The 57,671-nt window shown below is 37.7% G+C and carries 50 protein-coding genes and 1 tRNA gene (2 of these 51 running past the window's edge); 2 read left to right on the forward strand and 49 right to left on the reverse strand.

The genetic code is table 11. From position 1 onward, the window contains the following. The 12 genes from O3607_RS02170 to recG all read right to left on the reverse strand — a co-directional run. Positions 1-1,284, reverse strand: partial view of an NAD(P)H-hydrate dehydratase gene (locus tag O3607_RS02170; RefSeq protein ID WP_371443237.1) — the 5' portion only. 288 nt of this gene lie to the left of the window's left edge; 1,284 of the gene's 1,572 nt are visible here — the first part of the coding sequence; it begins with the start codon at positions 1,282-1,284; the stop codon falls past the left edge of the window. 1 nt (position 1,285) lies between these two features. Next, the gene (acpS, locus tag O3607_RS02175; RefSeq protein WP_295199666.1) at positions 1,286-1,657 is read right to left on the reverse strand and encodes a holo-ACP synthase; all 372 of its coding nucleotides are present in this window, start codon (positions 1,655-1,657) and stop codon (positions 1,286-1,288) included. 68 nt (positions 1,658-1,725) lie between these two features. Further along, positions 1,726-2,517: a hypothetical protein gene (locus O3607_RS02180; RefSeq protein ID WP_285365669.1), complete on the reverse strand. Its 792-nt coding sequence runs from the start codon at positions 2,515-2,517 to the stop codon at positions 1,726-1,728. A gap of 103 nt (positions 2,518-2,620) precedes the next feature. Further along, positions 2,621-2,704: transfer RNA gene (locus tag O3607_RS02185), tRNA-Leu, on the reverse strand. A gap of 54 nt (positions 2,705-2,758) precedes the next feature. Then, positions 2,759-3,520 (reverse strand): 5'/3'-nucleotidase SurE, encoded by a 762-nt coding sequence (surE, locus tag O3607_RS02190; RefSeq protein ID WP_316062169.1) that lies wholly within the window; start codon positions 3,518-3,520, stop codon positions 2,759-2,761. A 17-nt stretch (positions 3,521-3,537) separates the two neighbouring features. Further along, entirely contained in the window at positions 3,538-4,800 is a 1,263-nt protein-coding gene (locus O3607_RS02195) for a glycosyltransferase family 2 protein (RefSeq protein ID WP_105085711.1), read from the reverse strand. 19 nt (positions 4,801-4,819) lie between these two features. Continuing rightward, complete coding sequence (gene pssA / locus O3607_RS02200; RefSeq protein ID WP_155086697.1) at positions 4,820-5,491, reverse strand: CDP-diacylglycerol--serine O-phosphatidyltransferase; 672 nt, start codon at positions 5,489-5,491, stop codon at positions 4,820-4,822. Then, positions 5,484-6,125: a phosphatidylserine decarboxylase family protein gene (locus O3607_RS02205; RefSeq protein ID WP_060924257.1), complete on the reverse strand. Its 642-nt coding sequence runs from the start codon at positions 6,123-6,125 to the stop codon at positions 5,484-5,486. The genes pssA and O3607_RS02205 overlap by 8 nt, the downstream gene beginning before the upstream one ends. A 14-nt stretch (positions 6,126-6,139) precedes the next feature. Continuing rightward, complete coding sequence (locus O3607_RS02210) at positions 6,140-6,862, reverse strand: WecB/TagA/CpsF family glycosyltransferase (protein ID WP_060924256.1); 723 nt, start codon at positions 6,860-6,862, stop codon at positions 6,140-6,142. 15 nt (positions 6,863-6,877) lie between these two features. Further along, positions 6,878-8,332: an IMP dehydrogenase gene (guaB, locus tag O3607_RS02215; RefSeq protein WP_105093864.1), complete on the reverse strand. Its 1,455-nt coding sequence runs from the start codon at positions 8,330-8,332 to the stop codon at positions 6,878-6,880. 75 nt (positions 8,333-8,407) lie between these two features. Next, positions 8,408-8,593, reverse strand: a complete 186-nt coding sequence (locus tag O3607_RS02220; protein ID WP_060924254.1) for a 4-oxalocrotonate tautomerase — start codon at positions 8,591-8,593, stop codon at positions 8,408-8,410. A 131-nt stretch (positions 8,594-8,724) separates the two neighbouring features. Next, a complete protein-coding gene (recG, locus tag O3607_RS02225; protein WP_285365668.1) occupies positions 8,725-10,767 on the reverse strand; it encodes an ATP-dependent DNA helicase RecG in 2,043 nt (680 codons plus the stop codon). 223 nt (positions 10,768-10,990) lie between these two features. Between recG and rpmB the strand changes: the two genes are divergently transcribed. After that, complete coding sequence (rpmB, locus tag O3607_RS02230) at positions 10,991-11,179, forward strand: 50S ribosomal protein L28 (protein WP_005386334.1); 189 nt, start codon at positions 10,991-10,993, stop codon at positions 11,177-11,179. Between the two features lie 105 nt (positions 11,180-11,284). Here the strand turns inward: rpmB and O3607_RS02235 are convergent, their stop codons facing one another. From O3607_RS02235 to tyrS, 10 genes are all read right to left on the reverse strand, one after another. Further along, on the reverse strand, positions 11,285-12,274 hold the full coding sequence (locus O3607_RS02235) for a deoxyguanosinetriphosphate triphosphohydrolase (protein WP_371443238.1): 990 nt from the start codon (positions 12,272-12,274) through the stop codon (positions 11,285-11,287). Continuing rightward, positions 12,271-13,092, reverse strand: coding sequence for a pyruvate, water dikinase regulatory protein (locus tag O3607_RS02240; protein ID WP_119206210.1), 822 nt, complete (start codon positions 13,090-13,092; stop codon positions 12,271-12,273). The genes O3607_RS02235 and O3607_RS02240 overlap by 4 nt, the downstream gene beginning before the upstream one ends. 10 nt (positions 13,093-13,102) lie before the next feature. Further along, a complete protein-coding gene (locus tag O3607_RS02245; protein WP_174683254.1) occupies positions 13,103-13,732 on the reverse strand; it encodes a helix-turn-helix transcriptional regulator in 630 nt (209 codons plus the stop codon). A 98-nt stretch (positions 13,733-13,830) separates the two neighbouring features. Continuing rightward, on the reverse strand, positions 13,831-16,212 hold the full coding sequence (gene ppsA, locus O3607_RS02250) for a phosphoenolpyruvate synthase (RefSeq protein ID WP_371443239.1): 2,382 nt from the start codon (positions 16,210-16,212) through the stop codon (positions 13,831-13,833). A gap of 158 nt (positions 16,213-16,370) precedes the next feature. Further along, entirely contained in the window at positions 16,371-16,817 is a 447-nt protein-coding gene (locus O3607_RS02255; protein ID WP_295803858.1) for a hypothetical protein, read from the reverse strand. Positions 16,818-16,820: 3 nt separating this feature from the next. Beyond that, the gene (locus O3607_RS02260; protein ID WP_371443240.1) at positions 16,821-17,066 is read right to left on the reverse strand and encodes a Zn-dependent protease with chaperone function; all 246 of its coding nucleotides are present in this window, start codon (positions 17,064-17,066) and stop codon (positions 16,821-16,823) included. Between the two features lies 1 nt (position 17,067). Further along, positions 17,068-23,769 (reverse strand): hemagglutinin repeat-containing protein, encoded by a 6,702-nt coding sequence (locus O3607_RS02265; RefSeq protein ID WP_295803860.1) that lies wholly within the window; start codon positions 23,767-23,769, stop codon positions 17,068-17,070. A 98-nt stretch (positions 23,770-23,867) separates the two neighbouring features. Next, positions 23,868-25,559, reverse strand: a complete 1,692-nt coding sequence (locus tag O3607_RS02270; protein WP_371443241.1) for a ShlB/FhaC/HecB family hemolysin secretion/activation protein — start codon at positions 25,557-25,559, stop codon at positions 23,868-23,870. A gap of 191 nt (positions 25,560-25,750) precedes the next feature. Next, the gene (locus tag O3607_RS02275; RefSeq protein WP_371443242.1) at positions 25,751-26,368 is read right to left on the reverse strand and encodes a CoA pyrophosphatase; all 618 of its coding nucleotides are present in this window, start codon (positions 26,366-26,368) and stop codon (positions 25,751-25,753) included. Positions 26,369-26,648: 280 nt separating this feature from the next. After that, positions 26,649-27,857: a tyrosine--tRNA ligase gene (gene tyrS, locus O3607_RS02280; RefSeq protein ID WP_371443243.1), complete on the reverse strand. Its 1,209-nt coding sequence runs from the start codon at positions 27,855-27,857 to the stop codon at positions 26,649-26,651. Between the two features lie 162 nt (positions 27,858-28,019). Here tyrS and O3607_RS02285 point away from each other — a divergent pair, with 162 nt between their 5' ends. Then, positions 28,020-30,110 (forward strand): transglycosylase domain-containing protein, encoded by a 2,091-nt coding sequence (locus tag O3607_RS02285; protein WP_371443244.1) that lies wholly within the window; start codon positions 28,020-28,022, stop codon positions 30,108-30,110. Between the two features lie 158 nt (positions 30,111-30,268). Here O3607_RS02285 and O3607_RS02290 read toward each other — a convergent pair whose 3' ends face one another. From O3607_RS02290 to gap, 27 genes are all read right to left on the reverse strand, one after another. Then, positions 30,269-32,647 (reverse strand): endonuclease MutS2, encoded by a 2,379-nt coding sequence (locus O3607_RS02290; protein ID WP_371443245.1) that lies wholly within the window; start codon positions 32,645-32,647, stop codon positions 30,269-30,271. 13 nt (positions 32,648-32,660) lie between these two features. Continuing rightward, positions 32,661-35,084, reverse strand: a complete 2,424-nt coding sequence (locus tag O3607_RS02295) for a DUF3656 domain-containing protein (RefSeq protein WP_371443246.1) — start codon at positions 35,082-35,084, stop codon at positions 32,661-32,663. 88 nt (positions 35,085-35,172) lie between these two features. After that, on the reverse strand, positions 35,173-37,617 hold the full coding sequence (pheT, locus tag O3607_RS02300; RefSeq protein WP_371443247.1) for a phenylalanine--tRNA ligase subunit beta: 2,445 nt from the start codon (positions 37,615-37,617) through the stop codon (positions 35,173-35,175). Between the two features lie 9 nt (positions 37,618-37,626). Continuing rightward, positions 37,627-38,649 (reverse strand): phenylalanine--tRNA ligase subunit alpha, encoded by a 1,023-nt coding sequence (gene pheS, locus O3607_RS02305; RefSeq protein ID WP_005386321.1) that lies wholly within the window; start codon positions 38,647-38,649, stop codon positions 37,627-37,629. A 36-nt stretch (positions 38,650-38,685) separates the two neighbouring features. Next, complete coding sequence (locus O3607_RS02310; RefSeq protein WP_024061874.1) at positions 38,686-39,150, reverse strand: PaaI family thioesterase; 465 nt, start codon at positions 39,148-39,150, stop codon at positions 38,686-38,688. 225 nt (positions 39,151-39,375) lie between these two features. Beyond that, entirely contained in the window at positions 39,376-40,587 is a 1,212-nt protein-coding gene (locus O3607_RS02315) for an ABC transporter permease (RefSeq protein ID WP_195185838.1), read from the reverse strand. Further along, positions 40,580-41,302, reverse strand: coding sequence for an ABC transporter ATP-binding protein (locus O3607_RS02320; protein WP_005386312.1), 723 nt, complete (start codon positions 41,300-41,302; stop codon positions 40,580-40,582). Before O3607_RS02320 ends, O3607_RS02315 begins: the two co-directional genes overlap by 8 nt. Positions 41,303-41,314: 12 nt before the next feature. Beyond that, the gene (locus O3607_RS02325) at positions 41,315-42,397 is read right to left on the reverse strand and encodes an efflux RND transporter periplasmic adaptor subunit (protein ID WP_314109016.1); all 1,083 of its coding nucleotides are present in this window, start codon (positions 42,395-42,397) and stop codon (positions 41,315-41,317) included. Positions 42,398-42,566: 169 nt separating this feature from the next. After that, entirely contained in the window at positions 42,567-43,481 is a 915-nt protein-coding gene (locus tag O3607_RS02330; protein ID WP_316058798.1) for an ATP-dependent 6-phosphofructokinase, read from the reverse strand. Then, the gene (locus O3607_RS02335; protein WP_371443248.1) at positions 43,453-44,352 is read right to left on the reverse strand and encodes a shikimate kinase; all 900 of its coding nucleotides are present in this window, start codon (positions 44,350-44,352) and stop codon (positions 43,453-43,455) included. The genes O3607_RS02330 and O3607_RS02335 overlap by 29 nt, the downstream gene beginning before the upstream one ends. A gap of 127 nt (positions 44,353-44,479) precedes the next feature. After that, positions 44,480-44,671: a hypothetical protein gene (locus O3607_RS02340; protein WP_129823105.1), complete on the reverse strand. Its 192-nt coding sequence runs from the start codon at positions 44,669-44,671 to the stop codon at positions 44,480-44,482. 205 nt (positions 44,672-44,876) lie between these two features. Then, on the reverse strand, positions 44,877-45,473 hold the full coding sequence (locus O3607_RS02345) for a fimbrial assembly protein (protein ID WP_371443249.1): 597 nt from the start codon (positions 45,471-45,473) through the stop codon (positions 44,877-44,879). Next, positions 45,457-46,311 carry a hypothetical protein gene (locus O3607_RS02350; RefSeq protein WP_371443250.1) on the reverse strand — a complete coding sequence of 285 codons (855 nt, stop codon included), beginning with the start codon at positions 46,309-46,311 and terminating at the stop codon, positions 45,457-45,459. The genes O3607_RS02345 and O3607_RS02350 overlap by 17 nt, the downstream gene beginning before the upstream one ends. Positions 46,312-46,320: 9 nt before the next feature. Next, positions 46,321-46,728, reverse strand: coding sequence for a hypothetical protein (locus tag O3607_RS02355; RefSeq protein WP_105093879.1), 408 nt, complete (start codon positions 46,726-46,728; stop codon positions 46,321-46,323). Then, a complete protein-coding gene (locus O3607_RS02360) occupies positions 46,709-47,173 on the reverse strand; it encodes a hypothetical protein (protein WP_285364932.1) in 465 nt (154 codons plus the stop codon). The genes O3607_RS02355 and O3607_RS02360 overlap by 20 nt, the downstream gene beginning before the upstream one ends. 107 nt (positions 47,174-47,280) lie before the next feature. Further along, on the reverse strand, positions 47,281-47,637 hold the full coding sequence (locus O3607_RS02365) for a hypothetical protein (RefSeq protein WP_371443251.1): 357 nt from the start codon (positions 47,635-47,637) through the stop codon (positions 47,281-47,283). Between the two features lie 7 nt (positions 47,638-47,644). After that, the gene (locus O3607_RS02370; protein WP_060924232.1) at positions 47,645-48,106 is read right to left on the reverse strand and encodes a hypothetical protein; all 462 of its coding nucleotides are present in this window, start codon (positions 48,104-48,106) and stop codon (positions 47,645-47,647) included. Then, a complete protein-coding gene (locus tag O3607_RS02375; protein ID WP_024064538.1) occupies positions 48,061-48,642 on the reverse strand; it encodes an A24 family peptidase in 582 nt (193 codons plus the stop codon). Before O3607_RS02375 ends, O3607_RS02370 begins: the two co-directional genes overlap by 46 nt. 40 nt (positions 48,643-48,682) lie before the next feature. Then, complete coding sequence (locus tag O3607_RS02380; protein ID WP_256440057.1) at positions 48,683-49,129, reverse strand: competence type IV pilus major pilin ComGC; 447 nt, start codon at positions 49,127-49,129, stop codon at positions 48,683-48,685. 72 nt (positions 49,130-49,201) lie between these two features. Then, positions 49,202-50,377, reverse strand: a complete 1,176-nt coding sequence (locus O3607_RS02385) for a type II secretion system F family protein (protein ID WP_060924229.1) — start codon at positions 50,375-50,377, stop codon at positions 49,202-49,204. Positions 50,378-50,385: 8 nt separating this feature from the next. Beyond that, positions 50,386-51,405 (reverse strand): type IV pilus twitching motility protein PilT, encoded by a 1,020-nt coding sequence (locus tag O3607_RS02390; protein WP_105093882.1) that lies wholly within the window; start codon positions 51,403-51,405, stop codon positions 50,386-50,388. Then, on the reverse strand, positions 51,389-52,399 hold the full coding sequence (locus O3607_RS02395; RefSeq protein WP_295220626.1) for a GspE/PulE family protein: 1,011 nt from the start codon (positions 52,397-52,399) through the stop codon (positions 51,389-51,391). Before O3607_RS02395 ends, O3607_RS02390 begins: the two co-directional genes overlap by 17 nt. Positions 52,400-52,587: 188 nt before the next feature. Continuing rightward, the gene (gene eno / locus O3607_RS02400; RefSeq protein WP_024065658.1) at positions 52,588-53,871 is read right to left on the reverse strand and encodes a phosphopyruvate hydratase; all 1,284 of its coding nucleotides are present in this window, start codon (positions 53,869-53,871) and stop codon (positions 52,588-52,590) included. A gap of 115 nt (positions 53,872-53,986) precedes the next feature. Beyond that, positions 53,987-55,513 (reverse strand): 2,3-bisphosphoglycerate-independent phosphoglycerate mutase, encoded by a 1,527-nt coding sequence (gene gpmI, locus O3607_RS02405; protein WP_371443252.1) that lies wholly within the window; start codon positions 55,511-55,513, stop codon positions 53,987-53,989. Between the two features lie 13 nt (positions 55,514-55,526). Then, positions 55,527-56,297 carry a triose-phosphate isomerase gene (gene tpiA / locus O3607_RS02410; RefSeq protein ID WP_371443253.1) on the reverse strand — a complete coding sequence of 257 codons (771 nt, stop codon included), beginning with the start codon at positions 56,295-56,297 and terminating at the stop codon, positions 55,527-55,529. 1 nt (position 56,298) lies between these two features. After that, positions 56,299-57,477: a phosphoglycerate kinase gene (gene pgk / locus O3607_RS02415; RefSeq protein ID WP_371443254.1), complete on the reverse strand. Its 1,179-nt coding sequence runs from the start codon at positions 57,475-57,477 to the stop codon at positions 56,299-56,301. Positions 57,478-57,490: 13 nt separating this feature from the next. Beyond that, positions 57,491-57,671, reverse strand: partial view of a type I glyceraldehyde-3-phosphate dehydrogenase gene (gene gap, locus O3607_RS02420; protein WP_105085797.1) — the final stretch only. It continues 830 nt past the right edge of the window; 181 of the gene's 1,011 nt are visible here — the last part of the coding sequence; its start codon lies off the right edge, out of view — the gene reads right to left on this strand; its stop codon occupies positions 57,491-57,493.

Below are 57,671 nucleotides of genomic sequence, written 5' to 3' on the forward strand. Positions count from 1 at the left end.
TACTACCTGATGAGCCTTAGCAAATGCTCGTGCCAATGTAATATAGTGACGTTCAATCCATTTTATAGGCAAATCAATAAGTCTACTAAATTCACCTAAATGAGGTGTCATCACGCAATATGGTAACTGTCGTTCCATCTTATATATAGACTCAACCTTACCATCTCGCAATGCATCTTTATCTACAGATCCCACATGACCTAATGCATATAACGCATCAGCATCAATGACTAGAGCACCTTCATAGCAATCAATAACATGATTTACTAAATCTGGAATATCTATTGTACGTCCCAAACCGGGTCCAATAGCAACTACTTGACGGCCTTCATAAATGGAGTGGTTTTCATTGATAGAGGTAACCATCACTTCTGGTATGACACGTCCTTGTACTGCCCGTTTAATTATCTCTGGAACACATAATGTAACTTTACCAGCACCACTATGAACAGCAGCTTCTGCAGCCAACATAGGGGCGCCAACCATATCACTAGAGCCACCAACAATTAGGGTATTTCCATTTACTCCTTTATGAGCCATTGGAACTCGATAATTAATTAGTGTTTTTGCTAAATCCGAATCAATAGTTATAGTGCTATCACGATTAATTAATACTTGCTGCCAAGGAGCTCCTAAAGGGGCAACAATAACGGTTCCTCCTATAGCCTTGCCAGGATACAACAATAGACCTTGTTTTATAGCACCAAAGGTTACTGTATAATCATAAGACAATGTGCCCTCTGAGATTTGACCAGAAGTTGCATCAACACCTGCAGGTACATCAATAGCCCACAAATCAAAATTATATTGACTACGCATAGTATCAATAACGTGCAATATATCTATTGTCGTATCTCGAAGACGTCCAGCTAACCCTGTTCCCATAATGCCTTCTACAACTATAGCTACATTTGACCAATCATTAAAATCATCAAACATATCAATGATACAGCCCATTGCTTCACATCTCTTGAGTTGAACTGCAAAAAGGTCGCTACATTTGCTCGTATCACCTACTAGTGCAATTTGTACAGGTACACCTTGCTCTAAAAGATGACGAGCTGCTACAAGGCCATCTGCCCCATTATTACCTGTACCACAGATAAATAGTACAAAACTATTGATAGAACGTGCATTATCTAAGGAAAACAAGTCATATTGTCCCCACAAAGCATCTACAATGCCTCGTCCTGCATTTTCCATTAAAATTTCTAAAGAGACACCTAATTGCTTAGGTACTTCTTGATCTATATATCGAGCATCTTCAGTTGTTAATATTTGCATCTTATGCTCCTTCAAGTATAACTGTACTCATTGCATATGCTTTGCAATGACTAATCGACACATGTGTATCCGTATAACCTGATGTTTCATAAATATCTTTAAAAGTATCTTGTAAACGAATTAAGGGAGCCCCTAATTCATCATGACCGATTTCTATATCTTGCCACGATCCATGACGCATTCCCGTACCTAATGCTTTAATGAAAGCCTCTTTAGCGGCATATATACCGGCATAAGACTCGTAACGCCCCTTATTTCGACTTTCACAATAATCAATCTCATGAGGTGTATATACACGGTCGCGAAATGATTGAGATTTCTCTAAAGCTTGACGGATGCGGTCAATTTCTATAATATCATTCCCTAATTTCATAATAACTCCTAAATTACCCTAACATTTATATTATACACTCTTAAAGTGAATAAAAACATAGATAAAATCTAGGCATTTACAGAGAATGGCAATGTGGCTAAACTGTAAATTTCTACCTTACCTTTACGGTTAACCGCCACGTACATCTGACCATTACGGTAATCCATATCCTCTACTTCCATTCCTGAAGTATAAGGACTTATATTCTTTACTACACCTTCATCATCGACGAAAACAAAGGTTGTTAAGGTTGTAAAAATAGTGTTACCATTAGCAGCATAAGCACCATTATTATTTAAGTCGGTATGCTCTGCATCAATCTTATACGTTTTTACCTTATTAAAATTTGAATCATAGTAGTTAATAGTACGATGAGAATTTGTTAAAGGCACAATCGACACATATTCATTACGCTCTTTATCAAAGGCAAAATTAAATACCTTTTCTTTCAATTTAATAGGCGCTTCAACAATCATACTATCCGCCTCTATAGGCGTAACAATATATCCATCTACAACAGCATTAGTAGTATAGTAGCGATTGTTATTCGGATTATAGGTTAACGTATTCATATGACCTAATAAACGTTTTTGACTATATTCATACTTAGCAACCACTTGCAACGTTGTGGGATTAATTTCATAAATAATTTGCTTTGTATTATCAGCATTTATACATGCGAGAACAAATACATCTTTTTTTGAGTTATAACAAAAGCCTTGGCACTGATTAACAGAAATATCTAATGGTATCTCGGCCAATCGTGTTAACGGTAAAGGCATTTGGACAGCGCTTACAGGTTGTGCAAGCTTTGGTATATCAAAGACATTAGCAATATAATCAATCACACCTTGATCCATATTATCACCTCAATCGAACAAAAATGTATATAATCGTATATTAATTCATAAATATAAATATATAAAAAATAGGCGGTAAGACAAAAGTCTTACCGCCTAAAGTTGGTGCCGGAGGTGGGACTTGAACCCACACGGTGTTACCCGCTTGATTTTGAGTCAAGTGCGTCTGCCATTCCGCCACTCCGGCGTCTCGGAACATTTGTTATTATACAGATATCCCAATACAATGTCAACACATTTTTTATATTTTATCTAAAATATTTTTAACCGCTTCCATACCGATGTCACATTGTTGCTTCCACGTAAGAGCTACACCTGTTATATAGCCTTTACGAGCATATTCCACATCAGTGGGAACACTTTCAGCACCATAATCTAGCTCGCCTGCCAACCAATAGTAATCCTGCCCTCTTGAGTTAATACGAGCATCAATAATATTGCTATAAGTTTGTAAACCTTGACTAACCATTTTAAAATGATCCCAATCACATACGCCACGTAACGGAAAGTTCACATTTAATAAGCCATCAAAATTCCCTTTCACATAAATTTTTTCTATCAATTCATGGATAAAGGGATGCATTTCATCCCCTCGTTCAGGAGAATATCGTTCCACAGACAATGCTAACCCTGGAATGCCATAAAAACAACTTTCCATAGCAGCAGATACAGTACCAGAATATAGCACATCTGAGCCCAGATTAAAGCCATGGTTAATACCTGAAATCACAAGATCAGGCATATCATCAGTCAATAAATAACTAAGGCCAAACTTCATGCAATCAGAAGGAGTTCCCGTTAGAGCATAAAGGCGAGGATTTTCATCCTCGCCATTGTACGCGTCTAATTTTAAAGGAATCTCAGTCGTCAATGCATGGGATTTAGCACTTTGCTCATTCGCAGGTGCTACAACGGTAATTCGATAATATTGACTTAAGTATGATGCAAGACGGCGTAAACCATCTGCTAAAATACCATCATCATTACACATTAAAATATGCATAGTCACTCCTACAGATTCTATTTTTTATTCTTATTCATATTGCCCATACGTGTTAATTTCACGTCATTCAAACCAACAGCACGCGTATGAACTGTATGAGACCATTCCTTATTATGACGACGGAACCAACCTAAAATATTTACAGGAACCCAAGAGTATACAAAAATTGGATATAACAAATAGTAGAACCAAATTTTAGGCGGAACCTTAATTTTTAACAACACAATAAGTGGGAACAAATATTGACCAATACCGATAATTTGCCATACAGACATCGGCATAATTTGATACAAAATATTTGTATAAATCGGCACATATGCATTGATATATGAAAATACTAAATATATAGTTGTCAACAATAAAAAATAAGGCTGACTAACTTGTAAAATGCCATCTAGGATAACGATATTTCCTTGTTTAATACCTGCGGCAAATAATTTAGGAATATATCGATCCGCACAGTCAAATTGACCTTGAGCCCAACGTAAACGTTGTTTACAAGAAGCCATCATAGTCGTAACTTTTTCATCATACACAATGGCATCGTGAGCCCAAGTAGTTTTAAGACCATGTGTTAATAGCTTCATAGAGAATTCCATATCCTCAGTCAAGCTATTACAATCCCAGCCATATTCACGGATGATAGATGTACGTATACACATACCAGTACCACCTAGAGCAGTGGACAAGCCAATGCGGTATTTTGCCAAATGCCACATATGATTAACCATCCAAAACATGATGGAAAATGTACCCGCAACCCAAGAGTCTGTTGGGTTTTTAGAGTTCAAATAACCTTGAATTACAGACTCACCTTTTTCAAGATGATCATTCATTTCTAACATAAATTGGGGATGTACTAAATTATCGGCATCAAAGATAAGAAAGGCATCATATTTCCGATCCATTTTTTCCACACGATCAAACATCCACCCCATGGCATAGCCTTTGCCTACTTCTTCTTTATTGAATCGTTCATGTACATTGGCACCAGCAGCACTTGCTACCTCAGCAGTCTTATCGGTACAGTTATCGGCAACAACAAAGATATCGTACAACTCATCAGGATAGTCCAAACTACGTAAGTTTTTTACTAACTCACCAACCACTGCTTCCTCATTATGAGCACATACAACGATAGCAAAGGAATTTTTAGGGGTATAGTTTTTATGTACTCGAGACCGCCACATACCAATTACGGCGAGCACAAAATAATAAACCGTATAAATTACGATTATTACCTGCATAGGGATCAATATCAGATCCAGTAGGTAATTCATACTATTATCCTCCACACACTTATTTACGCACTATATTTAACGCCCCATTAACAAGGCCAAATACTACATAACCAGCAAAAATCATCACTGCCCATGTATGCCAATCATATACGAGACAAGCTATGACAAAAATAGCAGTTAGTACAATGGAAAGTTTATTAATATAGATTGCAGTTTTACCTTTGAAGTCTGGATATTGTACTTCACTAACCATTAAGAAGCCTACACCAATCATGCAAACCACTAATACAAATTGAGGAACCTCTACACCACACAATACGTAGGTAGCCGCCAAGCAACCTGCAGCTGGAATTGGCAACCCTTCAAAGTAACCATGAACTTCTTCGGTTTTAATGTTAAAACGAGCAAGACGGAATGCGCCCAATACAGCAAATACTAATAATGGTACATAGGCAATCCATCCCAAACCATAAAGCTCTTTCATATATAACATATAAGCTGGTGCTACACCAAAGCCTACAACATCTGACAAAGAGTCTAATTCACGACCCATAGGTCCTGCCACACCTAAAGCTCTCGCTACACGACCATCTAAACCATCAGCAACTAAGGATAATAGTACGCAGATAGCAGCATAGAAGGTATTCCCTGTGGCAGAGAATGTGATACCTAGAACACCAAAAGCTAAATTAGCACTGGTAAATAAATTTGGAATAATAGATTTATTCATGACGCAACCTCCCGATAACAGTGTCTCCACCTGTAATATGTTGACCTTTTTCCACGAACAACTCTACATCCTTATCCATGTAGATTTCAGTACAAGAACCGAATTTAATCATCCCGTACAATTGGCCGCGTTCAAGCACGCTATCAAGGTCTGTCCAAGATACGATACGACGCGCTAAAAGGCCTGCAATTTGTGTTACCAAAACGGAAGTACGATCATTTTCAATACAAATAGTATGACGTTCATTTTCAAAACCTACACTATCTTTAAAAGCAGGCAAGAAACTGCCCATTGTGTAGTGACGGTATGTAATTTTACCATCAATAGGCGCACGATTAGCATGTACGTCAAAAACAGATAAGAAAATAGTTACTTTTTTACACTCTTTATGTAAGTAAATATCTTCGTATACATCAGAAATATCCATAATTTTACCATCCGCTGGAGATAAAATTAAATCTGGATCTTGAGGGATTACACGTTTAGGATTTCTAAAGAAATTGACGAAAAATAATGCCAGAATAAATGAAATAATCGCAATTACATAATGTCCTAAAAATCCTAATACCACCGCAATAATGAGCATAGCCCCTATCAGTGGAAACCCTTCCTTAATTATTGGTCCTGTAGGCACGATTCAACACTCCTCTATTTATTTCTAATAACGGTCCACATAAACTTCGGAATAGCCAACATGCGGCCAATCCGTTGAGGTTCTAAATATAATCGATACAACCATTCGAGACGATTGCGTTGCATCCATTCTGGAGCCCGAGGAATATTACCTGCCAACACATCAAAGGAACCACCTATGCCGATAGCAACAACGCCATCTAGGTGACTCAATTTTTCTGAAATCCATTGTTCTTGCTTTGGTACGCCTAAGGCAACAAAGACTAATTTTGCCTTAGACTCACTAATAGCTTTAACGATTTCTTGTTCCTCTGTACTATCGAAAAATCCATCATGAATCCCTGCTATATTTAACGGTCCAACTTGGGCAGATAAATTATCAATTGCTCGTTGAGCAACACCAGGTGCTGCCCCTAAGCAGTATACAGGAATTTGCCGTTCAGCCGCAACTTTAAATAATCGTTTAGTTACGTCTACACCAGTTACGCGTTCAGGAACATGTTCACCTTGACGCTCTGCAGCCCACAAAATGCCAGCCCCGTCAGGAACGACGAGACTAGCATTATTCAATATGGTGTGCAATGTAGGATTTTCATTTGCCAACATAACCATTTCTGCATTAGCCGTAGCTACTAAATGTAGTCCCGGCTCTTCAGTTAATTGTAAAATACGTTGGACAGCCTCATCCATTGTTACACAATCGATAGGCACAGATAAAACAGAAATACGTTTATTCAATGTAATACTCCATTATCAACCACTATAATTTGGTGCTTCAACGGTAATGCTTACATCATGCGGATGACTTTCTTTTAAACCAGCCGCTGTAATTTGAATGAATTGAGTATTCTCAATCATTTCTTGGATGTTATGACATCCGCAATACCCCATACTTGCACGCAAACCACCAACCATTTGGAAAATTGTATCAGCCAACATACCTTTATAAGGCACGCGACCTTCAATACCTTCAGGAACTAATTTCTTAGCTTCTGTTTGGAAATAACGATCTTTACTACCAAGTTTCATAGCACCTAAACTACCCATGCCACGGTATACTTTATAGGAACGACCTTGGTAAATCACTGTTTCTCCTGGACTTTCATCAGTACCAGCTAAAATATTCCCCATCATGACTACATTAGCACCAGCAGCAATAGCCTTAGCAATATCGCCAGAATATTTAATGCCCCCATCAGCGATGATAGGAATGCCATAGCGACGACCCACTTGAGCAGACTCGTAAACTGCAGTAATTTGAGGTACCCCAATACCTGCAATAACGCGAGTTGTACAAATAGAACCAGGTCCAATACCAACCTTAACAGCATCAGCACCAGCTTCAATAAGAGCCTCTGTACCAGCTGCAGTAGCAACATTGCCTGCAATAACAGGAATATGAGGATAGGCTTGTTTAATTTCTTTCAATGTACGTAGTACGCCTGCAGAATGCCCATGTGCTGTATCTACAATGATTACATCAGCCTTTGCAGATACAAGTGCATCAAGACGATCATATAAATCTTTAGACACACCAACAGCAGCACCAACTAATAGGCGGCCACTACCATCTTTAGCTGAATTTGGATATTTTGTCGCTTTTTCAATATCTTTTATAGTAATTAATCCTTTTAAGTTTCCATCATCATCTACAAGAGGTAATTTTTCAATGCGATGTTCACTTAAAATTGCTTTCGCCTCTTCAAGAGATGTACCTTCTGGTGCGGTAACAAGGGAATCCTTTGTCATGCATTCTCCGATTTGGCGTGTTAAATCAGTTTCAAAACGCATATCGCGATTTGTAATGATCCCTACTAGTTTACCATGTTCTGTGATAGGTACACCAGAAATTTTATATTTTTCCATAATTTCTGCTGCATCAGATAGTAAATTTTGAGGGCTTAAGAAAATAGGATCGACGATAACACCATGTTCAGAGCGTTTTACCTTATCAACTTCATGGGCTTGTTCTTCAATAGACATATTTTTATGGATAACACCAAGGCCACCTTCACGAGCCATAGCAATAGCCATACGGGATTCAGTAACCGTATCCATCCCAGAACTAATCATAGGGATATTCAATGTAATGTCACGAGTTAGTTGAGTTTTTAACTCTACTTGATGTGGTAGTACATCAGAAGCCGCTGGTACTAACAAAACATCATCAAAAGTTAATCCACGCATACCGAATTTATCGTCTCTCATATTTAATTCCTTTCCGTATAATAAAACAAAACTACGACCCGCCTAGTCCATCTGGACTAGGCGGTCAGTCGTAGCTTAGCGTTCAGACCGCAAAATGCCGCCTTCCATATAATCATCTTTTTTCATATCTACGAAGATAATCTTTACTGCGTCAGCAGGTACATTAACGATATCAACCGCAGCTTTAGTGATAGCTTCACCTAATTGTTTTTTTTGTTCTTTTGTGCGCCCTTCAACGAGCTCTACATGAATAAGTGGCATATTGACCTCCATAGATGAAAATGAAATAAATTTGTTTGTTCTATTATACGGTATGAGGAACAGATACACAAGGGAAAAACCCAGATAAAATCTAATATTATCGCTACTTATGTACTTATTATTCCTACCACTTAATTATACAATATTCTAAGAAATTTTTCACCAAATCTTTTTTCTAATTCTTCTTTCATTACAGATTCAAGTTTTTCCATTCCATATTGACTTGCAAACTCTAGTACATCCTTGCGAGCCTGTACCAATATTTCAATATCTTTAATTATATTAGCAACCCGTAAATCAGGTAATCCTGATTGAGCTAAGCCAAATAATTGACCAGAACCACGAAGCAGTAAATCTTGCTCTGCTAGTTCAAAGCCATCTTGAGTCTGTTCCATCAATTTTAATCGCTCTTGGCTCACATCATTTTTAGAATCACTCACAAGAATGCAATAAGATTGATGAGATCCACGACCTACACGGCCACGTAACTGATGCAATTGAGATAGGCCAAAACGTTCTGCCCCTTCAATACACATAATGGTCGCATTAGGCACATTAACACCAACCTCGATAACGGTAGTAGAAACGAGCAATGAAATCTCTCCCCTATGAAAGGCATTCATCACTTCATCCTTTTCACTTGGTTTCATGCGCCCGTGTACAAGACCAACTTCATAAGCCTTGTAAAAGTACTCTTTTAACTCCAGATACAATTCCTCAGCAGCTTGTAAATCTAATTTCTCAGATTCTTCAACAAGTGGGCATACTACATAAACTTGACGACCTTCTGCCATCTCCTTGCCAAAGAATGTTCTTAATCGTTCCTTATACGAACTATCTACAGCATAGGTTTTAACAGGTTTGCGTCCTGGTGGCATTTCTTTGATTAAGGATACTGCTAAATCACCATACACAGATAATGTCATTGTTCGTGGAATTGGTGTAGCCGTCATGATTAGCACATGAGGATATGTCCCCTTTTGTTGCAATCGTGCCCGTTGCTCTACACCAAAGCGATGTTGTTCATCAATGATAACAAGGCCTAAATTATAGAAGTTTACGTCCTCTTGAATAAGCGCATGAGTACCGATGATCATATTAATTGATCCATCTGCTAAACCTTCATAGATACGCTCTTTTTCTTTTTTTGTAGTAGAGCCCGTTAATAGCTCTATGGTAATCCCCAAATTACCACATACATCTGCTATACCTTCATAGTGCTGGGCAGCCAATATCTCAGTAGGAGCCATTAATGCCCCTTGGTACCCATTCTCGATGGCTTTCAACAAACTCAACGTAGCTACAACCGTTTTACCGGAACCTACATCACCTTGCAATAATCGTTGCATAGGCCGTTCATCTTCCATATCGATACGAATGTCCTCTAATGCACGCTGTTGATCACCTGTTAAAGAGAACGGTAAAATTTCTATACACTGAGCCATTAAATCCCCATTGGGACCCATCTTAGGACCTTTATGACATTGTTCTTTATTTCGTAACAATGCCAGTCCAGATTGCATGACAAATAACTCCTCATAAGCTAGTTGATGACGCGCCTCTTCATATCGCTCTGAAGACTCTGGGAAATGCATCATTTTAAATGCATCATAACGAGTCATATATTGATGGGCTTCACGAACTTCAGCAGGCAAAATCTCTGGCAACGCATGATTAGCTGCAAACCAATTACGTACCGATGAGCGCACCACAAATTGAGATACCCCATCTGCAAGAGCATAAATGGGAACGATACCTCTATCTGGCTCTCCACCATCTCCTAAGTTTTCTATTTGGGGCGTATTCATTTGCATAGACCCATATTGGAATTCTGCTTTACCATACGCATATAGGCGCTGCCCTTTTTTGTAAAAGTTCTTCTTATACCCTTGGTTAAATAGCACAATCTTTAAAGGACCTGTACCATCTGCAATGACTACTTCTAAAATAGACAATCGAGGGCGAGGACGTTTTTCTTGTACAGCAATAACATTCCCAACCACGCCACCTGTCATACCAGACTTTAATTCACCAATTCTATAAATCGTACGGCGGTCTTCATAGGTTCTTGGGAAATACGTTAACAAGGATGTTATATTGGTAATTCCCAACTTATGTAATTGTTTCTCTCGACCAGGACCTATCCCCTTTATGGTCGTCAACCGTTCATCCATAGAAACTCCTTTAAATATACGATAAACACATGAGATATATCCAATTTCTGTATATCCTTGTGTAAAAGCCCACTCATATCATAGAATATGATATATAGTATACCTTATATTGTAGTATATTTCATAAAAAGAGCAATATGTACGATAAAAACACTTGCTTTACGCTACTCTTTATGATAATATACTTTTGTTATGTTATAGATTAAGCTTGGAGGTGGAAACTATGGCAAACCTTTGCGAAGTATGTGGCAAATCCACATCTAGCGGTATGAACGTGAGTCACTCTCACATTCGCACAAGAAAAACTTGGAAACCGAACATTCAAAGAGTACGGGCGGTTGTAGACGGTGCTACTAAAAAAGTAAACGTATGCACTCGCTGCCTTCGTTCTAATAAAATTACACGCGCGTAAAATAAAAAGTACATGTACTCTTTGGGGTTCTAGAGCCCCAAAAAAAGCAGTTAGTTCATTTGAACTAACTGCTTTTTTTGTTATCTATGTACCTATTACTAAAAGTTACAAGGTAATATTTGGAATGTAATACTGTTTAAATAGCTTAATAGCATATTGATCTGTTAAGCCTGCTACATAATCCACCACATCACGGGTAGAATAAAACTCTCTTGTACTTTCACAGCCCTCCATATCATTAGGGTGTTCCATAAAATGAGTAAATAAGTTTTTCACCACATGAGATGCCTTATTTCGGTCTGGAATTAAAGCCGGCGCCAAATAGACATTTTTAAACATAAATTGACGGAATAGATTCATGGTCATCTCTATATCATTAGACATAGAAATAACAGGTTTATCTAAAGACTCTCGCACCATATCTTCAACCATAGCGGTAATCATACTAGAAGGAGTCATTCCAAAGTGTTCACGCACTTCAAAAGGTAATTCCTCAGCCGTCAACATACCAGCGCGCTGTGCATCATCAAAATCATGACACAAATAGGCAATGCGGTCTACAATACGAATAATTTGACCTTCCAAAGTGACAGGGATATGTGCCCCTGTATGACCTACGATGCCATCACGTACAGCAGTGGTTAAATTAAGACCTTGATGGTCTCCATGCTTTTCTAAGACTTCAACCATACGCAAGCTTTGTTCATTATGATTAAAGTGACCAACCATATCACGTAACGCATATTCTCCAACATGACCAAATGGCGTATGTCCCACATCATGACCCATAGCGATAGCTTCTACTAAATCTTCATTTAGTCGCAACGCACGAGCCACTGTACGACCTATTTGTCCTACCTCAAGAGTATGGGTCATACGCGTACGATAATGGTCACCTGGCGCAATATAAACTTGTGTCTTATGCTTTAACCGTCTAAAACATTTACTGTGAATAATGCGGTCCCGATCACGTTGAAAGGCAGTTCTAAGTGGATCGGGTGCTTCCTCTAAATCACGGATGGCATCACGGCTTTTAGCTGCATAGGGAGAGAGGAGTAAAGCCTCCCGTTCCTCTATTTGTTCCCGTATATTCATTTACCCTCCGATGCACGGTTTTTATCGATCAATTGCATAACTAGAGATGCTGTTTCTTCGATAGATTTATTAGAAACATCTAGCACTTGGCAATGTAAACGACGCATAATAGCTTTTGCATATTCTAATTCAGATTGAATACGCTCAATAGATGCGTAGTTTGCTTCGTCTTCAAGACCGATAGCACGCAAACGTTCACTACGAATATTATTTAATTTGAATGGGTCAATAATAAGGCCCACAATTTTTTTTGCTGGAATTTTAAATAATTCCTCTGGTAATGGTACCTCAGGTACTAATGGCAAATTGGCAGCTTTAATCTTTTTGTACGCCAAGAACATAGACAATGGTGTCTTACTTGTTCTAGATACACCAATAATAACTACATCGGCCTTTTCAAAGCCAGATGGATTTTTACCATCATCATATTTTACAGCGAACTCAATGGCTTCTACCTTTTTGAAGTATTCTTGGTCAAGCTTATGAACCATACCAGCTGTCATACGAGGCTTTGTGGATGCAACAGTACCTACAGCATCGAGAACTGGGCCCATAATATCTACAGCAGGAATATTGTATTCTGCTACTTTTTCATGAAGATATTTGCGCAAAGACTCAGATACAATGGTATGACAAATAACATGATTACCACGTTTTGCATCTGCTATAACTTCATCAATTTGGCTTTCACTATCAATATAAGGAATACGAACAATTTCAATTTGTTCCTTATCATATTGACTCGCCGTAGCTCTTGCTACAGCCTCTGCGGTCTCCCCAAGGGAGTCCGATATTGCATAAATAATTTTTTCTGCCATTCTATCAACCTCAATGTATGCTACATTCTAAAAATACTTTCGCTACCGTCGTTTTAGATACACGGCCTACAACCTTTAGGCGTTTCTTGTTTTCCACATCCTCGCGAACGACGACAGGCAAACAATCTACTTCATAATCTATCATCTTCTGTGCAGCCTCTACTAATGTATCGGTAGGCTCCACAGTTATAACCTTGCTCACAGGGGTCATAATCATAGATATAGGCATTGTGTGCGAATCTGTTTGCCCCATAGAGGCACGCAACAAGTCCTTACGGGATACTACACCTACTAAATAGGAATCATCACACACTAGAATAGTCCCTACATCTTCAGTAAATATAGTAACAATCGTGTCATACAAACTTGTATCCCCATTGACTACAACGGCTTGAGATAATACATCACTTACCAAAAATGACTTTAATCGCTCCGCCGTTTGTGTTTCTTTTGAAAGTCCCACATAGTAATAACCTACGTTCGGACGTGCATCTAAAACACCTAGCATAGTTAACACCGATAAATCTGAACGCAATGCAGATCTAGTAACCTCTAAATGTTCAGCAATAGCACTGCCCGTTACAGGCCCTTCTTCACGAACGATTTGAGCAATTTGTTCTTGTCGTTTCGACAGTTTCACACGGTAACCCCCTTTCATCTCTGTTTGTATTATATCCTAAGTTACCATTCAGAAAAAGAGGAGACCTACGGGCCTCCTCTTTCAATACCACTATATGATTACCAAGTTAAGTCATCAGATTCTTGACGACCACGACCAGTCATAGCATCGAGCATAATTCTTTGTTCTATTTGAGCCACCATTTTCTTAGTGTTCACAACCGCATCTGGGTTAACAGAAATGGAGTCGATACCACTCTTCACGAGGAATTCGCAAAGTTCAGGATACACACTTGGCGCTTGGCCACAGATAGATACAGTTTTACCATCTTTGTGAGCTACTTCGATGAGATGGCGAATTGCTCTACGAACTGCTAGATTCCGTTCATCATAAATGTGTTGAACTGTTTCATTATCACGGTCACAGCCAAGAACGAGCATAGTCAAATCGTTAGAACCGATGGAATAACCATCTACATATTTATTGAATTGATCAGCTAAGATAATATTTGCTGGAATTTCAGCCATAAGCCAGATTTTGAAATCTTTACCGCGTACAAGACCTTCTTGAGCCATTAAATTAGTTACAAGTTCAGCTTCCTCTACAGTACGGCAGAATGGAATCATAACTTGTAAGTTTTTGAAACCAAATTCGTTACGTACTTTTTTGATTGCTTCTAATTCTAATTTGAAAGCAGGTGTATATTTTGGATCATAGTAACGAGCTGCACCACGCCAGCCAAGTAATGCACTGGATTCATGTGGTTCATATTTGTCGCCACCGTTGAGATCACGGTATTCGCTAGATTTGAAGTCGCTCAAACGAACTACTACTTGGCGAGGAGCTAATGCTTGACACACTTTACGCATACCTTCTGCCAATGTATTAACTGCAAAGTCACTGCGACCAGTTTCGATAAGGTGTAATGGGTGTTCGTGAATGAAAGTAGTCCAAATGAACTCTTCACGCATTAGACCAATACCATCACACGGTAATACACCATGTTTTTCAGCTAAATCAGGATTGCCTAAATTCATGTAAATCTTAGTGCCTGTTACAGGAACATATTCAGTTGCAACACTTGCAGTAGCTTGTGCTTCTGGCTTTTTAACGATATCTTCTAATACGCCATCGTATACGATACCATTTGTAGCATCAACAGTAATCATTTGGCCATCTTTAATGGATGTTGTTGCTTCATGGCTACGGCTCTTAGTACCTACGATACAAGGAATACCAAGCTCACGGCTAACGATAGACGCATGACAAGTCATACCACCAGCATCAGTAACGATAGCTTTTGCCTTTTTCATTGCTGGTACCCAGTCAGGAGCTGTCATAGCTGTTACAAGGATTTCGCCTTCTTTGAATTCATCAATATCCTCAGGATTGATGATAACATGAGCTTTACCGGCTGCATTACCAGGGGAAGCTGGCAAACCTTTTACAATAATTTCACGATTACCTGCATCTAATGTGCTAGGTTTTTCAGTTGTTTTTGGTTTTTCTTTACGGGACCAAACTGTTTCTGGGCGAGCTTGTAAAATCCAAATTTTACCGTCTCGTTCATCTACGCCCCACTCCATATCCATGTAACAACCATAATGTTTTTCGATTGCTTTTGCGTATTTAGCAAGCTCCAAAACTTGAGCATCTGTAATAACTTGTTGTTTAGCTTCATCTGCTGGAACAACTTCTTCAACACAATCGCCGTCAGCTTTACGAACTAAGCGGATATGTTTGTCATTAATCATGCGATCTGTAATTTCCATTTTATCTTTATCTACATGGAAATTATCTGGTGTAACTGTACCTTGTACAACGTACTCACCAAGGCCCCAAGAACCTTCGATAAGGATGTTGTTATCATTACCTGTTACAAGGTCAACAGTGAACATTACGCCAGCTGCTTTAGAGAATACCATCATTTGAACGGCAGCACTCAATGCTACTGTCATATGATCGAAACCTTGTTTTACACGGTAGTATGTTGCACGATCTGTGAAAGTAGATGCATAACATTCTTTTACTTTCTCGATGATAACATCAGCACCACGTACATTTAAATATGTATCTTGTTGGCCTGCAAAGCTTGCGTCTGGCAAGTCTTCTGCTGTTGCACTAGAACGAACTGCTACGAACGGATTTTCTTCGTTTACTTTTTTACCAAGTTCTTCATAAGCATGACGGATAGCATCTGCCAATTCTTTTGGCATTTCTTCTTCGCAAATCATGCGGCGAATTTTAGCACATACTTCACGCAATAATGCAGAATTTTCTACATCATCTAACGCATCAAGTTCAGCGCGGATTTTATCTTCCAAACCTGTTGCTTTCATAAACTCACGATAACCATGAGCAGTTGTAGCAAAACCGTAAGGTACAGGTACATTAGTGGAGGATGTCAATTCCCCTAAGGAAGAAGACTTACCACCAACTAAATTAACATCTTCACGTTGTAATTCATCAAACCAAAGTACGTATGCTGTTTCGCGATTCATGTGAGAACCTCCTAGATTAATTAGTGCAACACATTAAACCTTTTACACATAAATAGTATACCTTAATTTGTAATCTGTCAATTTTTATGGGCATTAATATACAAGAAAAAGATGATTGCCTAATACTAGACAATCATCTTTTAGAATGTAGTTATTACTTAATTGTTATTTCTACCTGGCTGTAATAAAAATAAATACATTCCAAGCATCAAGAATTCAAAAATAGTATCATTCATAAAAAGACTTAAAAGTATTAAAGCTATAAAAATTGGATATACCCAAAATGGAAATCCTATATCATAGGCTCTTCTCATACCAGTCATAAAAAAGAATGTAAATCCATAAATACCAAAAGAATAACCTAAGATTAGATATTTAATCCCTTCAGCAATATCTTTAGATTGTATTACATAACTACCAAAACTAATTAATAAAATACAACACATAAATGAAAATGCATTGCCGAAAAAATAGAATAAACGTCCTAATGGTACCTTTGGATCCAAATATTTAATATGTCTAGTCTTTCCATATATAATTAATAATATTGAAATGATAATACAAATAGGAATCATTGTATAACCAAATAACTGTATTATTTCCATCTGCTACACTCCAAATAATGTTTTCATTATAAACAATACTATTATAATTAATATATTTAACATAAGCTGCAATTCAGGCGAAAGATTATAATAAGTTAATAAAGAAAAACCACCACTAACAATAATTAAACTTATGCTAGCTAATATAATTATGGATTTTTCTAAATGATTATTTTCTTTATGTCTCTTATATAATACATACGCCACATATATAATCCATATCCATGGAACAAATTCAGGTTTCATCATCCTACTCCGCATTTTTTATATAAAACTCTCTATCCTTCTCTCTATCTGCTTCAGTTTTCTGATCTACAGTCTTTAAAGGATCAACTAGCAAATTATATGTATTAGTAGAGACGATATCATATGTTTCACCTAAGCCAGCATTTGTGGTCGTAATTACAAAATCTTTTTGTACCGGTTCATATTTAGGGGAATTTTTTTTGTAAAAATAAGTATCTGCAGCGAGCTTAATAGTAAGCAATTTATTAGCTTCATAACTATCAAATTCATCATATATTATAGAATTATCATGATACTTGCCGCGAACTTTATTTACATATACTCCCAAATCAACTGGTTTTAATGCGGTATCCATACCTTCTCTCATTAAAGCACCAAATTTGTCAGATATAGAATTTTTTGTTTCTAAGGATAGTGGTAGTTTATATTCATCTAATTTGCTTTTCAACCAAAGTTTTGAACGGGCCTCAGTGTTATTAATCATTGTATCTCTAGTTTTACTATCTAAATCATTCTCTGAAAATGCTTTATAATTTTCTGGCTTTCCTGCATATGTTCGTTTAATTGTACCATCTTTTTGCTTTAAGTCATAGTATACTTCTTTTTTAGATGGGTCATAACCACTAAGCTCTATATTTCGCTCTTTAAGTTCGTTTGCATTATCAGTATTAATATTTTTATATTCAGGTAAACCTTCAACAATATTCTTAAATTGATCATCCAACACTTTACGAGAATTAGCCTTTTCTGAGTATGAACTACTTGACATAATCAATGTTGCAAAAGGTTTATATTGTTCCCCTTCATTTTCAATAACACTACTAATCTTACTATCCAATAGAGATTTAGGGCGTTCTTGATCAACTTGATATCCAATATAGTCCACATAACCTTGTGTATCTGTCGGTTGATAATTAGGATTATAAGGCAGTAATTGATTAGGATTATTTAACTCATAATAAAATCTAAAATAGGTATGCCCGTTAGATGTCCCAGTTGGTTTATAACCATTTGTTTCAAGCCACAATCCGTAATTATTACTACGTTCATTAGAAGGAATCCCATCCAAATCTTTTACTTTAGGTCCCATATAGGTTTTGCCATTTTCTATATAATATGTAGTACCATCTTCTGTAACTCCTGTAGGTTGTACACCTTGATTAGCCAATGTAAATCCATAATTATCACTGGTAGGTGATGTATCTACATCTCCATCTCTATTATAGGTATAATCCGCAGCCTCTTTATACTCTTCTGTATCATAGTTACCAGATTTTTCAGCGGATACAAGAGCTTCTCCATTTTCATCTGGAGAAGCAGGTAATGGCTCTGGATGTAATTCATCATAAATTCTTTCTTCTTCTCCCTTTATTCGATCTTGTTTCCACCGATTTCCAAGTTCAGAAAGGTTTTCTGTTACTTCATTTATTTTTTCTTTTATTTCATCAGGTGAGTAGCCAAAATTATGTTTAGCACCCATATAAGAAACATATGCGCCACTTTGCCCACTTTTCCCTGATATTTCATTAGTGGCATAGCCAAAAACAAAAGCGATTTGCTGTAAACGTTCTGGGTCCACATATTCTTTTCCATCTGGACCTTTGATTTTCCCAGCCCATTTTTTGAATTGAGGCATCATAGCTTCAGATAGGCCTGCTGCATATACACCATCACTAAATTGTCCACCACCTAAATTTGCGGTAGTTCCACCAACCATAGCATGTAATGCAACCTTTCGAGGATCTCCATCTTTCCAACCTTCATGCTTAGCAATTTGATGGATTGCTTCGTTAGCATTAACACTAAATAGATGAGCTAATTGTTGCTTCTCTTCAATAGATTTTTTATCAAATATAGCTTGTAATTCATTAAGAGAATGTTCTATATCAGTATTGATAGTTTTTATATCTACCATCCGACCATTCTCTATAATTTTTCCATCACTAATTGCACTTTTAGTTATAGAGGAGGATTTTCCATGAGCGCCAACACCCCCTGTTGGAGTTAACCCAATATGCTTATAAATTTTATCAAACTCTTTTTTACTTTTTGTTTTGCTACTACCAAAATTATTATATTGTACTCCATTATCTCTTACGGTGTACTCAGCTTTATTTTGGATATCATTTATATCTAAATGTCTTGTAGTCAATGAGTTCTTAGCTTTATCGGCTTTACTTGATATAAGACTGCCTTTTAATGAAGTTGTATTACCAGTACTTATATTATATCCATTATCACCAGCAAAAATTCCAGCTTGATCAGTAACAGATTTTAATTTACTGTCCGTACGACCTACACTTCCACCTACACTACCAATAGTGCCTTTAAATTTAGGTGATGTTGAAACTGAAAATCCTGCAGATTTGCTATGTTCCTTAAAGTTATCTACACTTTGCAAACTCTCAATCTTGAGATTATTACCAGTATTTACAACTACTCCTTTTCCACTAACTTTAGATCCAATAATTTCAGTATCTCGTTTTGCTTTGAGCTGTGCTAATTCTACAGCACGAATTGATGTTGGCTTATAAGTTACTTGATCAGTTACTCCATTCTGTTTAGCAAGACTTCCACTTGCATCAAAACCTAATAAACTACCTGAAGTAAGACTTAAACTAGCCCCAACACTCCAACCACTATGTTTATAGTTATCTTTACCTTGAAGAGTATTTTTACCTGCACTTAGGTTTATATCACTAGCAGAATTTATGTTTACTTCTTTTGCTAAAATATCTTGACCAACTAAATTAACCCCTGATTTAGTTGCATCATTAGCTTCAATATTTACACTACCATCACTAATAATTGTACCACCATTATATTCATGTACATCTATTGATTGATTTTGATGTTGAGAGGTACTACCAATTGATATTGATAAATTAACAGCATTATCAATATTTTTAGCACCACGTTTATCTTTTCCATCGACTTTTTCTACTTTACCAGTCTCAGGATTTCTAATTTTTTCGCCTTTTAGAGCTTCATCAACAGCATAGTAACCATCTTGGAATTGTTTACGTGCCTCATTTAGCTCTAATGCAGCCAACCGTTTATCATTACGAGAGCCAGCTTGTTTTATAGTACGTGTTCCATCTGTAACTGCATTAATAGCCGCACCGCCAAGCGAAACCGTAAGTCCAGACTTTTTATAGCTTTCATTATGTGACGCTGATGTATTATCAACATTTCCATCTAAAATAACATTAGATCCAGATAAGTATACACCATTCTTACTCACAATATTACCACTAGTTAATTGTAAAGTATCATTAGACCTAATATTTATATTACCTTTTGTACTTGCAATAGTGCTACGAGCAGTAATTTCTTCGTGCTTACTATCATCAGAATTAATTCGTTCTTTGCCTATAGAAAAACCTATCCCTGCACCACCAAGTAGTCCAGATTTTTTATGATGATAGCTACTATTGCTATCAAGTATATGTTTATCTGCCCCAATATTGACTTCTCCACCTGATTGTAGTTCAACATTATCTTCACCAAGGATAGTTATAGACTTACCTTCTATAGAATTGGTTGCTTTAATATTAACTGTTTTACCACCTATATTAGAGCCAGATACGGTTTCTATATGTGAATTATCAATTGCATCTATACTCTCACGTTTAGCAATACTTTTCTTTCGCTCTTGTAAACTATGATGTTCTGTTGCAACATCTTTAGCAGTTTCAAAGTTAATACTATCAGCGTTAATATTTACAGTATCTTTCGCCAATATATCAGAACCTTTTGACTTAATATTCTGATTTGCTTTAATATTAACTGATTTCCCTTCAATACTGCTACCAACTGAATTAGTAAAGTTTGCATCCACATGAGTTTCAGTAGTTATAGAGTGTCCTCCACCTGATTTACCTTTATGATAGTGATCTTCTTTTATATTTAAAGCAGCATCTTGTGTAGATAGTTCAATATTTCGTCCGGCATTAACCTCAATATTTTCCTTACCTTGAACTATCCCTGCATTCATAACTACATCTCTATTAGCATTTATACTAATACTTCCTTGACCATCTACAATACCTTGATCAATTGCAGTTATAGTCTCTTTTCTTTTATTACTATCATCCCAAACAATTTCATTATCACTTGATATATACTTTTTGCCATTATTAATTACATCTCTATCAGCAGAGATTACTAATTGACCAGATGCACTATTTTGTTTAATATGTCCACCTTCATTTATGACATCCTGATTGGCATGAATTCTAACATTGGATTCACCTACAATTGTTCCACTTGTATTAGCTACATCTGTATTAGCCACTAGAGTTGTAGAGTTACCAGAGATTAATCCCCCATTATTATGAATATTATTACCGACAATATTGGTATTATCATCAGCTATAATACTGCCACTATTATTTAGCTTATCAACAGTTAAATTAATAGACTCCCCTTGTACGTTAGCTCCTCCATCAGCCCGTTTTGTTTTAGGCGCCAAATATAATGTAGGTATTAAAACTGTTTCAGTTTTTCCATTTGGTAATACTACTGACTTGCTAACTAATAATACAACATCCTCTTTAAGGTTATTTTGTTCAGCTACTGTTAATTCACGACCTAAAGCTATAGATTGTGATTTCGTAAGATTAATTCCTGCATCCATTAATTTACGATATTGTTCTTCAGCAGTTAAGCCAGACTGCAATCTACTTTTTCCAGTTTGACGAAGAATTTCTTGCATTACTAATTGCTGTTCATAATAACCGTCCCCTAAACGTTTTTGTACATTCATAGGGTCTAATTTCAGTCTATTTAATACATAATCTGAGGATAAAAAGTTTCGTCTATTTGTGAAGTTAGGATCTGTTTCCATAATATAAGAAGTATTAGGATTTTGAGAAATCTTACTTATAGAATTTAACAAAGAACTATCCTGTCCTATATTTGTTTTGCTATTTAAATCATTTGATTTAAATACTGATAGGGGTAATTTAGTATTCAATTCTGTAACTTTATGGTATGGTGCAGTATCAATGTTTGTAGAGTCTGCTCCATTATGATGATGTCTGCTATAAGATACAGCAGTTCCATCTTCAACAATATATTCTTTAGAAGATGGATTTGTCTGTTCGAATTTTCCTATTTTACTAGTTAATTGCCCAGCTGAACTAATTTGACTACTATCATTTTTAACATAATCTGCACTAACTTCTAAATCACCACCTGAAATAATTCGGGCTGGTTTAGATATATCAACTACATCCTTATGTTTTGTTCTAGTGTAATTATAACGAACCCAATCATCTTTGTGGTCTTTTTTTGCATAAAATTGTAGATTTTCAGCCTCAACAACCACTTGATCAATATCATCTGTTAATTCATTAAGATGATATATTTTAGGATCCTTAATCGTAAATTTTTCGCCAGGATAATCATTAACAGTAACTTCATCCTTAATAGTCTCTACTTCACCGACTTGAACTCGTTTTAAAGTAACTCCACCATTTATATTATTGATTTCCTTTGCAGTTATTTTCCCTCCAGTTCCCGCTTCTATGGTTGAACCAATATTTGTAATATTATCTATTTTACCTGATATAACTCCATCATAAGATATATTGCGACCGATTTGTAATTTACCATCAGTTTTTATTACACTACCATTAGTATTAGAAAGAGTTTGTCCTGCGATAGATAAACTATTCTGAGCTAGGATAATAGGGTTTTTATTTGTTGCTTGATTACCGTTTTGAGATAAGGAATCTACTACAAAAGTTGCATTATCAGCATAAAATTTAGCTTCACCCAATTGGTCAAAACTCTTGGATTTAATATATGCATCAGATGAAGCAATTGTTCCTGTATTTTGTACTCTGCCATTAACATCTAGGGATAAAGTATCACGCGCTGAAACTATACCTTTATTATTAACACCTAAACCATCATTAGTTCCAACTAAATAAATGCTATTTGCATACATCCCTCCGATTTTAGCAACGTCTAAACCTATTTTACTAGACTCATTATTTTTAGTAACATTTATTACCTTACCATCACTATTTACATTTACGGTGTTTTGTCCGGAAACCATCTGAAGATCGTTGGCCCATAATTCACCATTTACTTTAATTGCTTCCGCTAAAATATCGGTTCTAGCAGTTTTAGATGTATTAAGACCTTTAGAATCAATATCTATAGTACCTTGATTTATTTTATAGGCGGATATAGTACCATTATCTATAATTGGTTTACCTGTAGTTAAGGTAGCAGCATTAGTATTAATAAATGTACCATTACTAATAGATATTCCATTAGGGTTTGCGATGATAACATGAGCTTTATTCCCTGCCACTTCAAGAGCGCCATTCATAGCTGTAGAGTTAGTTCCAGTTACTTCATTCAATATTGTTTTAGCAGTGGGACCAACTAAATTTGGATTTCCCATAATATAACCAGCTAACTCAGTAGATACTGGACGATTAGCATTATTTAAGATTAAGCCATTGTTATTAATACTAAAAGTATCATATTGGTTATGAGATAAACCTTTATCATTCGGTGTATTAATATTAACAATAGATATACCATTACTGGCTACATCCATTTTAGGACCTAAACGGCTTGAATTTGGAACCACTGGATTTGCCATCGCTAATGGAATCCAAGGACTTGTATTTGTTATTAATAATGCTACTAATAATGATGATGCTGCATATTGTTTTGTATTCATCAATCTCTCCTACACTTATTATTTTTATATGTGACTCTCAACTTATATACATTTTTATTTCTGGCTTTAATTTAGTCATATTTAATTAATAGAAAGTTCTAAAACTGATACCCTACTCTAAAAGCCCAAACACGTGTATCGGTCGTGAAACCTGCTGGTTTTTTTAACGGTGTTCCTAATGAAATATCATAATTAAATGTATTCTTGATATTACCACGTAAACCCAATACACCACCTATTAAGGTATTACCGATTTGAGTTTCTGTAGATGGTCCCCATACATGACCAACATCTATACCAATATATGGTACTATACTCTGATTTTTAAATGGTAATGACCATTCATTTTGTATATAGTATCCTGAATCTCCACGTAATGTCTCTTCTCCACTAAAGCCACGAACAGAATATCTACCACCAATACTAAATTGATCCGTTCCAAATAAACGTTTATCTGTAAACTGGCTTCTGAATCGCATAGTATATAAACCTGGTTTGTGACCTATATTGATTCTGCTTTGTATTTGCCCTTCAATACCAGCCATTTTATAAAGAGTTGTTGGATTACTAGCTACGCCTTCCCAGTTGTGAACTTTAGCCCCTATCCCCTTTATCCCTTGACGATAGAATAAATAAATATCCGATACAGTATTTCCACTATATTGACGGTGAGATAATCCTAATTCTACAGATGACGTATGTTGCTCTTGGACTCCAATTTCTACATCTTCTAAATAACTATGACGAGATTTATGAGTAAATTTAACTACTGCAGATGTTTTACTACGACTAGTTCGATTCAACAAATGTTCCATAGATAGTTCAGTTCCTCTTGTTGTCCCAGATGATATAAAGGCATTTGGCATAAAAACTAACTGCTCATATTTATATTTATAAGTTGATAATCGATATGTTTGATTGCCATTTGGAATAGTATAACTAAACGCATATTGTTTAGAATCTTGTCCATTATTGTTATCTAAGTTTTTTGTAAAGCTAGTTGTTAATGTATCATTTAATCCTATAAGTTGACTAAATGATAAGTAGGTTGTACCTTGATATTTTCCAGTTGATTTGTAACCTGAATCATCAAGCATTAACGAGCCATGTACAAAACCTTTTTGCGTAACTGTTAATTTAACAATAGAATGTAAAGGTTTATTCCCTGGTTCAATATCCATCTTAATATCCTGACCAGGTACACTGCGTATTTGATCGATTCCCTGTTCTAAAGCCTGCCTACGAAGAATATTACCAGGACGAATTGGGAATGCACTTCTCCAATTGGATCTTATTTTTGAATTAGTTAATACTATATCCTCAACATAGCCTGGTATAATTTCAAAAATTAATGTACCAGACTGCAATTCTTGGTTTGGTATAATAACTTGACTCGTTATATATCCATCAGATAATAACTGCTCTTGTAAATGCCTTTGTAAAAAAGAAAGACCTTCTTTTCCTACTTTTTGATGTTCATATGCAGATAACCTATTTTTATACTTCTTGAATCTTGGTTCTTCTGAATTAACAATAATCTTATCAATTTGAAACGATACGTCTTCTGTAGGTAAAATTGTTACTTTCGAGCCATTTAATTTATCATATTCAGATTTTTGACGCGACAAAGCGGCTCCAGCCATTGGTGCTTCTGCGCGTTGACGCAATAAAGCATCGGCTCGAGCCGCTTCCTGTTGTTCATATGGGGACGAAATGTTAGTAGCATAAATAGAACTACTTAAAGAGCTAATAATTAAAGTACTAGCTAAAATCTGGTACACTTGCTTCATAATCCCTCTCCTTTCAAATATACAGAGAAATTATAAATCAAAAAAACATATTTTGTAAATAAACGTTTAATAATTTCACGAATTCTTTAAACTTTGAATTCCAATTATATTATGTGTTTAAATGATGTTTTTGAAGAAAATATTAAAAGCGAAAGAACTGATATATTGTTCTTTCGCTTTCAATTTATTAATTATCTAATTTTCCTATATATATCTAAAAAGTTTTTCAGCACTCGTCCTGTTAATCCCCATATGGTGTATTGTTCATAGGGATAGAAATAGACTGAGTAGTTTTGTCTAATTTTCCAATCGATATTGTAGCCTTCTAATAGATGGAATGGAAAATCTTTCAATGGTCTTGTAGCTATATCTAGATGACCTACGGTAGGTTCCATATTTAGCAGATATTGCAAAGGTACGGTAAATACTTCTCCTACTTCATCAGGATTTGGTTTTAAATCACTTGTATGTAATCGTACGGCTACGGCATATAGTTTTACCCCTATAGCAGATACTAAGCAGTCTAAATTACCAAGTAATTCTATTTTGTCTAAATCTATACCTAGTTCTTCAGAGCATTCACGCATGGCAGCATGAGCACTGCTTTTATCATTAAGCTCACAGTGTCCACCAGGAAAGCTAATTTCACCAGGCTGACGGCGTAGCTTATTACTGCGTACAGTAAACACTACATGGTCTTCCCCATCTATTTCTAGTAATGGTACGGCTACGGCCGCAGTTATAACATCAATATCGGTGAGAACAGTATGTTCTCGTTTTTCTAGGAAATTAGATAGTTTCTTGTCCATATATAGTCCTCTTACTTTATAGTAAAATTTATATGATATCCATATAAATCTTTTATGTATCAAATTAGTATTTTATATTTATCTTTTATATTTATCTTTTATATTTATCTTTTATATTTATCTTTTATATTTATCTTTTATATTTATCTTTTATATTCATTATACATTAACTTGTACCTAAATTTTGGAGTTACTATTAATAGATACAATAGAGGAAAATCTTATAAAGAAAATGGACAAAAAAACTGTGATGAGGTTTCTACCCCATCACAGTTTTATATTAGTTAAATTTAATTTTTATAAATTTACGTTTACCTACTTGAACGATCATGCCCTCTTCAAGGGTAAGGTTTTCTTCTGTATATTTTTCTCCATTTACTTTAAAAGCACCAGCTTTAATGGAGCGACGTGCTTCACCATTAGAGGCAGTCAAACCAGCATCTGTACAGAATTGTGGCACAAAGATTGGTTCTGTTGGCGCATCCATAGCGTATTCCGGAATATCTGTAGGCAACGCGCGTTGTTGGAATACGCGCTTGAATTCTTCTTCTGCTTCGAGAGCAGCTTCTTCACCATGGTACAAACGAACGATGGTACGAGCCAATTGCATTTTAGCATCACGTGGATGTAATTCACCACTTTCAAGACGTTTTTCCATGTCCTCTTGCTCTTCGATTGGCATATCTGTAACGAGCATGAAGTAGCGCATCATCAATTCGTCTGGAATGGACATAGCTTTACCGTACATTTCTTTAGGTTCTTCATCGATACCGATGTAGTTACCTAAAGATTTACTCATTTTTTGAATACCATCAAGGCCTTCAAGCAATGGCATTGTGATAACAACTTGTGGTTCTTGACCTTCTAATTCTTGTAAATGACGACCCATTAACAAGTTGAAAGTTTGGTCTGTACCACCAAATTCAACATCAGCATGTAAAGCAACGGAATCATGACCTTGCATCAATGGATACATAAATTCATGAACACCGATAGCACGGCCTTCTTTGAAACGTTTATTGAAATCATCACGTTCCATCATACGTGCTACAGTGTAAGAACTTGCCAAGCGAAGCACATCAGCAAAGTTCATAGATTCTAACCATTCGCTATTGTCACGAACGATAGTTTTTTCAGGATCTAACACTTTAAAAATTTGTGTTTTATAGGTTTCAGCATTTTTCAATACTTCTTCTTTTGTAAGTGGTGGACGAGTTACACTTTTACCAGTAGGATCACCAATACGAGCAGTGAAACCGCCGATAACGATCACTACTTGATGACCAAATTCTTGGAACAAACGTAGTTTACGAAGTGGTACTGTATGGCCTAAATGAATATCTGGCGCTGTTGGGTCCAAACCTAATTTTACAACTAAAGGTTTATTTTCCTTAATGGATCTTTCTATTTTTTTTACAAGATCTTGTTCGTTAATTAAATCTGCTACGCCGTGTTTAATTTGGCGCACTTGTTCTTGAGCACTAACCATGATAATCCTCCTCGAAATACTATTGTTTTAGTATACCATTATCTAAAAACTTTCACAATTATATATATAGTATTGGTTTTAAGCCATTTATGATATAATATTTATAACTGCGTAATAGAATTTACGTTATATTTACTAACAAAAGAAAAAAGAGGTGACTCTATGAGTAATAACTCAAATGCGAGAAGCAGCCGCCGTACTAACGGTAGCGGCTCTACACCGAAGAAAACAAGTCCGAAGCGTCTATTTTGGATTTGTGCCCTTCTCCTTATACTCATCGTAGCCGGAGGTGGCTGTGGTTTTATCAGTGCCACACTGTCTAACCTACCAGATGTATCCAATGTACGTCCTTCCGCATCGTCTCAAATTTACGATGTCCATGGTAATCTCATCACAACGGTTCATTCCACAGAAAACAGATTGCCAGTGCCTTTAAAAGATGTACCAAAGGATTTACAAAATGCCTTTGTTGCTACTGAGGACTCTCGCTTCTATTCCCATCATGGTATCGACCCTGTTGGTATCTTGCGTGCTGTATGGGTTAACCTTGTTCATAGTGGCGTATCTGAAGGTGGTTCTACAATCACTCAACAGTTAGCGCGTAATGCATTCTTATCTCAAGACAGAACATTTAAACGTAAAATTTCTGAAGCATTGCTAGCACTTAAAATTGAACAACATTACACTAAGGATGAAATCCTTGAAATGTACATGAACCAAATTTACTTTGGCCAAGGTGCATACGGTGTCCAATCTGCAGCTCATGTATACTTTGGTAAGGATGCTAGCCAATTAACGCTAGCTCAAGCAGCACTCATTGCAGGCTTACCACAAAGTCCTAACTACTACTCTCCATTCAATGATTTGGAAGCTAGTAAAAAACGTCAAGCTGTTGTATTAGGCCAAATGGTTAAATACGGTTACATTACACAAGAGCAAGCTGATGAAGCACGTCAAGCAGATTTAGGCTTGGTGGCAAAACAAGAACAAACGCATGAAAAATCTAATGCATCTTACTTCATCAACTATGTTATTGCACAAGTTTCTGAAAAATATGGCGACGATGCAATCTATAAAGATGGTTTAAAAATTTATACAACTCTTGATATGGATGCACAAAATGCAGCTGTAGCAGCAATGCAAAACTTGCCTAATTACTACACTGATAGCAATGGTTTACATCAACCACAAGGTGCTATCGTAGCTATGAACCCTCATAATGGTTACATTATGGCTATGGTTGGTGGCCGTGGTGATGATGCATTTAACCGTGCTACACAAGCAGAACGTCAACCAGGTTCCGCTATGAAACCATTTGTATATTTAGCCGCTATTCAATCTGGTAAAACTCCTGGTTCTATCGTAGATGATAGCCCTGTTACATTTGGTAACTGGAGCCCTAAAAACTATGAAAATGACTTCGAAGGTAATATGACATATCGCTATGCATTACAACATTCTCGTAACGTAGCTGCCGTAAAAGTTGCTGATGAAGTAGGCATGTCTAAGATTATTAAACTTGCCAAAGAAATGGGTATCACTACCCTTACAGATCAAGATAATAACTTGTCTACTGCACTTGGTGGTTTAACTCACGGTGTAACACCTCTTGAAATGGTTCAAGCTTATGGTGTACTCGCTAATGGTGGTATCAAGGTTCAACCTACGGCAATCGTTAAAATTGTAGACCGCAATGGTCAAGTTGTGGAAGAAAACTCTATTCAAGAAAAACGTGTTGTAGATGAAAAAGATGCAGCAATCATTACTAGCATGCTAGAATCTGTTATCAGTGGCGGTACTGGTGGTAATGCAGCAATCGGTCGCCCTGCAGCTGGTAAAACAGGTACAACAGATGATTCCAAAGATGCTTGGTTCATTGGTTATACACCTGATCTCGTAGCTGCCGTTTGGATTGGTGACGACTACGGTTCTGAAACATTACACGGTATGACAGGTGGTACTACACCAGCTGTTATGTGGGGTCAATTCATGGCTAATGCACTTGCCAACACCCCTGCATCTGACTTCTCCGTTCCTGCTAGCGCTCAATCAGCTGTTTCTGAAGGTTATTATAATCCTGTAAAAGCACAGCCTAAAAAAGAAGCTGCTAAGGACGAAAAAGCAGACAAAAAAGACGATAAAGACAAGTCAAAAGATGAAGCTGTAAAAGATGACAGTGGCTCAAAAGATGATGCAACTGAACAAAAATCTAATTCATCGAAAAGTAAAAAGTCTAGTAAAAAAGATCGTTAATCTCATACGCTAAAGGAGCGGAACATGTGTTCCGCTCCTTTCTTTTACGTAAAAAAGTAGTAAGCTCTAAGAACTTACTACCTTTTTTATTGCTTTATAACTATACAATCATCCGCAACTTACTGATGTACAATGATAAATAGAATATGTATATACTTTTATTTAAGAACTACATTGGTAGCCCCTGCACCACCTTCATCATAGCCTGCCGTTTCAAAATGAGCTACATGCGGTAAGGTACGCAAATATTGATGTACACCTTCTCGTAATGCGCCAGTCCCCTTACCGTGAATAATGCGCACTTGATTAACACCACCAAGTAAAGCTTGGTCAATAAATCTACCAACAGAAACTGTCGCTTCATCTACCGTTTGTCCAAGAATATTGATTTCAGTACGAACCTCTTTTTGGCGTTGTACGGCAGAGCCCCCCATACGCTTTCTAGTCTTAGGCATAGCTGCTTTTTGTTCCCGTTCAAGCTTATTTCCTTCTTCACGTGTAGTAGATTGTAATTCGCTAACCTTTACAGTAGCTGTTAGTCCATTAATATCTACATTCACACGATTGCCATTGATAGCTAATACGGTACCTAATGAGCGTAAAGTTGTAACATATACTGCTTGGCCTACCTTAATAGTATCTGCAGTCAAAGATTTACGATCATCATCTACTGGAGATTCTGGTATATGTACATTAGAGATACCCTTACGTGCAGCATTAATAGCAGATTGACGCTTATCCTTATTTGTTTCAGAGAATTGCGATTTCAATTGCTTGATAATCGCTTCCCCTTCGACGCGTAAGCTACGTTTCATAGATTCTGCATCAGCTTGTGCTTTGGTTAAGATTTGTTTACGCTTTTCGTTAAACTGTTTCTTTTCCTTCTCTAATTGACCACGCATGCGACGTGTTTCATCAAGCTCTTTCTTTAAGGCTCTTTCCCGTTCAGATGCCTTACGAAGTTGCTCATTCAAATCTGAAAGGACTTCTTCCATTTCATGGCTACCAAATTGAGATTTATACTCTGCAGCACGCGTTACGATATCTTTTGGCAAACCTAAACGGGCCGCAATACTCAACGCATGGCTACTACCAGCTACACCGATATGAAGTCGATATGTTGGTTTTAAGGTGCGCTCATCAAATTCTACATGGCCGTTTTCGATTCCTTCTGTATGGTATGCATAGTTTTTAAGCTCATTATAATGGGTACTTACCATCATAAGGGCACCTTTTTTACGGAAGAACTCGAGGATAGATACAGCAAGTGCACTACCTTCCTCTGGATCTGTACCGGATCCAAGCTCATCCAGCAATACCAAGTCATTTGGGCCACAATGTTTAATAATGGAAATAACTTGTGTCATATGAGCAGAGAACGTACTAAGGCTAGCCTCAATACTTTGTTCATCCCCAATATCGGCAAAGATATTTTGGAATATAGGCAACATTGAGCCGTGGTCTGCAGGAATAAATAGACCACATTGGTTCATTAAACTCAATAACCCTAATGTTTTAAGGGATACTGTTTTACCGCCTGTATTAGACCCAGTAATCAATAAAATACGGTACGATGTACCTAATTGAATATTTGTAGGTACTACCACATTCGGTGGGATTAATGGGTGCCGAGCTCTCATGAGATTGACAGTTCTATCAGTACTCAAGATGGCCGGTACACCCTTATAGGAAATAGCAAGGCTCGCCTTACCATATACAAATTCGATATGGGATACCTTTTCACAAGCATCCATCAAATCATTACTATGTTGTTTTACAAGGGCTGATAATTCACGGTAAATGCGCAATACTTCTTGCTCTTCACCAATCAATGCCTCTTGTAATTCATTATTTAGATTCACCAAGCGCATCGGTTCAATATAGAGTGTTTGACCCGTTGCAGAACGGTCGTGAATAAGACCATCAAAATATTGGCGATATTCCTGTTTTACAGGGATTACATAGCGATTGTTACGCTGTGTAATAATCGCTTCTTGGAAATACTTCTGATTATCCTTGTCGTGTAAGATAGCTTGAATATCATTTTTAATCTTTTCCCGAGTTTTAATAATCGTATTTCTAAGGCTCGCCAACTTAGGAGATGCTGTATCAAGCAATTCCCCTTTTTCATCAAAGACGCGTTTAAATCGGTTTTCAATGCGATCTGTATTTGGCATATCCTGTACCCATAAGGATAGCAAAGGATATTCCATATATTTCGTTCTAAAGAACTTTGTCATGCGCTTATAAGCACCAATGGTCAAGTAAATATCCCACAATGCTTCACGAGTAAGGACAAAGTCTTTACGACTCTTTTTACAGGATTCGCGAATATCTCGCGTACCGCCTAACGGTTGTTCTACCTCAGTTTGCAAAGAACGCATGGCTTCTGCCGTTTCATCAAGATTCTCTTGAATGGCTTTCGCATCTGTCATAGGTTCGATGTGCATGGCTAATTCTTTAGCAATGGTAGAACTACAATGTTGTTGTAATTGTTCTTTTATATGGTGAAAGTCTAATACATCTTCGTTAAACAATGTACTACCTCTTTTATAAAATACCTCTAAAATAGTGGCCCCTTGTAATAGGCGTATCATCCTTGCCTACACTCTTAGGCGGAGCCTCTTTTGTTCCATTTTGAATAGATACATAATCTGATACGATAATACGCAATCTCTTTGGATCCATATGACGTCCATCGATGCGCAAAATATGTAGCCCTTTTCGATGTAACTCTGGCACATAGGCACGCATATCCATTTCATGACTATTCATAATATGCATACGGCAATAGGGATCCGTACGAAGTGGGAACACTTCCCCTTTACGGTCCTTCAATGCGTAATCTTCTGTTACGCACGGCATAGGGCAATTTTCTTTTTTACCAGTCCCTACAAAGCTAGCGATAGCACAGTATTCAGAAATCATCATTTCCGTATACCCATGAACCATAATTTCTAATGGCAAATTAGTAGATTTTTGCAAGTTAACAAGTTGTGCCAAGGTTAACTCTAATGATGGTGCTATGCTACTCATATTAAAGTCTTGCCATACTTGTAGTGCAGAGCCGTTAAATATGTTAAGACCTGTATCAGCTTCAATAGCACCTGTATACCCTAAGTCACGAAGCCACAATAACGCTTGAGGGACATGAATAGAAATACTATCTGGTTTCGCCTCAACTATAGCCTTAAGGGTATTCATATACGCCTTTACTTCATCATCTTTCACAACCCGAGGGGTAGCAAATACACAAAGTACATTATGGTCTTTGCAAAGCTTAGCTACTTGCTCGTAGATGCTAAGTTCATAAGGCTTACGTTGTAAACGGTCACCACCGAAGATAATCTTCTTAGCGCCCCCTTCAATAGCTGCTTTCACAGCCTCTAGCTCATCAATGCGAGCACTCACCATAGGCTCAGAATATTGGACCTTACCCTTAGCAACCATAGATGACATATCTTGAGGCTCTACAGCCAGCTCAGCCCAAGCCGTTTCATGGTTTGTAATCAATAAGTTTTCTAGTGCTTCTACAGCATCTCGGCGCAATGCATTTAACACACTAGCTGGCCACATATAAGGCCCTTCAGGAATAGACATAGAGCCAAGCGTAAACAATGTATTGCCTAATCTACCTACTTGGTCTGTAACCTTCTCTAATGTAGTCGGTTTGTTATTAGCATAAACAGGTTCAAACTCATTAGATACTGTCACAGTACGACCATCATTTAATACAAAGGTAAGGTCTGTGCAAGGTTGTTCTCGGTCTGTATTAATAGATAGATAACCATGTACCTCTAATTTAGCACTAAAATCTTGTAAGCCTCGTTGCTTTTGAGATTTTGGCGTAGATGCTAAAAATACTTGTCCCGCTGCAAACCCTTCATCAGGTTTGCCTACAAAATGCTTTTCATCCATTAAGGACCAATTTTGATCAATTTGATAATACGTAATACTACCAGAATCTTGCATTACCTTTAAAAGTGATCCTTTTTCAATTGGTTCTGTTAGGAATAAATGAACTTGTCCCTTTTTGACCTCTGCTTTACCAATTAATTTGCCTTGATTATTTGGAGCTACAACAGTCATCATAGATTTCCCTACATGGTCTGTTAAATAATCTGTAGAGAAGCCACGATTAAACCCAGACGCCAATGCATCGGCATCAGCAGCATCCATATGAGCCGTATCTAAAATATGACGATAGGTCCCAATGACTTGACGCACATAGGAAACCTTTTTCATACGTCCTTCTACCTTAAAGGACGTAACACCGGCAGCTACGAGCTCATTCATATGCTCACTATAGTTAAGATCCTTTGGACTTAGTAAATAGGCTTCGTGTTTAGGTAGCAAACTAGTGCCAGAAGAATCCAATAGTTCATAAGGCAAACGGCAAGGTTGTGCGCAGGCACCACGGTTGCCACTGCGACCACCGATAAAAGAACTCATCAAGCATTGACCAGAATAGCACACACATAAGGCACCATGTACAAAGACTTCGATTTCAGCTGTACAGTTTTTACAAATATGTTCAATTTCTGCAAGGCTCAATTCACGGGCTAACACAACACGGGTAAAACCGAGGCTTTCATAAAAACGAACAGCATCTAATGTAGCCGCCGTCATCTGCGTACTGCCATGCAAGTGAAGTTTAGGCGCCACTCGTTGTGCCAATTTAGCAACTGCTAAATCTTGAACAATAATAGCATCCACACCGATGCGCTCTAAGTCCTTTAAATACGCCTCGAGATCCTTTAATTCGGAATCACCTATGAGGATATTTACGGTTACATATACGGACACATCTAAAATATGAGCCAAACGAATAGCCTCAGCTAGTTCTTCAATGCCAAAGTTCGCTGCATGAGCGCGAGCATTAAAGCCTTTACCGCCAAGATAAATAGCATCAGCCCCAGATTCTAAAGCGGCTATAAAGTTTTCCATCGTACCGGCAGGAGCCAATAATTCCATGGATAATCCTTTCTACCTAACTAAAGGTATAACTATAGTACTAAAAGGGTTTACCATACGGTAAACCCTTTCAATATACTGCTTGAGATTAACGTAATCTGCAGTTAATTTCTGCTAATGCATCGATAATAGCTTGAATGTTACCATCAATATCTTCATCATTCAACGTGCCTTCCATAGAGCGGAATTGCAAGTTGTATGCAAGACTGCGGTAACCAGCTTCGATATGTTCACCTTCGTAAACGTCGAAGATAGATGCACTTTCTAAATATTCACCACCATGCTCTTTAATGATAGATAAAATTTCACCACTAGATACGGACACTGGTGCTACGATAGCAAGGTCACGGCTAGTACCTGGGAATTTACTGAAAGATGTATAGCGGAATGGTGGAATCGTTAAGGATAATACTGCTTCCAAATCGATTTCAAACATGTATACTTTTCCTGGTAAATCAAAGTTTTTACTCACTTGTGGATGTAATTCACCATATTGAGCAATCATTTTACCATCAACTACATATTGAGCACTTACACCAGGGTGGAAGTAAGGTTCAGTGCCACGATTAATTTCGTAGCCTTTAACACCTAGTTCAGCCAACAACGCATCTACGATACCTTTTACATCATAGAAATCTGTAGTGCGTTCTGCTTGATTCCAGCCAGCTTGGTTTGCTTTGCCCATCAAGATACCACAAGCCATAGGGCGTTCATGAGGTACCTCTGTCAAAGGCAATGCTTTTGGTTCATATACATTCGCTGTTTCAAATAACCAAAGATCCTTATTTTGTTGCGCAATATTGCGTTTGGCTGCTTCAATAACAGCTGGTACCAATGTAGTACGCATATAAGGGAATTCTTCGGAAATAGGGTTCAAAATTGGAATGGCTGTATAACGACTATCCCCTTCAGGAAGCATCATATTGGAAAGACCATCTTTATGCATAAAGCTAAATGTAATGATTTGAGTCATACCCAATTTAGCTAACGTATGTGTTACCTCTTTCGTAAGAGCTTTCTTAGGCGTCATACCACCAGAGGACAATACGGCTACAGGAATTGTAGGAGCAATATTATCATAGTTATAAATACGAGCTACCTCTTCAGCGATATCAGGCATTACTGTTACGTCACCGCGCCATGTTGGAACGAGGGCAGATAATTGGTCCCCTTCTTCAGTTACAACGAATTCAAGAGCAGTCAAAATGCGAACCATTTCGTCTTTTTCGATATTTGTACCCAAGTAATCGTTGATTTGATTTGCTGTGAAAGTAACTGTATGTTGCTCTACAGGGTTCTTGTACACATCGATAATGCCTACATCAACTTTACAGGATGGGCAAATTTGTTGCAACAACTGTGCTGCTCTGTCGATAGCATAAGCAGTGTATTTATGGTTTACGCCACGTTCAAAACGTCCAGATGCTTCAGAACGCATACCAAGCGCTTTTGCAGTACGGCGAATGGATGGTCCATTAAACACAGCAGCTTCAAGCATAACAGTAGTAGTTTCATTTGTTACTTCGCTATCAAAGCCACCCATGATACCAGCTACACCTACAGGGCGTTCTGCATCGGCAATAATAAGCATAGAATCATTTAATTCACGTTCAGAACCATCAAGTGTAACAAGAACTTCTCCATTTTTAGCACGTCTTGCCACTAGTTGATGCCCTTTTACATGGTCATAGTCATAGGCATGCATAGGTTGACCAAGTTCTAACATAACATAGTTTGTTACGTCTACCACATTATTAATAGGACGGATGCCGCTGTTACGCAAACGATTTTGCATCCACAATGGGGATGGTTCAACCTTTACATCTGTAACGATACGAGACATGAATCGCGTGCAAAGATCATCCGCTTCGATAGATACAGATGCTTTGCCTTCAATGGACTCACCATTTTCGTTAACCATGATAACAGGGAATAAAGCTTTTTGATTTGTCATCATGCCGAATTCACGGGATAAACCAACCATGGAGAAACAGTCCGCACGGTTTGCAGTCAATTCAAATTCATATACTATGTCGTTTAAGCCTAATACATCTTTTACATCAAGGCCGATTGGTGTGCCTTTAGGAAAGATATAAATACCTTGTGCTTCTTCTGGCAATACTAAATCGCTGGAGATACCAAATTCTGCAACAGAACAGAACATACCTTCAGATACCTCGCCGCGCAATTTACCTTTTTTAATTTCTGTTCCATCAGCTAAGCGAGATTTATGGTACGCTACAGGTACGATTTGACCTACCGCTACATTTGTTGCTGCTGTTACGATTTGTTTTGTAACAGGCTCACCTTCTTCAGTAAGGCATTCAACTTGACATACTTGTAATTTATCTGCATCTGGATGTTTTGTGATTTCTACGATTTTACCAGTATAAATTTTCTTAATGCCATTATCCATAGCAATGACATCTTCTACAGGAATCCCTGCTTGTGTTAATTCATCGGCCAATTCTTGAGCAGGACGATTCATATCCACAGGCACGTATTCGTTCATCCACTGTAAACTTGCTTTCATGAGTTCCTCCTAAAATTGTTCCAAGAATCGTACATCATCTTCAAAGAATAGACGTAAATCATTAATGCCATATAAAAGCATAGCAATACGTTCTACGCCCATACCAAAGGCAAAGCCTTTAACCTTTTCAGGATCGTACCCATTAATACGCAATACATCTGGATGAACCATACCACATCCTAAGATTTCAAGCCAACCTGTATGAGAACATACACGGCAACCTTCACCACCACACATTACACAGGAAATATCTACTTCTGCAGATGGTTCTGTGAATGGGAAGAAGCTTGTACGGAAACGTACTTTTGTTTCATCCCCATACATATGACGTAAGAAGGACTCTAATGTGCCTTTCAAATCAGCAAATGTAATATGCTCATCGATGATGAGACCTTCCACTTGATGGAATACTGGGGAATGTGTTGCATCATAATCCCAACGATAAACCTTACCAGGCGCAATCATACGGATTGGGCTGTTAGGCTCATGACGTTGCATTGTACGAGCTTGTACTGGAGATGTATGCGTACGCAATAAGAAGTTTTCTGTAATATAGAAGGAATCTTGCATATCACGTGCAGGATGATCTTTAGGCAAGTTTAAGCATTCGAAGTTAAAGTAATCCTGTTCAATTTCTGGCCCCTCTTCAACGGTATACCCCATTTTCATGAAGAAGTCCTCAATCATTTCATTAACCTTAGTTAATGGATGGATATGACCAGCTTTTTGTGCACGACCAGGCAATGTAATATCGATGCGTTCTTGTTCTAAACGAGCGTTTAACTCTGCCGTTTCCATACGAACTTTAACCGTATCAATTTCGGCTTCTAATGCTTCACGAACAGCATTAACGAGGGCGCCAGCCTTCGGGCGTTCTTCTGGAGATAATTTACCAAGACCTTTTAGTAATGCCGTTACCTCACCTTTTTTACCTAAATATTTAACGCGTATATCTTGCAGTGATTGTATATCTGTCAACCCTTTAATCGCATCAAGAGCTTCAGCCTTAATCCGTTGTAATTCTTCTTTCATTAAAGCATCCTCCTATATTTAAAAGTCTAAACTATATTATACCAAATCAGGGTTGTCTTCTTCAATAAAACGCCATGGTAATTCAGGTAATGACTTCTCTTCTAGTACAAAAAATGTACCACGTGCTAAATGAACTAGTTCACCTAATTCATTATAGATACGTGCTGTAGCAACCATAGTTGTTTTACCATTATGCTCTACATTGGCTACGCCACGCAATACAGTACCACCCTTAACAGCTTTCACATAGTTACCATTAAGATCAATAGTGCTAACAGATTTGCCCAATGTGAAACAAGCGGTCCCCATTACACTATCTGCTAAACCAATACAAACGGCACCATGTAAATCCCCTCGGAAATTACAATACTCTGTATCATTTGTTTGTAAGGTCATTTCTGCATGACCTGGTTCAACTGCTGTAATTTCAGAATCTTTTACCCAAGAAAATGGATTCTGATTTCGTAATTCGTTGAAATATTCTAACAATGTTGTAGCCATAAGTTTCTCCATTCAATATACTTACCCGTAGATTAGGTAATCTACATACCCCGTTTATTACAAATTGCTTGTATGAAAGTTTCATAAGTATATAGCACAAATTACATACAAGCATATAAAAATGGTGCGTTACATCATACATATTGTATCATGCAACGCACCATATGCGAATAACTCTATCTATTTATTAGTATGTTCTTAAAAATACACACTTACAATTTAAGACTATTCATAATGTAATGCATCAATTGGATTAAGTTTTGCCGCCTTGCGAGCTGGATAAATACCAAAGATCAAACCTATTGCCATAGAAAAGGCAAAAGACATTACAATAGTTGGTACAGATATAACCGTACTCATACCCGAAGCCATGCCAATCAGCTTAGATGAGCCTATGCCGAGTATAATCCCTATAATGCCCCCCATCAGACTGATAACAACAGCCTCGATAAGGAACTGTGTAACGATAACACTATAAGTTGCACCTAAAGCCTTACGCACCCCAATTTCTCTTGTCCGTTCTGTTACTGATACGAGCATAATATTCATAATGCCGATACCACCAACAACGAGAGAGATAGCAGCTACAGCGCCAAGGAATAATGTTAATGTTCCTGTAGTTTCCTCCATAGTTTCCATGATGGAGTTCATGTTCTGAATATTGAAATCATCTAGATTAGTATCCTTGATTCCATGACGTACGCGCAACAGGTTTTCAATATCGGATTGTAAACGATCGATACCGTTTTCATCCTTACCTACTACGTAGATCATTCGAAGATAATCAACACCTTCTACCCGTTCCATAGCTGTAGTATACGGGATAATAACCATATCATCTTGGTCATTACCCATAGCACCACTGCCCTTACTATTAAGGACACCAATGATACGGAACGGAATGTTTTTAACACGAATTTCTGCACCTACTGGATCTTCATCACCAAATAGATTTTTAACAACTGTTTTACCTACTACTGCCACACGTTCACGATTCTGTACATTCTTTTCAGATAAGAAGCGACCAGATTTCATAGACCAATTGTTTACATCTAAATAGTTATAACTAACACCAGATACAGAAGTGGTCCAGTTTTTATTTTGATAAATTACTACATACGAACCATTTGTCATCGGACTGGCAGCTCTTACACCATCCAATTTTGAAATCGCTTCGTAATCAGAAACCTTTAAAGACTTCATAGAACCTGCAGAAGGTCGAACCCCTGGTGTGCGTGGTGCCCCAGGCATAACCATCAATAGATTAGATCCTAAGCTAGAGATGGAGTTTTGAATATCTTGCTTTACACCATTACCAATAGATACTAAGGCAATTACGGCAGCTACACCGATGATGATGCCTAACATGGTTAAAATGGAACGCATTTTATTAGCAATGAGGGATGCCCATGCCATTAAGAAACTCTCTTTATACATGTGGCACCTCCTGTACAGGCGTCATATTAAGATTTTGAGAATCCTCTACAATCAAACCATCACGCAATACTACATTACGACTTGCATAGGTTGCAATTTCAGGTTCATGAGTAACGAGGATAATTGTACGCCCTTCATCATAGAGACCTCTAAAGATATTCATAACATCAATAGTCGACTTGGAGTCAAGGTTGCCTGTCGGTTCATCGGCCATGATGATAGCCGGATTATTCGCTAACGCACGAGCTATGGCTACACGTTGACGCTGACCACCAGATAACTCAGATGGCAAGTGATCCATACGATCCCCAAGGCCAACAGAGGATAACAATGCTGCAGCACGTTCATTACGTGACTTTTTATCCATCCCTGCATAAATCATAGGGAGCGCCACATTCTCTAAGGCTGTCAATTTTGTTAATAAGTTAAAACTTTGGAATACAAAGCCTATTTGTTTGTTTCGTACAAAGGCCAATTCATCGTCGGATAAGGTAGCAACCTCATCGCCATTTAGGCGGTATGAACCTGTTGTTGGTCTATCTAAACAACCAAGTATGTTCATAAAGGTAGATTTACCAGAACCAGATGGCCCCATAATAGACACAAATTCGCCTTTGTTGACCTGTAAATCAATACCATGCAGAACAGGCACCGATAATTTACCATTTACATAGGTCTTCGTAATCCCTTGTATATCGATTACTGCTTGATTCATATTCACCTACTATTAGAACGGTCCACGGTTATTATTCTTAGGTGCTGTTACATCACCACTTACGATGATTTCATCACCTTCAGATAAACCCTTTAGAATTTGTACATTAGTATCACCAGTTACACCTGTAGAAACAGCTGTACGTACTGGTTGACCATCTTTAATAACATATACATATTCCCCTTGCTTATCTGTACGCACTGCAGTAAGAGGTACTACCAATGTATTTTTAATGTCTTCGCCAAAGATAGTTGCACGAGCCGTCATAGATGGTAAGAAATTGTTGGAAATATTTTCAGGAATTTGAACTTTTACGGTATAGTACACAACGCTATTGCTTGTAGCGCCCATATTGCCTTTTGTACCTTTTGCAATTTCAGACACGTAACCTGTGAAAGTTTCACCTGGTTTAGAGTCTACTGTAAATTCTACTTTAGCACCCTGTTTAATACTACCAATATCTGTTTCATCTACAGTTAGGTAAATTTCTAAATCACTTAAATCTGCAATCGTAGCGATAATCATTTGTGTAGAAATGCCAGTACTGATAGTTTGACCAGCTTTCAACGGTGTACCAATAACAGTACCAGACATTGGCGCTGTAATAGTAGCATCATTTAAATCTGCTGCTGCACGGTCATACGTAGATTTTGCCCGTTCATAAGCTGTTACAGAATCATCATAGGTTTGTTGAGCAATAGCATTTTGATCGGCTAATGCTTTATAGCGGTTCATATCAAGTTCCGCCTTAGATAATGCAGCACGAGCATCATCTGCAGAGGCTTGTAATTGACGTGTATCAATATAGGCAATCACTTGACCAGCTGTAACTTGATCATTCTCTTTAACTAAAACTTTTTCAAGTTTACCAGCCACATTCGTAGAAACGTCTACATAATTAACAGGGTTAATAGTACCTGTAGCACTAATACTTGTTTTTACATCACCCTTTTCTACCTTGCCAGTAGTATATAAGTTTTGTGTTTGCTTAGAACCTTCACTATGCATGTAGTAGTATGTACCACCACCAAGAACACAAAGAACAACAGCACCAGCAATAATGCGTTTACGATGCTTTTGTAAGAATTCTTTCATTATAATCTCCTTATAAAAAGATGAAGATATTGCCAATAAAGTATCTATTTATGATGATACTATTAGTATTTTTAAATTATACAGCACCAATTACTTTTATGCAATATAATTTCATTAATGAATAAATGATGATAAAAAGAAAATGACCCTTTCGGGTCATTAGATAATATCAACTGCTTAAGATTGATAAAAGTGTATAGTCCTTATCATTGATAGGGAAATTAAGACTTTCAGCCTCTTGATAGGAAATAGGACGAATATGACCATCTATATAGCCCAATAATCGATTATCTGTACCATTCATCAATAACTCAATACAGGTTTCACTCATACGAGCCGCTAAAATAGCATCAAATGCAGATGGACCGCCACCGCGTTGTAAATAACCCAATACGGTCAAGCTCGGATCAAATTCCGTATGTTCCTTAATATAGGATTTAACTTCCCCACTATTATAAGCACCTTCTGCAACGAGTATCACACTATATTCTTTACCACGAATCTGTGTCTCCTTCAAATGGCGACACACCTCATGTAAGGGCATAGGATTTTCAGGAACGAGTACAATTTCTGCACCACATGCAAGTCCAGCTTTAAGCGCAATATGACCGGCCTTACGTCCCATTACTTCGACAATGGCTACTCGTTCATGTGAATTAGAAGTATCACGAATTCTACCAACCGCATCAACCACAGTATTGAGCGCCGTATCAAAACCTATAGTATATTGGGTACCACCCATATCATTATCTATGGTACAAGGAATAGTCATTGTGGACATACCTAGTTTCGCTAAACTCGTAGCGCCTCGCATAGATCCATCACCACCGATAACAATAAGGTGATCAATACTATGAGACTTCAATATATCATAGGCCTTTTTTTGAACATCCTCATTTTGGAACTCTGGAAAACGAGCTGTTTTTAGCATCGTTCCACCTTGAGTAATAATGCCTCCTACAGAGCGGTTTGATAATGGAATAAATTGCTCTTCCATAATGCCTAAATAGCCCCGCTCAACGCCGAACACTTCAAACCCTTCATGGATTGCTTTTCTAGTTAGCGCTCTGATGGCGGCGTTCATGCCAGGTGCGTCTCCGCCGCTTGTTAGTATTGCGATTCTTCTCATATCCATTACCCCCTTGTGGTGCATGTTGTTTGGATATAGCTTCTGACTTACGTCCTTTACCTGTCTGATTAGATGTCTTCTGTTTACGACGTTTATCACAGCAAGATGTATTAGGTCCTACCTTATTAGATCCTACCTTATTAGAACCTAATGTTTGAGAAGTTCGTTTATGAGCTTCTATTTTCTTAGGTATTCTACTATCATTTGTATTTCTAGTAACATAATTATTTAGTTTTAGTTCTTGAGATGATTCTTTATCATCTCCATTGTTCATATCATTGGGTTGACGTCTTGCTTTAAATTGCACACCTGAAGCAAATAATTCATCTTCAATACGTTGCATAAAATCATAGGTCCGACCATTTGTTGTATCTAGTACAAAATCACACTGCTTATATACTGGTTTCCAGGATAGTATCATAGCGTGTACAAAAGCATGTACATTATTGTAATCCATAGTTGGCCGTTTCCCAATTCGGCGATTTACACGGCTCACAATACGAAATTGTGCAGCGCGAATACCAATAATATATGAGTATTTTTTTAATACTTTTAACGTACGATGTTCAATCGGAAAATTACCACCTACAGATATAACCGCTTCATGGTATAAGCATACCTTTTTAAGTACATCCATTTCAGCACGACGGAATGCTTTTTCTCCAATTTTCTTGAATATTTCAGCAATAGGCAACCCAAAACGACCTTCTAATACGCGATCAGTATCTACAAATTGCCATCCCTTGCGTTCTGCAAGATTACGACCGAAATGACTTTTGCCACTTCCCATAGAACCGATGAGCATAATATTGCGTTTTATTATCATCTATTTATGTGCCCCTTATTATTTCATATCCTTCATTGTACTATAAAATGCTACAAAAACAAAGACAGACTATAGACTAACTCTCTATAATCTGTCTCTATTAGTATTACTAAAAATAATTTATATGTTAAGACCTCATAATTGGTTTCACTGCACAATGTACATATACTACATTGCCTTTCCGTTCTATGTCCTCTATTTCTATACGGCGTGAAGGTTCTTTCTCATCAACAGTATTAATCCAGTTTATAAGTCGTTCTGTACTCCCTAATACAGTTAACTCTAATACACCTTCATGCTCATCAGTACTAACAATCATTAATGGTTCTCCTTGCAAAGAATCAAAAACACTTGTATTAGAACTCGTGTTAGATACCTTATTTTGCTTAAATGACTCTAACAATTTGGCTTCCTTAGATACAATATAATCTGACTCAGCATGTATTTTAATAACATAGTTTTCTTGTCGCTCTTTTAATTGAGTAACTTTCTGATTTAAACTAATAAATCCATATAGTGAACTACTAATGATGATGCTCCACACTATTACGATCATTAGTATCTTCTCTACTGGATGTGTTGTGCTCTCCTTTAGATCCTTCCACATGGAATGTATATATACCTTTATCTGCTTTAACTGTTCCATGACACTCCATTCCTATTAATCTGTGTTGAAGACTAGCTATAAACTTACGACACGCATCATCAGTAACACCTACACCATCCACACTAATCTGTCCATCTTTTATATGGAGGTGCTGTAAACTAATACCTTGCTCCATAGCTATATCAATGACATATAGGACTATAGTATTTTGAATCATAGATGATGTATTATTTTTTGAACTATTCTTAAGAATTTGATCTTTAACGGCTATTATATCTGCATACTGTTTCCCTATAGACTGATACTGTGAATTTTCTAATAGACTCAATAGTTCTGATTTTTCAGCTTTATAATGTTCGTAACTAGTCCAGCAATAACCTAGAGATAATAATCCTACTATTCCGTATATAATACTCATTCCATATAGATAATATCGATATCTATGCCATATACTATGCCAATGTAACGAACGAGGCATTAAATTAATGTGTCTATCCTTACCAGCCCAAGCCAATCCATTTAAGCCCCCTTGCTGCCATACCAATGGCCATATCCCAATCTAGTTGGCCTAGTTTACACCGATTACGACCACGACCTAAAAATAGTAGAGGAATATAGTCCGTCTCTCCATATATAGAAATAATAGCTTCCATATCCGTTCGTTCCTCTTCCGTTAACTGTTCTAAACCATACAGCTTAATACCTTGTATTTCATCTACGCCAAACTCCTGCAATCTAGTCTCAAGCTGTTCTATCCCTTCTGATACATCGGTACTAGTAATTGGAATTCTACATTCTTGAATACATATATCGTTCCACCATAGCCATAAGTGTAAATCACCCTTTTCAACAACGCCAGTTACAGTCCCACTACGCCGCATCAAACTGTAACAAATAGGGATAGGCCAAAAATCGATTACATCTACTGGAGCATAAGTGTCTCTTATTCCTTGTTTTAACAGTTCTAATGAATGACGCTCTACAGCTACCATAAACATATGATAATTATGTCTTGGATATTCTCGACGACACGCATCCATTTGGAAGCAATCTCCATCAAAGCTAAAGTAATCCTCTACATTCCACTTGATGAACTCTTTCATATCAAAATCGTGAGGATCATAAGGTGCCACATGCATTTGTGTATCAATATTTGCAACAATACTGTAGGCACCATCATCTAAATCATACATTTCAATAAATTTTCGAATATCCTCATCAATAGGTGCACTGCGTTTCATTTCTAGTGCATCGGTAATGACCATAGTTTTATTTTCTACATGAGCTGTAACACATACAATACGTTCATCTGTAATGCATACTCCAGTATGTATTTTCTTTTTTCGTTTCATAGATTCACCTCAATATGGTTTCACCTTTATAACATGCATATTATTATCCTTATCTACCGTCACATACATATGTACTCGACTGACAATTTTGTGACGCTTCAATTTCCCATAACTCATAACATGACGAGGGTTTTCTGATACTGAGTCAGCTTCAATCGTTATTTCCACGTCCGCATCATCAGCTACTATTAGCTTTTGCTGAAAGTCCCATGTATTACCCGCTCTACAATAGCCTACAAACCAATGTGCTCCACTTTGAGCTGCATAGTGTGCCTCTTCTAAATGCAATTCATCTATTGCATTACCTTCACAAATTTGACCAATACGCAGCCCCATAAAGGCTAACAATAATAAAAAAGACATTGTAAGTATCGCTACATATGTAATAAATCCATCATTATGGGCTCCCATGTTCATGACTCGGTTCCTCATGATATTTATACCAATCATATATACTACTTTGACCTATAGAAACTTCATATATAGCTAATCCTCCATATCCAGCAGTATATTGCTTATCACCAGTAAATCGATTAGTAATATACCAACGCATGTGGATAGTTTCACTTTCATCTATACTAAATGGATGCTCTTGTGTATACCCCACATTTCGCTTATCTTTTGTACCTATAATGCGGCTACCACTAACCGGCTGCAAGCTGCCATCCGTAAGTTTTCTATACAGCGCATGGCGTTGTACAGTTAATGTAGTCCGTTTAGTATCGTGAACATATAAAGTCTTATTTCTATCCTCTACAGTTACCTGTACAGGATTCCATATAATTTGAGCTACAACCATACGCCTTGTATACCGGCCATCCTCCATCATCGCAACACTATCTATTAATTTTGCATTCCACATAACTCCGTAAAAAACTATCCCTAATAATAAGGTTAGAACGATAGTAGAAATAGTTATACTCATAAGTGTGGAATACAAAATAAAACCACTTTGTTTATCATGAGTACTCAACGTATTTCCTCCAAAACGAGAGATAAGCTATACACAATAGTTTCATTATCTATGGCCTGTACAGTTAATCGTTGTAGGGCAATGCCATTCTCTACGGTAGATTCTATGTGTGTTTTATAAGTAATAGATTCCCTAGGGCTCATAATAAATTGAGAGTTATGAATCCCTTCTTGAATGTGACCTGTTTTGTAATACTGGGACTTACTTTCCTCTAAATATGTTACAGTGTCTTGTACTATATAATCCCAATAATAAGCCTTATAGATTGTCAGGGTCGCCATCCAAAATACAGATAGTATAACAGGCAATATAAACATAATAATGGCTGTTGATACTAAGGCATCTCCATACATAAATCCCTTAGTGTACTTCTTCCCATCGAATACGTCCCGTCTGCACAGATATCCATATACGATTTCTCTCACCACTTTCTCGATCCCGTAAAATAAGTTCCGTTCCATCATAAGGCAGTCCTAGAGAAGAAAAGGAGATAATCGTTAAAGGTTGTACATTTTCAATCCCTGTAGGTAACGATATATCGACTGTATGATGATGCGCATCCTCCTCTAAGGTATAGCTATCTTTATTTAATATAAATAACATGCGCCCTTTCCCATTCGACTTATGACCAAGCATAGACCAAAGTTGAACCTTTTTTAACATATATACCACTTCTTGAGTACTTCCATTTAAGGTATAACGACTGGGCGTCGTAACAATAGGCAAAGACAGAGAAATCAAAAGTAAAAATAAACTAATAGCAATAATCCACTCGGCTAACAAAGAGCCAAACTGATGATGTATAGGTTGTGCCTTAACCATTGATATAACACCTCCATATAGGACCCGCCATGTAAGGCACACCAACCACCAAAGCATAGAAAGGGACCAAATGGAATATATCGATTACGATAGCTCGTTAGTAAGAGATAGAGAGAACCAACGCAAAAGGCTACGTAAAAAAAGCATATAATCTCCCAGGGCGTAAGCCACATGGAAATAGCAGAAAACCATTTCACATCGCCTAGTCCAAAACCTTTATGACTAATAAGACGAAGTCCATATGTAATAGTACCTACAGTCATAACACTTATAATCGTTATAAGCATAGACTTATCATTTAGAAAGCTGTACAAAATGCCACCTATAACAAGCACTAAGGCCCCTTCATCAGGTAATATATAGTAATGCATATCGATGGTAGCACCTGCTATGATGATGAGTGAAAACACAGCATACAAAGCAACGTGAATAAAGGATATTACCTGGGATGAAACTATAATAGGTAGTACTATGGATGCTATATACACGATCAGGGCTATAACATAATGCGTCCCTTTCATACCTTGTCCTTCCATACAATCAACGCTAGATATTAAATTCTAGATATAAGTTACGTTAAGGTGCGTCAGGTGCTTTAACTACAACTGCTTTTGCCGTACCGCCATTAACCACTTCATAAGTAATGGTATATTCCTTATCCTTTGGAGTCTTAACATGTTCTGTAAGATAACCTTCTTTATATAGATTTTCTACAGTTGGTGGTGTATCTACATTCTTGTCGATCATATAGAGCTGCGTTGCATTTTTTATGATTTGAATATCTGCCGTTTCCTTCGCATTTCGTGCTCTATCAGCAGCAGATAAAAATTGTGGCATCGCAATAGCTGCCAATATGGCAATAACGGCTACCACAACCATTAACTCAACAAGGGTAAAGCCCCCTTTTCTCGACTTCTTGAGATTTTCCCGAACACGAGAAATATGTAAGTGGTCTAAAACCCATTGACCACATAGTTCTAATCGAGAATTTAAACCATGAACCATATGTATAACAGAACTCATAATATCCTCCTTATAATGATTAAATAACAGCTATCCATTTATATTGACCTCTATTGTGCTAACTATAAATAGCTATTGTCCTCCCAACTTAGCAATAGACGTAAATAATGGATACATAACAGATACAACTAAAACAGCTACACCAATTCCCATTACAGTTAGCAAAATTGGTTCTAAAAGCCTCTCTAGTCGGGCGATATATTTTGAAAGTATAGATTCATAGTAATGTCCACAATGATGTAGCATCTTAACGAGCTCTCCACTTTCCTCGCCAATAGAAATCATTTGCCATATAAAGGAATTTCCAATATTCTCAGATCTAAGGCTCTCTTCAAAAGAATGACCCGTTAATAACTTTGCCTCTACTTTCTCACTACATTCGGCACCATACATATTGCCCCATAAAGGTCTTGTGATATTCATAGTATGAATAATAGAAATTCCAGAATCTAACAAAAGGGCCCAAACCTTTAGCATACTTGTATAGTAAATGCAGGTCATCCATTGGTATCTGTGAGCCAACAGCCAAAGCCAACGATGTACTTTGCGTTTTATACTATGTTGATGGTATGCAAAGACTAAAGCGCCTATACCTACACACTGCATAATAAAGACTAATATAGGATGATTCTTTAGCCCTTGTCCTAATGCAAAGAGGGCTCGTGTCATCAATGGTAATGTAATATGCATGGTAGTAAAAACCTTCTCAAAGGATGGAATGATAAACAGGATGGTAACGAGAAAGAATACGTTCATCATGAGAAGAAGAAATATAGGATAAGAAATAGCACTCATAACCTTTTGTCGCAATTGTCGCTCCCAGTCATAGTGACGTGAAATGTATTGTAAGCTTTCACCTAAAGTGCCTGCTGCCTCTCCACTTTCTAGTAGTGCTAAGGCTATCGCAGGGCAGCCTTCACTACGCAATGCTTGCGATAAGGTTTGACCTCTCTCAATCGATTCATAGAGGGCTGTATATAAAAGCCCTTGCTTCCCATGACAGAGTAACTGTAATGCCCTCCGTAAAGGCACACCAGACTCGATGAGTAGTCCTAATTGATAAGTTACATCTACCACCATGGTATGATTCCACTTATGCTTTTTCTTATTTACTTGTAAAGTGATTTTATAAATCTTATATCCATCGCGCTTTAACCGTGTACCGACCTCCTGTTCTGAATCTGCCCACATCAAACCTTTTACTGTTTCATTATTCTCATTTTTTACGACATATTCATAAGCCTCCATATCTGCACCTACGATAATTGTTGATCTAATAGCATATGTAGTTGATGCTGCGTTCCATATTGTGCTTTTACATCTCGTACGGCCATTTCTAGTGTTTTCATAGGCAGTTGTGTTTCTTGAATAGAGATAATTTGCGGTTCCTTACGGGTGCGTATTAAATTTGCCACTGCATGAGTGTTTAACAAAATATCACGAATGGTAATAAACTTTTTATTCCACCTAAGGAGTCGTTGACATATAACAGCACGTAACACTTGAGATATTTGACTGCGAATCTCCTCTTGTTGTTCACCAGGAAATAGTGAAATCATGCGGTGAACTGCCATCACGGCCCTTTGCGTATGCATAGTGGCCATCACAAGATGACCCGTTTCGGCCGCATGAAGTGCGGCCTCTAATGTTTCACGATCTCGAAGCTCTCCAACCATAATGACATCTGGGTCTTCTCGCAATGCATCGCGAATACCATTAGACATAGACTTAATATCGGCACCTAATTGGCGTTGATGAATTAAAGATTTCTTAGGCTTAAACTCAAATTCTATGGGGTCTTCTAAGGTAATGATATGGCGCTCCATAGTTTGATTTATATAGTCAATACAACAGGCTAAGGTAAAACTTTTCCCACTACCTGTAGGCCCGCATACAAGCAATAGACCATCATGTGCTTCACATAGTTTTTGAAGTAAATGTCCTTCACTGTTATCCTCTAGCTTAAGTTGTTGATGGCACAATAACCTCAGTGTCCCACATATCGTTTGATTAGCCTTATATAGATGAACACGTATACGCACGCCACAACAGGAACAAGCTTCATCGAGAGATTGCCATTCATAAGAGGCTATACCACAACGTCGTAAAATATCTTCAATTAAGATAGTAGTACATATAAACGAAGTAGCCTTCAATCCATCACCATGTCGCAAATAGATAGGCTCACCACATTGTAGATGAATATCTGTAGATGATAATTGTATTGCTTGTTCAACAATGGTTTCTAAACTTCCACTATTACAGCATGAGTCCACAACGATGCACCTCCTCTATCGATGTAACATGCTGAGATACAGCTTCACGAGCGGAATCCTCTAGGGACACAAGTAAATGTGCTTCTAATTGATCCCAGTGAACTGAATTGGTTGGTATTTCTAAATATTCAAAGAGCGCAGTCCGTCCATGATACGTGGTGCCATCAAATTTTCGAACTAAACGTTGCGCTATTGCCCCCATTAAAGTAGCCCGTATTAAATACGGTTCTACCCCCATATCCATGAGACGCGTTACAACACCAATAGCTGTGTTAGTATGAATTGTAGATAACACTCGATGCCCTGTTAAAGCAGATTTAACGGCCAGCTCTGCAGTCTCCTTATCCCTGATTTCACCAATCATAATCGTATCTGGATCTTGCCGTAGCACTGATCTAAGCCCTTTGGCAAATGTAAAGCCAATCTTCTCATTAATACCAATTTGTATGGCTCCTTTAATTTCAGCCTCTACGGGATCTTCAAGACATATGAGCTTTGTTTCCTCGAGATTTAACATGCGTAACATGGCATATAAAGTAGCCGTTTTACCACTACCTGTAGGTCCACAGATTAGAAGTAAGCCATAAGGACGTTTAAGTAATTGTTTAATATGCTCAAAAATATCTGCACGCATACCTAAGGCTGTTAAGTCTTTATGACTCCCTTCATTTCCCATAAGTCGGCAGACCAAAGTTTCACCATATAAGCTGGGCAAGGTAGATACGCGCATAGTTACAGATGTATCCTTATGACTCCAAGCCCATCGACCATCTTGAGGCAATCTTTTTTCACTAATATCTAATGCACTACAAACCTTGATGCGGTTGATAATAAGTTCAGCCTCTTCAGAAGACACAGTCATATTTGTTCGTAGTAATCCATCTTGTCGTAACCGAACTTGGACACCACTTTTTGTGGGATCAAAGTGAATATCGCTCACATGATGTTCTAAAGCATATAGGATAATGTCGTCTAATGTTACGTCTACATACATGGTCACCTCCTATACCTTTCGGTATGTTTTTACCTCACACTAGCGTATGGCGTTATAGGTTTCGACATCCTCACCAAAATCCCTTTTTTATTTTTAAAAATCCACGAAGCGAAAACTTTTCTATTTTTAGGCATACAAAAAAGGCGCCCCGAAGGGCGCCCTTATTGGACTTTTAGCTAAGACGATTTTTATTTTAAGTTATAGAAAACGTCATTACCTTTATATTGTGCTGTTTCGTATAACATTTCTTCAATACGAAGCAATTGATTGTATTTAGCTACACGTTCAGAACGAGCTGGTGCACCAGTCTTAATTTGGCCAGCATTTACAGCTACTGCAATATCAGCGATAAATGTATCTTCTGTTTCGCCAGAGCGGTGAGATACTACACATGTATAACCTGCGCGTTTAGCAAGTTCCATAGCGTCAAATGCTTCTGTTAAAGTACCGATTTGGTTTACTTTTACAAGAATAGAGTTACCTACACCAAGCTCAATACCACGAGCCAAACGTTTTGTATTAGTTACGAATAAATCGTCACCAACGAGTTGTACGCGGTCGCCAAGGCGTTCTGTCAATAATTTCCAACCATCCCAATCTTCTTCAGCAAGACCATCTTCGATGGATACGATTGGGTATTTACCTACTAAGTATTCGTAGAAATCAACCATTTCAGCAGCTGTTTTAACTTTGCCTTCGCCAGCTAAATTGTATTTGCCATCTTCATAGAATTCAGAAGATGCAGAATCAAGAGCTAATTTAAAGTCTTTACCAGGTTCATAACCTGCCGCTTTAATAGCTTCACAAATTACTTCTAATGCTTCTTCGTTGGATGCCAAGTTAGGAGCGAAACCACCTTCGTCACCTACGGCAGTGCTAAGACCTTTATCATGAAGTACAGATTTCAATGTATGATATACTTCTGCACAGCTACGAAGAGCTTCAGCAAAGGATTCCGCACCTACAGGCATGATCATAAATTCTTGAATATCTACGTTATTATCCGCATGTGCGCCGCCATTCAAGATATTCATCATAGGAACTGGCAATTCTTTTGCGTTGAAACCGCCAAGGTATGCAAACAATGGCAAGTCTAAAGATTCTGCCGCTGCACGAGCTACTGCCATAGATACACCAAGAATTGCATTAGCACCTAAGTTAGATTTATTGTCTGTACCATCTAATTTCAACATCAAGTTATCGATAGCTACTTGTTCAGTCGCATCATAACCAATAATGGCAGGACCAATTTTAGCATTTACATTATCGATAGCTGTTAATACACCTTTACCGGAGTAACGGGATTTATCACCATCACGTAATTCTACAGCTTCAAATTTTCCTGTGGAAGCACCAGATGGAACTGCAGCTGTTGCAATAGTGCCATCTTCTAAACATACTTCAACTTCAACAGTTGGGTTACCGCGGGAATCTAAAATTTCTCTTGCAATGACTTGTTCAATTACTGCCATTTCTTCACCTCATAAAAATCTAATGGGATAACTGTCATGCGACAGATATTATATATTGAGCAAAACCATATAGGTTATAACTCTTGTTAACTACTAATATAGTGAAAGTTCTATATTATGCTTTTTGTACTAAACTATGACCTGTCATAGATTTTGGTTGTTCTATACCAGCCAAGTCTAATAATGTAGGAGCAATATCACATAATTTGCCAGCCTCTAATGTAGCTGCTTTTAAGGTATCACTCATTAAAATTAAAGGAACCAAGTTTGTTGTATGCGCCGTATGAACTTTGCCAGTTTCATGATTAACCATAAGCTCAGCATTACCATGGTCTGCTGTAATCAACAAGTGACCATTCTTACTACGTATAGCCTCTACGATGCGTCCTAAACAAGTATCTACAGCCTGAACTGCTTTAACAGCTGCTTCAAAGCTACCTGTATGACCCACCATATCTGGATTTGCAAAGTTTAAGATGATCATGTCATACGTTTCATCTTGAATAGCTTCTACGACCTTATCAGTTACCTCATAAGCACTCATTTCAGGTTGTAAATCATAGGTTGCCACTTGAGGAGATTTCACAAGTATGCGGTCCTCACCTTCAAATGGATTCTCTTTACCGCCGTTGAAGAAATATGTAACATGAGCGTATTTCTCTGTTTCAGCAATACGCAATTGACGATAGCCACCTACGCTTAGTACTTCGCCTAGTGTTTCAGATAAAATGTCCTTTTCATACACAATATGAACTGGTAAACCATCTTCATATTTAGTCATAGTCGCCATGTATAAAGATAATGGTTCACGGTTAAAGCCATCAAAGTCTGGCAACACTAAGGCTTTTGTAAGCTCACGACCTCGGTCTGGACGGAAATTACAGAAGATAACAGCATCGCCATTCTTGATCGTTCCTTCAGCATCAATTACCGTAGGAAGAACAAACTCATCTGCCGCATCTTTGTCATAAGATTGTTGTACCGCTTCACAGGCTGATGCTGCTCTTTCACCTTGACCATTTACAATGGCATTGTAAGCAAGTTCCACACGGTCCCAACGATTATCACGGTCCATCGCATAGTATCGACCACTCACAGTAGCAATTTTTCCACAGTTTAGCTCTGCCATATACGCTTCTAAGTCTTTTAAATAGCCTTGTGCACATTGAGGGGCTACGTCACGACCATCGAGCAAGGCATGTACATAAACGTGCTCAATGCCATGATCATGAGCCCCTTTGATAACTGCCTTAATGTGCTCTAAGGAACAATGTACATTGCCATCTGATACTAGACCGATAAGATGTAAGCTTTGTTTTTTAGCAACTTCGTATAGTTCCTGCATAACAGGGCGATTATAAAACTCACCAGATTCAACGTCTTTAGTAATACGAGTCAAATCTTGGTACACAATGCGCCCAGAGCCAAGGTTTAAATGGCCAACCTCAGAATTCCCCATCTGTCCTTCTGGAAGTCCTACTGCAAGCCCAGATGCTTCTAATTTTGTATGGGGATACATATCCCACAATTGATTAAAACAGTGCGGCTTCGCCTGTACTACAGCATTGGTTGTATCTGATTGATCTCCCATGCCAAAGCCATCTAGGATAACTAGCATTACGGGAGCCTTTAATTTAGCCATTTTTAACCTCATATTAAGCGCTTACTTCATTCGCCGCTTTAATAATATCAATAAATTCATCAACTACTAAAGATGCACCACCTACAAGGGCACCATCAATATTGGGTTCCCCAAGGATTTCACGAGCATTTTCGGATTTAACACTACCACCATATTGGATGCGCACGGCATCAGCAGTCTCATCATCGTATAAAGAACGAATGTAATCACGAATTTCTTTACATACTTCTTCAGCTTGATCGGCAGTTGCTGTTTTTCCTGTGCCGATAGCCCAAATTGGTTCGTACGCAACAATCAATTGGCTAACTTGTTCCTTTGGAACGTCAACCAAAGCACCTTTAAGTTGAGATGTAATCCAGTCTAGAGTATGACCGGATTCACGTTGTTCTAAACTTTCACCAACACAGACTATTGGTACCAAATTATGGTGAAATGCACTTTTAATTTTTGCATTTACCGTCTCATCTGTTTCACCATAATATTCACGGCGTTCAGAGTGACCGATAATAACATAATTGACGCCTACCTCTGTAAGCATAAGTGGTGAAATTTCACCAGTGAATGCACCAGCATCATGATAATCCATGGTTTGTGCGCCTACTTCAATCGCTGTATCGCGTGTTAATGCTACAGCACGTTCAATAGCTGTGAAAGGCGGGCAAACAACTACATCACAGGATAATTCCATATCTTGTAACACGCTGTTAAACGCTTCGATCAGAATAGATCCAGACGCAATGGTGCCATTCATTTTCCAATTTCCTGCAATAATGGGTTTTCTCATATTATGCCTCAGACAATGCAGCAATACCTGGTAGGATTTTACCTTCTAAGAATTCCAAAGATGCACCGCCACCTGTGGAGATATGGCTAATCTTGTCTGCCAAGCCACTTTTTTCAATAGCCGCTACAGAATCGCCACCACCAACGATAGTCATCGCATCGGATTCAGCTACAGCTTTTGCTACCGCATTTGTACCAGCTGCAAAGTTTTCCATTTCAAATACGCCCATAGGACCATTCCAAATAATAGTCTTCATTGGCGCCAATGCTTCTACATAGAGTTCACGAGTTTTAGGGCCAATATCTAATACCATCCAGCCGTCTTCAATTTGATCGACGTCAACGATTTTAGTATTTGCATCGTTGCTGAAAGCATCAGCTACTACAGCATCGATAGGGGTCAATAATTTAGCACCTGCTACGCGAGCTTCCATAACAAGATCTGTAGCAATAGCTTCTTGACCTTCTTCAAATAAAGAGTTACCAATGTTGCAGCCTTGTGCTTTAATGAAAGCATTTGCCATACCACCGCCGATGATCATTACATCAACTTTTGGTAATAAATTAGAAATTACAGAAATTTTATCTGTTACCTTAGCACCGCCGATGATAGCTGCCATAGGTGTTTTTGGATGTACTACAGCTGCACTTAATGCATCAATTTCTTTTTTGAGCAAGAAGCCTGCTGCCATAGGGATATAGTCAGCAATACCAACTACGGATGCTGCATTTCGGTGAGATACACCGAATGCATCGTTAATTGCTACATCAGCAAGAGATGCCAATTGTTTAGCAAATTCAGGGTCATTTTTAGTTTCTTCATTATGGTAACGCAAGTTTTCAAGCATCAATACATCGCCTGGTTGTAATGCTTTTACAGCTGCTTCAACCTTAGGGCCAATGCAGTCATCTACGAATGCTACTGGCTTGTTGATAAGCTCAGATAAATGTTTTGCACATGGTGCTAAAGACATTTCAGGTTTGCGTTCCCCTTTTGGACGACCAAAGTGAGAAGCAAGAATTACCTTTGCCCCTTTTTCAATTAAATAATTGATAGTAGGTAATGCACTACGAATACGAGTGTCATCAGTGATGACACCGTCTTTCATAGGAACATTAAAATCAACACGAACAAATACTGTTTTATTATCTACTTGTAAACCTTCGATTGTTTGTTTCATCAAAGCCTCCCGATTATAAGCCTTTGCTTGCTACGAATGCTGCCATATCGATAAGACGTTCGGAGTAGCCCCATTCGTTATCATACCAAGAAACAACTTTTACCATGTTACCATCCATAACCATTGTTAAATCAGCGTCAACAATAGAGCTACGTGGATCGGAGCTGAAGTCACAAGATACTAATGGCACATCA

The sequence above is a fragment of the Veillonella sp. 20925_1_51 genome, from assembly GCF_041431445.1.
Lineage (GTDB): Bacteria > Bacillota > Negativicutes > Veillonellales > Veillonellaceae > Veillonella > Veillonella nakazawae.

What these genes read in the sequence shown, in the direction of transcription:
- acpS (WP_295199666.1), bottom strand. Translation starts at nt 1,657, where the DNA reads ATGAAATTAGGGAATGATATTATAGAAATTGACCGCATCCGTCAAGCT.
- O3607_RS02180 (WP_285365669.1), bottom strand. Translation starts at nt 2,517, where the DNA reads ATGGATCAAGGTGTGATTGATTATATTGCTAATGTCTTTGATATACCA.
- surE (WP_316062169.1), bottom strand. Translation starts at nt 3,520, where the DNA reads ATGCATATTTTAATGTGTAATGATGATGGTATTTTAGCAGATGGTTTA.
- O3607_RS02195 (WP_105085711.1), bottom strand. Translation starts at nt 4,800, where the DNA reads ATGAATTACCTACTGGATCTGATATTGATCCCTATGCAGGTAATAATC.
- pssA (WP_155086697.1), bottom strand. Translation starts at nt 5,491, where the DNA reads ATGAATAAATCTATTATTCCAAATTTATTTACCAGTGCTAATTTAGCT.
- guaB (WP_105093864.1), bottom strand. Translation starts at nt 8,332, where the DNA reads ATGAGAGACGATAAATTCGGTATGCGTGGATTAACTTTTGATGATGTT.
- O3607_RS02220 (WP_060924254.1), bottom strand. Translation starts at nt 8,593, where the DNA reads ATGCCACTTATTCATGTAGAGCTCGTTGAAGGGCGCACAAAAGAACAA.
- recG (WP_285365668.1), bottom strand. Translation starts at nt 10,767, where the DNA reads ATGGATGAACGGTTGACGACCATAAAGGGGATAGGTCCTGGTCGAGAG.
- rpmB (WP_005386334.1), top strand. Translation starts at nt 10,991, where the DNA reads ATGGCAAACCTTTGCGAAGTATGTGGCAAATCCACATCTAGCGGTATG.
- O3607_RS02235 (WP_371443238.1), bottom strand. Translation starts at nt 12,274, where the DNA reads ATGAATATACGGGAACAAATAGAGGAACGGGAGGCTTTACTCCTCTCT.
- O3607_RS02240 (WP_119206210.1), bottom strand. Translation starts at nt 13,092, where the DNA reads ATGGCAGAAAAAATTATTTATGCAATATCGGACTCCCTTGGGGAGACC.
- ppsA (WP_371443239.1), bottom strand. Translation starts at nt 16,212, where the DNA reads ATGAATCGCGAAACAGCATACGTACTTTGGTTTGATGAATTACAACGT.
- O3607_RS02255 (WP_295803858.1), bottom strand. Translation starts at nt 16,817, where the DNA reads ATGGAAATAATACAGTTATTTGGTTATACAATGATTCCTATTTGTATT.
- O3607_RS02260 (WP_371443240.1), bottom strand. Translation starts at nt 17,066, where the DNA reads ATGATGAAACCTGAATTTGTTCCATGGATATGGATTATATATGTGGCG.
- O3607_RS02265 (WP_295803860.1), bottom strand. Translation starts at nt 23,769, where the DNA reads ATGAATACAAAACAATATGCAGCATCATCATTATTAGTAGCATTATTA.
- O3607_RS02270 (WP_371443241.1), bottom strand. Translation starts at nt 25,559, where the DNA reads ATGAAGCAAGTGTACCAGATTTTAGCTAGTACTTTAATTATTAGCTCT.
- O3607_RS02275 (WP_371443242.1), bottom strand. Translation starts at nt 26,368, where the DNA reads ATGGACAAGAAACTATCTAATTTCCTAGAAAAACGAGAACATACTGTT.
- tyrS (WP_371443243.1), bottom strand. Translation starts at nt 27,857, where the DNA reads ATGGTTAGTGCTCAAGAACAAGTGCGCCAAATTAAACACGGCGTAGCA.
- O3607_RS02285 (WP_371443244.1), top strand. Translation starts at nt 28,020, where the DNA reads ATGAGTAATAACTCAAATGCGAGAAGCAGCCGCCGTACTAACGGTAGC.
- O3607_RS02295 (WP_371443246.1), bottom strand. Translation starts at nt 35,084, where the DNA reads ATGGAATTATTGGCTCCTGCCGGTACGATGGAAAACTTTATAGCCGCT.
- pheT (WP_371443247.1), bottom strand. Translation starts at nt 37,617, where the DNA reads ATGAAAGCAAGTTTACAGTGGATGAACGAATACGTGCCTGTGGATATG.
- pheS (WP_005386321.1), bottom strand. Translation starts at nt 38,649, where the DNA reads ATGAAAGAAGAATTACAACGGATTAAGGCTGAAGCTCTTGATGCGATT.
- O3607_RS02310 (WP_024061874.1), bottom strand. Translation starts at nt 39,150, where the DNA reads ATGGCTACAACATTGTTAGAATATTTCAACGAATTACGAAATCAGAAT.
- O3607_RS02315 (WP_195185838.1), bottom strand. Translation starts at nt 40,587, where the DNA reads ATGTATAAAGAGAGTTTCTTAATGGCATGGGCATCCCTCATTGCTAAT.
- O3607_RS02320 (WP_005386312.1), bottom strand. Translation starts at nt 41,302, where the DNA reads ATGAATCAAGCAGTAATCGATATACAAGGGATTACGAAGACCTATGTA.
- O3607_RS02325 (WP_314109016.1), bottom strand. Translation starts at nt 42,397, where the DNA reads ATGAAAGAATTCTTACAAAAGCATCGTAAACGCATTATTGCTGGTGCT.
- O3607_RS02330 (WP_316058798.1), bottom strand. Translation starts at nt 43,481, where the DNA reads ATGAACGCCGCCATCAGAGCGCTAACTAGAAAAGCAATCCATGAAGGG.
- O3607_RS02335 (WP_371443248.1), bottom strand. Translation starts at nt 44,352, where the DNA reads ATGATAATAAAACGCAATATTATGCTCATCGGTTCTATGGGAAGTGGC.
- O3607_RS02340 (WP_129823105.1), bottom strand. Translation starts at nt 44,671, where the DNA reads ATGATTGTTAGTACTGATGAGCATGAAGGTGTATTAGAGTTAACTGTA.
- O3607_RS02350 (WP_371443250.1), bottom strand. Translation starts at nt 46,311, where the DNA reads ATGAAACGAAAAAAGAAAATACATACTGGAGTATGCATTACAGATGAA.
- O3607_RS02355 (WP_105093879.1), bottom strand. Translation starts at nt 46,728, where the DNA reads ATGAACATGGGAGCCCATAATGATGGATTTATTACATATGTAGCGATA.
- O3607_RS02360 (WP_285364932.1), bottom strand. Translation starts at nt 47,173, where the DNA reads ATGTGGAATGCAAAATTAATAGATAGTGTTGCGATGATGGAGGATGGC.
- O3607_RS02365 (WP_371443251.1), bottom strand. Translation starts at nt 47,637, where the DNA reads ATGTATGGAGATGCCTTAGTATCAACAGCCATTATTATGTTTATATTG.
- O3607_RS02370 (WP_060924232.1), bottom strand. Translation starts at nt 48,106, where the DNA reads ATGGTTAAGGCACAACCTATACATCATCAGTTTGGCTCTTTGTTAGCC.
- O3607_RS02375 (WP_024064538.1), bottom strand. Translation starts at nt 48,642, where the DNA reads ATGGAAGGACAAGGTATGAAAGGGACGCATTATGTTATAGCCCTGATC.
- O3607_RS02380 (WP_256440057.1), bottom strand. Translation starts at nt 49,129, where the DNA reads ATGAGTTCTGTTATACATATGGTTCATGGTTTAAATTCTCGATTAGAA.
- O3607_RS02385 (WP_060924229.1), bottom strand. Translation starts at nt 50,377, where the DNA reads ATGGAGGCTTATGAATATGTCGTAAAAAATGAGAATAATGAAACAGTA.
- O3607_RS02395 (WP_295220626.1), bottom strand. Translation starts at nt 52,399, where the DNA reads ATGTATGTAGACGTAACATTAGACGACATTATCCTATATGCTTTAGAA.
- eno (WP_024065658.1), bottom strand. Translation starts at nt 53,871, where the DNA reads ATGGCAGTAATTGAACAAGTCATTGCAAGAGAAATTTTAGATTCCCGC.
- gpmI (WP_371443252.1), bottom strand. Translation starts at nt 55,513, where the DNA reads ATGGCTAAATTAAAGGCTCCCGTAATGCTAGTTATCCTAGATGGCTTT.
- tpiA (WP_371443253.1), bottom strand. Translation starts at nt 56,297, where the DNA reads ATGAGAAAACCCATTATTGCAGGAAATTGGAAAATGAATGGCACCATT.
- pgk (WP_371443254.1), bottom strand. Translation starts at nt 57,477, where the DNA reads ATGAAACAAACAATCGAAGGTTTACAAGTAGATAATAAAACAGTATTT.